Genomic DNA, 57,671 nt, shown 5'->3' with positions numbered 1-57,671 from the left:
TACGGGCCGGGGCCCCGGCGCGAAACATCGCTACATAAACAAGGGACAAGCCTATGAAACAAGGAAACGCCATCAACCGAATCATCATGCTGGTGCTGCTGGGGGCCGTGGTGCTCTACCTGGCGGTGTCGGCCTGGAACAGCCTGACCGACCCCTTTTCCACGGTGGTCTCCTATGCCTACGCGGTAGACGACGCAGTGGAGTGCACCGGCTTTGTGGTGCGGGAGGAGACGGTGCTCGCCGGGACCGGCGGCATCGTGGACCTCCTGCCGGAGGAGGGGGAAAAGGTCGCCAGGGGCGAGACGGTGGCCCTGGTCTATCAGAGCGAGGCGGGCCTGGACCGCAAGCAGCAGATCCAGGCCCTGACGCTGGAGCGGGAACAGCTCCAGTACGTCCTGGCCCAATCCGCCGCCGGGGGGGATACCGCCCAGCTCAGCCAGCAGGTCATCGGCGCCATCGTGGCGCTGCGCTCCTCGGTGGCAGCCGGGGACCTGACGGGGCTGGAGGAGGAGACCATGTCCCTCAAATCGCTGGTGTACAAGCGGGAATACACCTATGGCGAGGGGGACGGTGGGGCCGGTCTGGAGGACGCCATCCTTGCCGTGGACGCGCAGATCCAGGCCCTGAGCAATCAGGCCGCCCTGGATACCGCCCGGGTGAGCGCCGCGCAGGCGGGCGTGTTTTCCGGCCAGGTGGATGGATATGAGGGGCTGCTTACCCCTGAGATGCTGTCCTCCCTGACCCCGGCCGACCTGACCAGCCTGGCCAATCAGAGGCCCCAGGCCGATGGCAATGCCATCGGGAAGCTGGTGACCAGCGCCCGGTGGTATTTCGTCTGTCCGCTGTCCGAGCGCGACGCCGAGCGCCTGAATGAGGGCGGTACCATCGCCGTGCGCTTTTCCCGGGACTGGTCGGGCCAGGTGGAGATGGATGTGGAGCGCATCGGAGCGGCGGAGAACGGCCGCTGCGTGGCGGTGCTTTCCACGGACCGCTACCTGTCGGACACCACCCTGCTGCGCCGCCAGACGGTGGAGCTGATCTTTGAGACCCGGACCGGGATCCGGGTACCCAAGGCGGCCCTCCGGGTGGAGGAGCGGACCGTCACCGACGAGGACACCGGGGAGAAGCGGCAGGTCCAGATCAACGGCGTATACGCCCTGGTGGGAGCGCAGGCGGAGTTCAAGCCTGTGACGGTGCTGGCCCAGCAGGACGACTTCTGCCTGGTGCAGGCAGCTTCTGCGGGCAGCGCCGCCGAAGCGAAAAAGGCCCTGCGGGCGGGGGATGAGATCATTGTGGCCGCCGAGGATCTGTTTGATGGAAAAGTCGTACGGTAGGGCCGCATGTTTTGACGCCGAAGACGTTTCAGGAGGTGCGTTTTGATGTCCCTTGCGGAACAGATTGCGCGGGTAAAGGAAAAAATCGCCGCCGCCGCCCGGGAGGCGGGACGGGAGCCGGAGGCGGTCACCCTGGTGGCCGCCACGAAGGTGCAGACCTCGGATACCATCCGGCAGGCCATTGCCGCCGGGATCACGGCGTGCGGGGAGAACCGGGTGCAGGAGATGACCGCCCATCTGGAGGAGAACGCCTACGCGGGGGCCCGCCTGCATTTCATCGGCCACCTGCAGACCAATAAGGTCCGGCAGGTGGTGGGGCGGGTGGATCTGCTGGAGTCGGTGGATTCCGCCCGACTGCTTCAGGCCGTGGAGGCGCAGGCCGCCAGGCTGGACCTGGTACAGGACATCCTGCTGGAGGTCAATGTGGGCGGGGAGGCGAGCAAAAGCGGCGTGTCTCCCGACGAAGTGCCCGGCCTGGCACGGCAGGCCATGGCGCTGCCCCATGTGCGCCTGCGGGGGCTGATGGCCATCCCGCCTGTGGCAGGCAGCGGCGGAAATCGCCCTTTTTTTGCAAAAATGTATCAGCTTTATGTTGACATAAGAACTGAAATGGACGATAATGGGACTGTTATTAACTGCCTTTCCATGGGCATGAGCGGCGATTATGAGGACGCCGTGCGGGAAGGGGCCACTCTGGTGCGGGTGGGCACCGCCCTGTTTGGGCCGCGTCCGCCGCTGCATACACGGTGAATGAAATTCGGGAGGTTGACCGAAATGGGATTTATTGATGAGCTCAAGCGCTTGGCGCGCCCCTATGAGGACGAAGAGGACGAGGAGGAGTTCGAGGACTTCGAGCCCGTCTCCCGCAGTGAGCGGATGGACCGTACCGACCGGATGGAGCGCAAGAGCGCCAAGCAGGACACCGGCGCCCTGTTCCCCAGCGAAAGCACGCCCGAGCGGCGTAGCAACAAGGTGGTGAACATCCACACCACCACCCAGCTTCAGGTGGTGCTCGTCAAGCCCGAGCGGTTTGAGAACGCCTCCGAGATCGCAGACCACCTGCGGGAAAAGCGCACCGTGGTGCTCAATCTGGAGTCCACCAATAAGGACATCGCCCGCCGCCTGCTGGACTTCCTTTCCGGCGTGGCCTATGCCAACGAGGGCAAGATTAAAAAGGTGGCCATCTCCACCTACATCATCACGCCCTACAACGTGGATATTTTAGGCGATCTGATCGACGAGCTGGAGAATAACGGACTGTATTTCTGACGCAGGAGGAAGGAAGCGGCGTCCGCGTTGTCCCGCCGGGAGTCCGGCGTCCCAAGCGTTTTGGCGCAGCCAAAACCTTGCTGCCGGGCGGATCCGCTTCATCCGCGCAGGCCAAAGGGGGCCCCGCACGATGCGAAGCATCGGGCGGGGCGGAACAACGGGCCGTATTCTTGACCAAGCATTCCATTCATTTTGTACATAAAGCGGGGGAAAAACGATGCTGACACCGCAGGAAGTTTCCGAGCACGCCTTTGCCAAAGCGTCTTTCGGCGGCTACAACATGGCCATGGTGGATGAATTTCTGGACGTATTGACGGCGGATTACACCACCCTTTACAAGGAAAACGCCACCCTCAAGGCCAAAATGAAGGTCCTGGTGGACAAGCTGGAGGAGTACCGCTCCACCGAAGAGGCCATGCGCAAGGCGCTGCTGACCGCCCAGCGCATCGCCGACGACATGGTGGCCGAGGCGGAGAGCAAAAAGGCCGAGCTTCTGCGGGACGCGGAGACCTCCGCCAAGACGCGCATGGGAGAGCTGCGGCAGGAGATCGCCAATGAGGAGGCGCGCCTTGCCGCCGCCCGCGGCTCCACCGCCGCCTATGTGGCCAAGCTTCAGGGGCTCTATCAGCACGAGATGGACTATCTCAACGGCCTGTCTTCCCTTGTGGCTCCCGCCCCCAAGGGCCCCGACCCCGTGGCCGCCGCCGCCCAGGACATCGAGGCCAGTGTGGAGAAGCTGGTGGCTCCGGAAGGCCCCCAGGCTCCGGAGGACGCGGAGGACACCCTGGACCTGAGCGGCGGAACGGCCCGTGTGGAAGTGCCCGTGCAGGAAAAGGACGGCGGGCTGTACGCCGAGCTGCTGGAGCTCAACCTGAACCCGGCCGAGGGCGAGCGCGCCAAGCGCCCGGTGCGCACCCCCCTGGAGGAGGCCGACATGCCGGAGGAACCCGCCGAGCCCACCCGCCGCATCGACTTCGACCATCTTCAGTTCGGCCGGGACTACGAAATCAAATAACCCACTTGACAGAAGCCCTGCAAACATGTAAGATACTCCAGGACGCAGAACAAAGCGTCCTGGAGTATCTTTTATTCCGAAAAACGCTGAGAAGAGGACGAGTACCGTCCCCCGCTCCTGTGCAGAGAGCCGCCGTTTGGGTGCAAGGCGGACGGGAGGGGCCGGGAAGATCACCTTGGAGCGCCCCGCTGAACAGGGAAACGGGTTTCCCTCTGTAAGCGGGGACGGCTGGCCCCGTTACCGGCCTTCGAGGGGCTGCGGCGCGTCCGCGGCAAGAAGAGTGGTACCGCAGAGGTTTGCGCCTTTGTCTCTTACAGAGACAAAGGCGCGTTTTTTGTCCCTCCCCCGCCCTCACGCGCCGGAAGCAGGCCGGGAGGACGGCCTTTCCGCCAATGGATCGAAAACAAAATTCAGCATAAAGGAGAACCCACCTATGGACTACAACCAGACCGTCCACCTGCCTCAGACCGATTTCCCCATGCGGGCGGGGCTGCCCCGCCGGGAGCCGGAGATGCTCCAGGCCATGTACGACCACGACCTGTACCACAAGCTGATGAAAAAGAACGAGGGCAAGCCCCTGTTCGTTCTCCATGACGGCCCTCCCTACGCCAACGGCAACATCCACATCGGCACTGCCCTGAACAAGATCCTGAAGGACATCATCGTCAAGCACCGGAACATGACGGGCTGGTGCGCCCCCTATGTGCCCGGCTGGGATACCCACGGCCTGCCCATCGAGAGCGCCATTCTGAAGAACAAGAAGATCAAGCGGGACGAGCTGACCACCGCCCAGTTCCGGGAAAAGTGCAAGGAGTATGCCCTGGACTTTGTGGACAAGCAGCGGGAGCAGTTCAAGCGCCTGGGGGTGCTGGGCGAGTGGGACGATCCTTACCTGACCCTCAAGCCCGCCTTTGAGGCAAAGCAGGTGGAGATTTTCGGCAAGATGGCGGAAAAGGGCTTTATCTTCAAGGGCATGAAGCCGGTGTACTGGTGCCCCAATGACCAGACCGCCCTGGCCGAGGCGGAGATCGAGTATGCCGACGATCCCTGCACCACCCTGTTCGTCAAGTTCCCCGTCCGTGACGACAAGGGCAGGCTGGCGCAGTACGCCGACCTGAGCAGGACCTATTTCGTCATCTGGACCACCACGCCCTGGACCATCCCGGGCAACATGGCCATCTGCGTCAACGCGGACTTCGACTATGTGCTGCTCCAGGCCCCCAACGGGGAGGTGTATATCCTGGCCAGGGACCTGGCGGAGCGCGTATGCAAGGCCGCGGGCATCGACTATGCCGCCTGCAGGGTGCTGGCCACCCTCAAGGGCAGCGCGTTCGAGCTGATGACCGCCAAGCATCCCCTCTTTGACCGGGAGAGCGTGCTGCTGTGCGGCGAACATGTGACCCTGGACGCCGGCACCGGCTGCGTCCACACCGCCCCCGGCTTCGGCGCCGACGACTTCAACATCTGCCGCGCTTACGACAAGGCGGGCAAGACCAACATCGGCGTGCCCGTGCCGGTGAACGCCAGGGGCGTCATGACCGACGAGCGTTACAACGGCCAGTTCTATGCCAAGGGCAACGACCTGGTGGTGGAGGACCTGGAGGCCGAGGGCTTCCTGCTGGCCAAGGAGAACATCACCCACTCCTATCCGCACTGCTGGCGCTGCAAGCATCCCATTATTTACCGGGCTACGGAGCAGTGGTTCTGCTCCGTGGACGCCATCAAGGACGCGGCGGTGAAGGCCTGCGACGGCATCCAGTGGAAGCCCGACTGGGGCAAGGACCGCATGACGGGCATGATCACCGAGCGCAACGACTGGTGCATCAGCCGCCAGCGGGTGTGGGGCGTACCCATCCCCATCTTCTACTGCGCCAAGTGCGGCAAGGACATCGTCACGCCGGAGACCATCCGGCGCGTCTCCGACCTGTTCCGGGCGCACGGCTCCAACATCTGGTTTGACAAGACTGCCGACGAGCTGGTCCCCGAGGGCCTTGTCTGCCCGGAGTGCGGGCACGCCCACTTCACCAAGGAGTCGGACATCATGGACGTGTGGTTCGACTCCGGCTCCACCCACGCCGCCGTTTTGGATGAGCGCCCCTACCTCCACTTCCCCGCCGACGTGTACCTGGAGGGAGGCGACCAGTACCGCGGCTGGTTCCAGTCTTCCATGCTCACCTCCATCGCCGCCAAGGGCGTGGCGCCCTACAAGCAGATCATCACCCACGGCTGGACCGTGGACGGCGAGGGCAAGGCCATGCACAAGTCCCTGGGCAACGCCGTGGGGCCGGAGGAGGTCATCAAGGACTACGGCGCGGACATGCTGCGCCTGTGGGTGGCCAGCGCCGACTATACCCAGGATATGCGTATTTCCGGCGACATCATGAAGCAGCTCTCCCAGGCGTACCTCAAGATCCGCAACACCGCCCGGTACATGCTGGGCAACCTGTGCGACTTTGACCCCGACGCCGATTTGGTGGCGGCCGAACACCTGATGGGACTGGACCGCTATGCCCTGCACCTCTTTAACCAGCTGGTGAAGACCGTCCGCGCCGCCTATGACCGCTATGAATTCCACGCCGTGTACCGCGCCGTGTACAACTTCTGCGTGGTGGACCTGTCCAACTTCTATCTGGATATCATCAAGGACCGGCTCTACTGCGGGGATGAGGCGGCCCGCCGCTCCGCCCAGACCGCCCTGTACGTCATCCTGGACGGCATGACCCGGCTCATCGCCCCCATTCTGGCCTTCACCTCGGACGAGATCTGGCATGCCATGCGCCACGGCAGCGACGCGGACGCCGAGAGCGTGCTCTTCAACGACATGCCCGGCGACAACGCCGCCTTCGCCCTCGCCGGGGCCGATCAGGAGCGGTGGGAAAAGCTGGTCTCCCTGCGGGACGCGGTCAACAAGGCCCTGGAGAACGCCCGCACCGCCGGGGTGTTCAAGAAGGCGCAGGATACCGAAGTGACCCTCTCCGTGTCGGAGCAGGACGCGGCCTTCCTGGCGGGGGAGGACCTTGCCACCCTGTGCATCGTGTCCAGCGTCATCGTGACGACCGGCAGCCTGGAGGGCGAGCGGGCCGACGAGTGCCGCATCCCCTGCACCATCGCCGTCCGGCTTTCCGACGCGCCCAAGTGTCCCCGCTGCTGGAACCACAACGAGCACGTGGGCGGGGATCCCGAGCACCCCGACCTCTGTCCCCGCTGCGCCGGCGTGGTCCGGGGACAGGGCTGATGCGGCCGGGGACGGCCTGTTCCGAGAAAAATGCAAGAGCAGAGGCTTTTATGCCTCTGCTCTTGCATTTTCACCGAAACAGGCTGGAAAGGAAGCGGCATCCAGGGGCGGGAAAGCGCAGGCCCCGGCTGAACGTGCGGCAAAATACTCCTTGAGCAGGGCGGCATAGGCCAACAGGACCGGACTCGCCGAATGAGAGCGCCAAATGGCGGAAAAGGTGCAGGTCTCCGGATATCCGGTCAGGCGAATGGACTGAAACAAGGCCGGAACCGTTGGATGGCAGCATTCCGGCAAGAGCATAACGGCCTGATTTGTGGCCACGAGCATCTGCTGCGTGTCGAAATTTGGCACAACAAAGGCGGGGGAAAGCGCATGGTGATTGAGCATCTGCTCGGTTACCGTAAGATTATAGGTCTGAAAACCGATGCTCTCTTCCCCCTGAACGGCAAACTTTTCATTGCGGATATCGGCAATATCCACGGCGTCAAATTGTGCCAGAGGGTGATCGCGGGAGACAAACAGCCGCCACCCGCAGGTGAGCAAGGGCTCGATCACAGCGTCGGAGATGGTATTGTCGCTGAAATCATAGGGCATTGCGATCGCCATAGCCAGCTTGCCGACCGTATATTTATGAAATAATTCGGTTGGAGTGCCCGGGCGGATCGTGATCTGCATGCTGGGATATGCCTGGAGCAGACGCTGGATCACGCGGTAGGTGTGGGTGGTATCCAGGCCCGGCCAGATTCCCAGGGAAATATATCCGGAAAGGTTATGCGCAATGCACCGGGCACGGGAAAGCGAACGGGAATAGAGAGCAAGCAGACGAAGGCTGCTCTCGTAAAATGACTTTCCGGAGTCGGTCACGGTAAATCCGCGTTTGCTGCGCACGAACAGCGGAAAGCCGAGTTCCGCTTCCATCGAGGCGATTTGCTGGCTGATGGCCGCCTGAGTAATATAGTTTTCCTGGGCGGCCTTTGTAAAACTGTTATACTTGACGATATCCACAAAACATTTGATTTTCTCCAGATTCATACAGCAATCACCTTATTTCTGCAGAGAATGGATTTTGCCGGCGCTGGGTCCAGTATAACACAAAAGAAGGCGGACTTCATGGGGAATGTACAAATGGCACAATAGATTTTTCTTATCGGTGTGATCGCATATTCTAATTTGACGAATCCGCCGTCCGCAATTATGCTGAATCCAGAGAGAAGCGCTTCTCAAAACGATAATTGGAGGCAAGCGGCTATGGATGAGCGCAGAAAAGAACGGGACCGGAGATTGGAGCTGTTCAACCGGCTTATGGAACAGGCGGGGTTGGACGCGTTGATTTTTACCTCCACCGCCCAGCAGACCTGCCAGATGGCGGTGAAATACGCGACCAATTATACGCTGAACACACGCCGGGATTTTGCATATATGGCCAGGGGCGGCATGCTGAACCTGCTGGTCCCGACCGTGGGGCAGCAGTTCCATGCCCGGACGTTGAGCTGGCTTCCCGAAGAGAACATCCGATGCGGCGATATGCTCCAGGAGGTGCTGGCTTTTATCCGATCCCTGCCGCAGGAGCACCCCAGGATCGGACTTTATGAGCCAAAGGAACTTCCCATTTGCATCTACCGCGAACTGACGGACACAAATGCGGAATTTGTGGATATTACAGCCCGGCTGACGGAGCTGCGGGCCCCCAAGTCTGAATATGAGCTGGAGCTGATCCGCGCCGCCTCACAGATCGCGGTGGGTTCCTTCGAATGGGTGCTCAAGCACATCCGCCCCGGGGTCACGGAACAGGAGATCGTGGGGGGCGCGGAGGGCTTTTTGCGGGCCCGCGGCGCGGAGGACAGTCTGGTGCTCATCCGCGCGGAAAAACCCCACACGTTTATCACGCGCGCCCAGAACAAGCCGATCCGGCCCAATGAGGTGTTCGTTTACTCCTGTGAGATGGCGGGGCCGGGCGGCTACTGGACGCAGATGGTGCGCCCGATCTTTCTGGAGCGGGGCTGTGCGCCGGAGGCGTATGAAGTGCTCCAGGTGATCCGGGAGGCGCTGGCAGCCGGCGAGGCGGCGGCGCGGCCCGGAAACCGGATCTGCGACGTGGACGAGGCCATTGCGCAGGTTGTGAAAAAGCGCGGCTGTCACGCGGGCGTATGGTCCGGTCACGGCATGGGCGCGGATTTGGGGGACGGTATTGATATCGGCGCGCCCAATAAAATGGAGCTCAAGCCCAATATGATCCTGACGCTGCATCCCAGCGTGGTGGGGCGATCGGACGGACTGCTGTACGGCAATACTTACGCGGTCACGGAAACGGGGGTGCAGAACCTTACGGACGCCTATACGGGCAGCAGCTACCTGGAGGACCTGCTGGAAGAGATGGGATAAGGGTGAGAATAAAGATAAGAGGAGGGAGTCGTATGCCGGATACAGGCATCAAAAAGCAAACCTATACCGCTTATATCGTTAAGCTGCTGGTCGGGCTGTTTTTCATTTTTGTTTTTGGGCGGGTCTGCCCGCCGTGGGGCGGGATCACGCAGACCGGCATTCAGGCGATCGGCATTTTCTTCGGATTGATTTTCCTGCTCTCCAATTCGGAGTTTGGGCTGATTTTGCCGTCGCTGCTGGGCTTTCTGGCGGTCCTGCTCACAGATGCGTATACCCCCAGTTCCCTAATGGCGGCCACCTTCGGGAACTCCACCGTGGTTCAGATCATTTTTGCCTACGTACTCTGTCAGACCATTATTTCCACCGGAGCGGGTGAGTTTATCTCCAAATGGCTGCTCACGCGGAAGGTGCTTCGGGGAAAGCCCTACCTGTTCTGCTTTGTCTTTTTCTTTGCGGCCTGGGTCATGGGCGCGTTTGCCAAAATTGGCGGCATCGTATTCGTGCTTGCATTGCTGGATTCGCTCATTGACAACCTGGGGTACGAGAAAGAGGGAAGCTTTAACCGCTGGATGTCTCTGGGGTCCTTTGTTTCCGCCTGCATAGGGATGGCGCTGATCCCCTTCCAGGGCCTGCCGCTGGTCATTTTCGGGGCGATACTGAGCGCTATGGCGCAAAGCGGCATTGTGCTGAACTATGCGGTGTATATGCTCTCCATCATCGTCTTTTCCATGGCGTTTATCGTCCTGTTCGCCCTGACGATGAAGGCCTGCCGTGTAGACGCAGACAAACTGCGCGCCTTCGATGTGAGCCGTATCAGCGGCGAGCAGGGCGGCAAACTGCGTATGACCCGCAAGCAGGTCCTGGCCTGCCTGATTTTCCTGTTTGCGATCGCCTACTCGGTGGTCATGGCCTTTCTCCCTGCAGACAGCCCCCTGGGGCAGGCGCTTTCCACCTTTGACCAGTGTACCTGGTTCATCTTGGCGCTGGTAATTTTCTTCCTTCTGCGGGAGGACGGCAAACCGCTGCTGAACGAAGAGCAGACCTTCCGCAGCAGCATTTCCTGGGGCATCGTTCTGGCCGTGTGCATTTTCAACGTGATCGGCGGCATGCTGGCCAACCCGGAACTGGGCGTACGGGGCTGGCTCAACGCGTTGATGGAGCCCATTTTCACCGGACTGCCCTTCCCTGTGTTCATGCTGCTGATCTGTTTTGTCTCTACGATCTGCACCAATGTATTTGCCAATGCGGCGGTGGGATTGATCGTAGGGACGCTGACTATGCCCTTTGCCATTACGTATGGCGATACCATCGGGATCAATGTAACGGTGTACGGCGCGGCGGTGACCATGTCCGCCATGTTCTCCTTTATGACCATGGCGTCGGCAGGGTATGTCCCCCTGTTTCTGACAAGGCCCTGCATTCAAAAAAATCAAAAATTCCTCTGGGGGGTCGGAGGAGGAACCTGCTTGGGGGGCATCCTGCTGATGACGGTTCTATTCACTGCCCTGGCCTATCTCCTATAAGCGACCAGACGGGAGCGCCCGTCCGCCTGCAGGGCGGAACGGGCGCTCCCGTCTGGTCGCGGGGCGTTATCAAGGCCTTTGCACGGCGGCGCGCCTGCGCCGCCCCTTCCGCGCCGGGAGGCGGGGCAGCTCCGGAAGGGCAAGACTGCCGCCGTCGGTGGCGGCGGAGATCAGATAGCGGTAGACCCGGCCCTTTTGCCGCTCGTACAGGTCCAGGGTCTGATAGAGGTCCTTGTAATAGGAAAAGGTCTTCTGCTTCATCTCCAGAGTGCGGCGCAGGGTGGGCTGGGTCATGACCAGACTGTCCTCCCGTTTGATATAACAGCACACCGGCTCCGGGACGGCGGCCACCAGACGGACATATTTGATGTACTCCAGATTGAACAGAAAATCCTCGCACCAGCTCAGCTCCTCCGGGCAGCGCAGCTGGTGGGCCTCCACAATGCTGCGGCGGTAGAGCTTGTTCCAAAGCACCCCGTAGTAGAAGTTGGCGGGGGCCTTGACCATCTCCTCTGCAAACTCTGTCCGCGTGAGCACCCGGCGGCCCCGGATATGCCCCTGCAGCGCCTGGCGCTGACCGGATACCCGGTAAAAACGGGCGATCACCAGGTCGGTGCCGGTGCTCAGAGCGGCGTGGACCAGGACCTCAGTGGCGTTGGACAGGAGCCGGTCGTCCCCGTCCACAAACTGGAGGTACTGCCCCGTAGCCGCCGCCAGTCCCGCGTTGCGGGCGGCGGAGACCCCTGCGTTTTGCTGATGGATGACCCGAAAGCGCGCGTCCCGCTCCGCCGCCGCGCGGCACAGGGAGAGGCTTTCGTCCGTGCTGCCGTCGTCCACCAGTATGACCTCGATCTCCCGCCAGGTCTGGACGCGGATGCTCTCCAGACAGGCGGGAAGATACGCCGCCACGTTGTATACCGGCACGATGATGCTGACCTTTGCGCGTTCCAAAACGACACTCCTTTTTGTAATGTGCTCAAATCCCATTATAATGCGCCCGCCGCCGGGCCGCAAGAGCGGATCGCACGAAGGCGCGCCGGAACAGGGGCGGGGCATTGCAATGTTTTGGCGCCTGTGGTACACTATCCGGGAACCAAACGCCCGATGGGCGTGCAAAGGAGAGCGCTTATGCTGTATTTGATCCTTGCGGCCCTTCTGGTCGCCCTCGACCAGGCGGTGAAATTTTTGGTACGCGCCCACATTCCGCTGGGGGGCTCCCTTCCCGTTCTGCCCGGTGTGCTGGACCTGACCTATGTGCAGAACACCGGGGCGGCCTTTTCCCTGTTTACCGGGCATACCTGGCTTCTGACCATCATCTCCCTGGCGGTCTCCGTGGCGCTGGCGGCGGCGCTGGTAAAGGGCGTGCTGCGGCATCCCTTTGCCCGCTGCGCCCTGGCGGTGGTGCTGGCCGGTGCGGTGGGCAACCTGATCGACCGGGCCTTCCTGCGCTTCGTGACCGATATGTTCCGCACGCTGTTCCTGGATTTCCCCGTCTTCAATGTGGCGGATATCTGTGTGGTGCTGGGGGGCATCGCCCTGTGCGTGTACGTGATCTTTTTCTACGATAAGTACGAGAAACGGGAGAAGCAGGATGACGCCGCTCCATCTGACGGCTGACCGGGCCGGGGAGCGGGTGGACCAGTTCCTCGCCCGCACCCTGCCGGAGCTGACCCGCTCCGCCGCCCAGCGGCTGCTGGAGGAGGGCGCGGTCACCCGCGGCGGCGGGCGGGTAAAGAAGAATGACAAGACCGCCCCCGGCGACGTGTTTACCGTCGTCCTGCCCGACCCTGCCCCGATTGACGTGCTCCCCCAAAAGATCCCGCTGGATGTGATCTACGAGGACGGCGACGTGATCGTGGTCAACAAGCCCGTGGGGCTGGTGGTCCACCCTGCGCCGGGCCATCCGGACGGGACCCTGGTCAACGCGCTGCTGTATCACTGCGGAGCGTCCCTCTCGGGCATCAACGGGGCGCTGCGCCCCGGGATCGTGCACCGGATCGACCGGGACACTTCCGGTCTGATCATCGCGGCCAAAAACGATTTTGCCCACCTGGCGCTGGCCGAACAGCTGCAGGATCACTCCCTTTACCGGGAATACGAGGCCGTGTGTGTGGGCAATCTGAAGCAGGATGCCGGTACGGTCCGCGCACCCATCGCCCGGCACCCCACCGACCGGAAACGGATGGCGGTGGATGTGCTCCACGGCCGGGAGGCGGTGACCCACTGGACGGTGTTGGAGCGGTTGGGGGGCTATACCCATATCCAGTGCCGACTGGAGACCGGCCGCACCCATCAGATCCGGGTCCACATGGCGAAGCTGGGGCATCCCCTGCTGGGGGACACGGTATACGGGGCCAAAAAGCCCTACCCCGGCCTGGCGGGCCAGTGCCTGCACGCCCGCAGGCTCTCCTTCACCCACCCACGGACGGGACGGCGCATGACCCTGGAGTGCCCGCTCCCCCCTTATTTTGCGCAGGTATTGACAAAACTGCGGCAGTTGGTATAGAATTTGCAGTAACCGCAGGACAAATCGAATAGCAGGGGCGCTGGACGCATGTCCGGCTGAGATGGACGCCTATCGCGGCGCACGGTCCCTTGAACCTGATCCGGGTAATGCCGGCGTAGGAAGAGTATTCGGCACACATTGTCGTTTCTCCCGTACCGCATTGCGCTACACCCGGTTTGCGCTGCGGTACATCTTTTTGGGAGGAATCTGTTCTATGACAACCACAAGCAATCAGAAATCGCACCTGGGCGTGCGGATGCTCTGCGAAGGGGCGATCATGATCGCCCTGTCCCTCGTGCTGGGGCTGCTGAAGGTGTTCGAGCTGCCTCAGGGCGGCTCCGTCTCGCTGGAGATGCTGCCCCTGCTGCTGTTCTGCGTACGCTGGGGCATGGGCGGCGGCTTGATCGCCTGCTTTGCCTTTGGGATTCTCCAGGTGTTTATCCAGGGCGCGGTGAGCTGGGGCTGGCAGTCCATCCTGCTGGACTATGTGCTGGCCTTCGGCGTCATCGGCGTGGCCGGCCTGGGCAAGGGCAAGCCGGGCGGCATTTTCTGGGGCAGCATCCTGGGCGGCGCGGCCCGGTTCATCATCCACTACATCAGCGGTATTACCATTTATAAGATTGTGGCCCCGACGGAGATCTTCGGCACGGTGTTTGATAACCCCTCCCTCTACTCGCTGGTCTACAACGGCAGCTATGTGGGCATTGACATCGTTTTGTGCCTGGTGATTTTCGGTATCCTCTATGCACCGCTGAAAAAGTACTTTACGGGGGCCGATCTGAAGAAATAAGGTGTGACGCATTTGGGCAAGTTCAACGGTGTGCTTCTGGTCAGCGATTTTGACGACACGCTGTACGGCTCCGACCTGCGGGTGTCCGAGGAGAACCGGCGCGCGCTCGACTATTTTACCGGCGCGGGCGGGATCTTTACCGTAGCCACCGGGCGGGCCCACCCCACCTTTGCGCCCCACGCCGCCAGCGTACCCATCAACGCGCCGGTCGTCCTCTCCAACGGCGCCTGCCTGTACGACTTCCAAGCCGACCGGGTGGTCCGTGAGACCTTCCTGCCCCGGCGGGCGGCCCGGGACCTGCAGGAGGTGGCCCGCCGCTTCCCGGAGATCGGCTTTGAGGCCTATCACCAGGACGAGATCTATGCCTATCAGCCCAACGAGGTCACCTTTCATCATCTGCGCCGGGCCCAGGCCGCCTATACCGAACGGCCCATCCTGGAGATGCCCCTGCCCTGGACCAAGGCCATCCTCCAGCAGCGCAATCCCCTGCTGCGGTCCGTTCAGCGCTACATCCTGGAACGTTGGGCAGAGCACTATGAGGCCATCTTCTCCAACGCCGTGCTGCTGGAGCTGACCGCCAAGGGCAGTACCAAGGGCGGCATGGTGCGCTGCCTGGCCCGGCTGCTGGGCATTGAGGAGCGGAACATTTACTGCGTGGGGGACAATCAGAACGACATCCCCATGCTGGCCGTCTCGGCCATTCCCTTCGCCCCGTCCAACTGCGCGCAGGAGGTGCGGGACTGGGGCGCGCGCATTCTGAGCTCCTGTGACGAAAGCTGCGTGGCCCAGATCGTCGCGATTCTGGATAAGCGATATTAAAACAAGGACAAGGACCGGGCCCGGCATTTGCCGGGCCCGGTCCTTGTCCCTGTCGAAAAAGGCCTGGCCTTTTCCGGCAGGGGGGCTACAGGACGGCCAGGACTCGATTCCTGCGGAAAAGTCGCCCTGTCCGTCCTGAGGAGGGGCATTTCCTTCCCCCGTCTGCGGACGGCGGAACTCTGTAAGGCACCCCTGCGGGAGAGCGCGGTACGCCGGTGCGCTACAGGGCCTCCAGCGTACCCGCCAGCAGCAGGGCGTAATCGGGCAGCGTGTCCAGAGGGGCCCGCTCGGAGACTGAGTGGGCGTCCAGAATATCGGGGCCGGTGCTGGCCATGACCAGGCCGGGGGCTTTGGGGCCCAGCACTGAGGGCTCCAGACCCACATGGACCGTGGAGACCTCCAGCGTCCGTCCGGTCTGCTCCCGGTACACCCGGGCGAGCACTGCGGCCAGCGGGTTGGCCGGGTCCCCCGTCCAGCCGGGGTAGCCGGACGCCTCGGCGGAGAAGCCGAGCGTCCCGGCCAGAGCATCATGGGCGCGGGCCAGCTCCGCCTCCCACGACGGCCGGGCCGAGCGCAGGAACGCGCAGACCTGTATCTGGCCGTCCTCCGTGGACAGCCGGCCCACATTGGCGGAAGCGCCCACCACGTCAGGAAAGGCCGGGTCCATCGCGTACACGCCGTGAAACAGCCCCGCCGTCAAGGCCAAAGCGGCCTGGCGGCAGAGCGGGGACCAGACCTGCTCCGGCCGGGGCGCGGGGGCGTGGAAGAGGGTCAGGCGGGGGTCCCGGGCCCCATAGGCGGCCGCTTCCCGGGCAAGGTCCTCCAGATCGGGCTCGCCGCCCTCCGGAAGGACGACCAGCGCCTCCGCGGCGGCGGGGATGGCGTTATGGGCCGTGCCGCCCCGGAAGTCCGCCACGGCCCAGTCCGGCCGCGCCAGCAGAAAACCCGCCAGCAGCCGCAGCGCATTGGCCCGGCCCCGGTGGATGTCGTCACCCGAGTGCCCGCCCGCCCCGCCGGAAAGGGCGATGCGCCAGGCGTCCCCCGCCGGGGCGGGGCAGGCCGCCAGGGGGAGCCGGTAGGTCTCCCGCCGGCCGCCGGCCGAACCCACGATGGCCCGGCCCAGGTGAAATCCGTCGGTATTGAGCAGAAAGTCCGCCCCCGCCAGCCAGGAGGGGTCCACCTGCTTGGCCCCCTCCAGGCCGACCTCCTCCGCTGCTGTAAACAGCAGGCGCAGAGGGCCGTGGGACAGGCCGCGGCCCAGCAGCCACAGCACGGCGGCGTTGCCCAGATTGTTGTCCGCGCCCAGGGAGGAGCGGCCGTCGGAGCGGAGGAAACCGTCCGCCTCCACCACCGTCACCGGCTCGGCCAACGGGTCGAAGCCGCTGCCCGGGGCCACGGCGCATACCATGTCCAGATGCCCCTGCAGGATCAGCCGGGGGGCCGCCGTGCGGCCGGGCGCGGCCGGCACGTCGGCCATCACGTTGCCGTGCCCGTCCCGGACCGGGGCCAGCCCCAGTTCCGCCAGCCGGGCGGTCAGGGCCCGCACCGCGGAGCGTTCATGCCGGGAGGGGTGGGGGGTGCGGTTCAGGGCGCGAAATTCTGCGGCGATCCCCGCGCGTATCGTGTCCGGCCCGCCAAGACGCTCCAGCAGCGTCATTCCGAAGGCTCCGTTCCGGTTTCCTCCAGCGGTGCGCCGGACAGCCAGCGGCGGACCAGGTCCAGCGCCCCGCTGGCGGCCAGTGTCCGGATGCGCTCCCGCACGCCGCCGGACCGGGTCCGCTTGACCGTGGTGCCGTCCGGTGCGGCCAGGGCCAGATAGACCAGCCCAACCGGGTTGCCCCGCTCATCCGGATCGGGACCGGCCACGCCGGTGACGGCCACCGCCAGATCGCAGCCCAGCGTCCGGCGGGCCCCCTCGGCCATGGCGCGGGCCACCGGCTCGCTCACCGCGCCGTATTCCTCCAGAAGGGCCTGGGGCACGCCGAGCACCGTGTGCTTGACCGGAGTGGCGTAACTGACCACGCTGCCCCGGAAGACCGCAGATGCGCCGGGCAGGTCGGTGATGCGCTTTGCGATGAGTCCGCCGGTGCAGCTTTCCGCGCAGCCCAGGGTGAGGCCGCGCTCCTTCAGCAGGGGCAGCACCACCTCTTCCAGACTGGTCACATCCGCGCCGTAGACCGCGCTGCCCAGCTGGGCGCGCAGCCGGGCCTCCACCGGCGTGATCAGGGCGCGGGCCTCCTGCTCGTGCCCGGCCTTGGCGGTAATGCGCAGCTCCACCTCGCCCTCCTTGGCGTAGGGGGCCAGGGTGGGGTTCTGCATGGCGTTCATCTGGCTGCGCAGCATGGATTCCACCAGGGATTCCCCCATGCCGAAGATACGCAGGGTACGGGAGCAGATGGCCCCGTCGGAACAGGCCCGCAGATAGGGCGCCACGCGGTATTGGAACATGGCCCGGCATTCCCGGGGCGGGCCGGGAAGCATGACGACGTGCACGCCATCCGCCTCAAAGGCTACGCCCGGGGCGGTGCCCCAGTCGTTGTCCAGCACGGTGCAGCCTTCGGGCAGCATCGCCTGCTGGTAGTTGTTCTCCGTCATGGGGCGTCCGATGCTCCTGAAGTAGGCCTCGATGCGCCGGGCGGACGCCTCATGGCGGACCAGGGGCCTGCCGAAGCATTCGGCCAGCACGTTTTTGGTCAAGTCGTCGCACGTGGGGCCGAGCCCGCCGGTGGTGATGAGGATGTCGGCCCGGCGGCGGGCGATCTCCACAGCGGCCCGCAGGCGCTGCGGATTGTCGCCCACTACGGTGTGGTAATAGACGTTGATCCCCAGGGCGGACAGCCCCTGGGAGAGCATCTGCGCGTCGGTGTTGGCGATGTTGCCGAGCAGAAGCTCGGTACCGACGGCGATCAGTTCAGCGGTGTGGGACAAAATAAGACCTCCAGAGCGCCGACGCCGGGCGCGGCGGCCGGAGCCGCCGTAAATGCGCAGCGTCAGCGCGGCATTTCCGCAGGGCGGATTCACTCCGCCTGAGGATGGGAAAGGTACGGGGTCCCCGCGCGCGCAAAGATCGCACGGGGAGTTGGCGATGGGTTCGGTGGGACAAGCAGACAGCCTGCTGAAGCGCCGCCCCAAAGGCGCGGCGCCAACGCGGTCGCTTCCCGGGCAAAGCCGCTCCGCCCGGGGATGCCGCGCCGTGAGCCGCGGTGCGGCGGGAGGGGGAGGGCGCCGCTACACGCGCAGGCGCTCGATTCCGTCCACCGCAGCGGCGACCAGCCCGTCCACGTCCAGGGCGGCCTCGGCGCACTCCAGCTCGCCCAGCACGGGGCGCAGGCGGGGATGGCGGGGGGTAAAGACGGTGCAGCAGTCCTCATAGGGCAAAATGGAGGTCTCAAAGGTGCCGATCTTCCGGGCGATGCGGACGATCTCCTCCTTATCCATCCCCACCACGGGGCGGAGAATGGGCAGGGAACACACGGCGGTGGTGGCGCGCATGGCCTCCATGGTCTGGCTGGCCACCTGGCCCAGGCACTCGCCGGTGACGAGGGCCCCTGCGCCGGTGCGCTGGGCCACCTGCTCGGCGATGCGCATCATGAACCGGCGCATGAGCACGGTGAACAGCTCCTCCGGGCACTTGCGCCGCAGCTCTTCCTGGATGGCGGTGAAGGGGACCACGTGGACCACCATGTGCCCGCACCAGGGGGTGAGCAGTTTCGCCAGGTCCAGCACCTTCTGCTTGGCCTGCTCCGACGTGTAGGGGTAGGAAAAAAAGTGGACCAGCTCCAGGGCGATGCCCCGCTTGGCGATCATCCAGGAGGCCACCGGGGAGTCGATGCCGCCGGAAAGCAGACTGACCGCCCGGCCGCCGATGCCCACGGGCAGGCCGCCTGCGCCGGGCTCCGGGTCGGCATGGACGTAGGCGGCATAATCCCGCACCTCAAGATAGACCGTCAGCTCCGGATGGTGCACGTCCACCTGGAGGTTGGGGTAGGCCTCGTCCAGCTCGCCGCCCACATACCGGGACAGCTCCACCGAGGTCATGGGGAAGGACTTGTCAGCCCGCTTGGACTCCACCTTGAAGGTCTTTGCCGCGCGCAGGCGGCCGTCCAGATAAGTCTTGGCGCACGCCAGCAGCGCGTCCTTGTCTTTGGCGCAGGCCCGGGCCCGGGAGAGGCCCACCACGCCGAACAGGCGCGACATGGCCAGCCAGGCCCCGTCCATGTCGCAGGTCTCCTCCAAAGGCTCCACATACATGGTGGACTGTTTGGTGTACACCCGGAATTGGCCCAGGTCCTTCAGGCGGCGGCGGGCATTGCCGATCAGCTTGTCTTCAAAGCTGCGGCGGTTCAGGCCCTTGAGCACCAGCTCCCCCAGCTTGAGCAGTATGATCTCGTCCAATCGTCTTCCTCCTTATTTGGGGCGGGCGCTCCGGCGCAGGTCCGGCCCGCCGGTTGTTGTATCCGCAGGATTCAGCGCCGGAAACAGGCGCTCTCCCGGTACTGGACGGCCTCCGCCAGATGCTCCACGCCGATGCGCTCCGCCCCGTCCAGGTCTGCAATGGTGCGCGCCACCCGGAGGATGCGGTCATAGCTGCGGGCGGTAAGCCCCATGCGGTCGAAGGCCCCTTTCATCAGGGCGGCGCCCGCCGCGTCCAGGGCGCAGTGCTCCGCCAGCTCCGCAGGGCCCATGTGGGCATTGCAGTCGGGGCCGGAGGGGCCGAAGCGGGCGGTCTGTACGGCCCGGGCGGCATCCACCCGGCGCTTGATGTCCGCCGAGGATTCGGCGGGGGCGGCGCGGGCGGAGAGCTCTTCGAAGGCCAGAGGCGGCACCTCCGCATACAGGTCGATCCGGTCCAGCAGGGGGCCGGAGAGCCGGCCCAGATACTTTTCCACGTCCCTCTCCGAGCAGCGGCAGCGCCGGTCATACCCGTACCAGCCGCATTTACAGGGATTCATGGCGCACACCAGCATGAACCGGGCGGGAAAGACCTCCGTGCCGGATACCCGCGTGATCTGCACCTGCCCCTCCTCCAGGGGCTGGCGCAGCACCTCCAGGGTCTCCTTGCCGAATTCGGGCAGCTCGTCCAGAAAAAGCACCCCGTTGTGGGCCAGGGAGATCTCCCCGGGCCGGGGCGGAGAGCCGCCCCCCGCCAGACCCATGACGGAGATGGTATGATGGGGACTGCGGAAGGGCCGGCGCAGGAGCAGCGGCGCCTCGGCGCTGGTCAGCCCCAGCACCGAGTGGACCTGGGTGGCCTCCAGCGCCTCCCGGCGGGTCATGTCGGGCAGGATGGAGGGAAGCCGCTTGGCCAGCATGGATTTGCCCGCGCCCGGCGGCCCCACCATGGCGATATTATGCCCGCCCGCCGCGGCGACCTCCAGCGCCCGCTTGACCGTTTCCTGCCCCTTCACGTCGGCAAAGTCGGGGCAGCCGGCAAGCGGGGCGGGGGGGACCCAGGGCTGCGCCGGAGAGAGGAGAACCTCGCCCTTCAGATGGGCCACCAGCTGACCCACGTTCTCCACCGGATAGACCGCCGCCCCGCCCGCCAGGGTGGCCTCGGCGGCGGAGGCGGCCGGGACATAGAGGGCGCGCACGCCGGCGCGCCCGGCGGCCAGCGCCATGGGCAGCATACCGGTCACCGGCCGCAGAGAGCCGGACAGGGACAGCTCTCCCACAAAGGCCGCGTCGGGCGCGGGCGGCCGGATCTGCTCCCCGGCGGCCAGGATGCCCACCAGGATGGGCAGGTCGTACACCGTGCCCGCCTTCCGCCGGTCGGCGGGGGCCAGATTCACGGTGATGCGGGAGACGGGAAAGGAGAAGCCGCAGTTTTTGATGGCGGCGCGGACCCGCTCCCGGGCCTCCTTCACCGCCGCGTCGGGCAGGCCCACGATATCAAAGGCGGGCAGGCCGCCGGACAGGTCGCACTCGGCGGTGACCTCGTATCCGGAAACGCCGCTCAGGCCCAGAGAACGCACATGATGGAGCATAAGGCGCACCGTCCTTCTTCCGCAATGTCGAGAAAGCGCCGCGGCCAGGCCGCCGCCTGCCGGTATCATGGCCGCTGTGCGGCTATTATACCATACTTTTCCGCAAAGGGGAGGCGAAATTTTTAGACCGATCATTTTAGCATAATGAGTTTAGTTTGTAAAGGCGCAATTTAGACGGGCGCGTTTATATTTTGTTCTTGTTTAAGAACAATTTTGCAAGATTTGTACGGATTTATGAAAAATTTTGCCCTGGGAATAAGATTTGATTTACAAATAGGGACAGGGGTGTTAAAATGTATGGGCCTCCAGGGGAATGGGCCCCGGGGGACGAAGGAAACAGCCAGGGTAATGGGAATCCGGCCCGGTCCAACGGCGGACGGGCGGGGACGGATCCCCATTGCCCTGGACCAACAAATAAGGAGGAAGACTATCAATGGCGAGAAAGCTGAAAACCATGGATGGCAACACGGCTGCCGCCCACGTGTCCTACGCCTTTACCGAGGTTGCGGGCATCTATCCCATCACGCCCTCCAGCCCCATGGCCGACTATGTGGACCAGTGGGCCGCACAGGGCCGCAAGAACATTTTTGGGACCACCGTGAAAGTAGTGGAGATGCAGTCCGAGGCCGGCGCGGCCGGCACCGTGCACGGCTCTCTGAACGCCGGCGCCCTGACCACCACCTACACCGCCTCTCAGGGCCTGCTGCTGATGATTCCCAACATGTACAAGCTCTCCGGCGAGCTGATGCCCGCCGTGTTCCACGTGTCCGCCCGTACGGTGGCCACCCACGCGCTGAACATCTTCGGCGACCACTCCGACGTGATGGCCTGCCGCCAGACCGGCTTTGCCATGCTGGCCGAGGGCAACGTGCAGGAGGTCATGGACCTGGGCGCGGTGGCCCATCTGGCCGCCATCAAGGGCCGCGTCCCCTTCCTGAACTTCTTTGACGGCTTCCGCACCTCTCACGAGATCCAGAAGATCGCCATCTGGGACAACGAGGACCTGGCGGACATGGTGGACATGGACGCCGTCAACGCCTTCCGCAAGCGGGCGCTGAACCCCGAGCATCCCGTGATGCGTGGCTCCCACGAGAACGGCGATATCTTCTTCCAGCACCGTGAGGCCGCCAACAAGTACTACGAGGCGGTGCCCGACATCGTCGAGGAGTACATGGGCAAGGTCAACGCCAAGCTGGGCACCGACTACCAGCTGTTCAACTATTACGGCGCGCCCGACGCCGACCGGGTCATCATCGCCATGGGCTCCATCTGCGACGTGGCGGAGGAGGTCATCGACTACCTGAACGCCCACGGCGAGAAGGTGGGCCTGGTGAAGGTGCGCCTGTACCGTCCCTTCCGGGCGGACAAGCTGCTCGCCGCCATCCCCGCCACCGCCACCAAGATCGCCGTGCTGGACCGCACCAAGGAGCCCGGTGCCCAGGGCGACCCCCTGTACCTGGACGTGGTCACCGCCTTCGCCAACGCGGGCCGTCAGGCCACCATCATCGGCGGCCGTTACGGCCTGGGCAGCAAGGACACGCCCCCCAGCAACGTGTTCGCCGTTTATGAGGAGCTGACCAAGTCCGCCCCCAAGCGGCAGTTCACCGTGGGCATCGTGGACGACGTGACCCACACCTCCCTGGAGGAGAAGCCCTCCCCCAACACCGCGGCCCCCGGCACCATCGAGTGCAAGTTCTGGGGTCTGGGCGGCGACGGCACCGTGGGCGCCAACAAGAACTCCATCAAGATCATCGGCGACCACACCGACAAGTACGTGCAGGCCTACTTCCAGTACGACTCCAAGAAGACCGGCGGCGTGACCATCAGCCACCTGCGCTTCGGCGACCAGCCCATCCGCGCCCCCTACTACATCAACAAGGCCGACTTCGTGGCCTGCCATGTGCCCGCCTATATCGTCAAGGGCTTCCCCATGGTCCGGGACGTGAAGGACGGCGGCGTGTTCCTCATCAACTGCCAGTGGAGCGATGAGGAGCTGGACCACCACATGCCCGCCGTGGCCAAGCGCTACATTGCCGAGCACAACATCCAGGTCTATACCATCAACGCCATCGACCTGGCCATCGAGATCGGTATGGGCAAGCGCACCAATACCATCCTGCAGTCCGCCTTCTTTGCCCTGGCCAAGGTGATGCCGGAGGCCGAGGCCATCGGCTACATGAAGGACGCGGCCACCCATTCCTACCTGAAGAAGGGCCAGGACGTGGTGGACCGCAACCACAAGGCCATTGACCTGGGCGCCTCCGCCTTCAAGAAGTTCAACGTGCCCGCCTCCTGGAAGGACGCCGAGGACCAGACCGCGGCCGAGCACCTGGAGGGCGATCCCGCCACCGTCAAGATGGTGCGCGAGCTGCTGGAGCCCATCGGCAAGATGGACGGCGACAGCCTGCCCGTCTCCGCCTTCGCAGACGGCCATGAGGACGGCACCTTCTGCCAGGGCGCTTCCGCCTACGAGAAGCGCGGCGTGGCCGTGTCCGTGCCCGCGTGGGACGCGGCCAAGTGCATCCAGTGCAACCAGTGCTCCTACGTCTGCCCCCACGCCACCATCCGGCCCTACGCCCTCACCGCGGAGGAGGCCGCCAACGCCCCCGCACAGGCCAAGATCGTGGACATCAAGGCCGGCAAGGGCAAGGGCGTGTATCAGTTCGCCATCGCCGTCTCCCCCCTGGACTGCATGGGCTGCTCCGTGTGCGTGAGCGCCTGCCCGGTCAAGGCGCTGGAGATGGTTCCCCAGGAGTCCCAGGCCGATCAGCAGGCCGTGTTCGACTACATGGTGGCCAAGGTGGCCCCCAAGGCCGACGTGGAGGACATCGCCACCGTCAAGGGCAGCCAGTTCAAGCAGCCCCTGCTGGAGTTCTCCGGTTCCTGCGCCGGCTGCGCCGAGACTGCCTATGCCCGCCTGGTCACCCAGGTCTGCGGCGAGCGGATGTATATCTCCAACGCCACCGGCTGCTCCTCCATCTGGGGCGGCCCGGCCGCGACCTCTCCCTATACGGTGGACCAGAACGGCAAGGGTCCCGCCTGGGCCAACTCCCTGTTTGAGGACAACGCTGAGCACGGCCTGGGCCTGTATCTGGGCCAGAAGGCCATCCGCGACCGGTTGGCCGACAAGACCCGCGCCCTGCTGGCCGTGGAGTGGGCCACTCCCGCTATCAAGGAGGCCGGCCAGAAGTGGCTGGACACCCTGGAGGACGGCGCGGCCAACGCCGAGGCCACCAAGGCCTACATCGCCGCCCTGGAGGACGGCCTGTGCACCGTGGATGAGCTGTTGGCCAGCGGCAAGGCAGAGATCCAGGCCTTCGGCAAGGAGCTGCAGGCCAAGGGTGAGACGCTCTGCCAGTGTGACGCCTGCAAGCTGGCCGCCGAGATTCTCCAGGAGAAGGAGTACCTGAACAAGAAGTCCGTGTGGATCTTCGGCGGCGACGGCTGGGCCTACGACATCGGCTACGGCGGCCTGGACCATGTGATCGCCTCGGGCGAGGATGTGAATATCTTCGTCTTTGATACCGAGGTGTACTCCAACACCGGCGGACAGGCCTCCAAGTCCTCCAACATCGGCCAGGTGGCGCAGTTTGCCGCGGCCGGCAAGGTGCAGCCCAAGAAGAGCCTGGCGGAGATCGCCATGCAGTACGGGTACGTCTACGTGGCCCAGGTGGCCATGGGCGCCAATCCCAACCAGACCCTGAAGGCCATCACCGAGGCCGAGGCCTATCACGGCCCCTCCCTGATCATCGGCTACGCTCCCTGCGAGATGCACTCCATCAAGGGCGGCATGGCCAATTGCCAGATTGAGATGAAGAAGGCCGTGGAGTGCGGCTACTGGAACCTGTTCCGGTTCAACCCCGCGTCCAAGGCCGAGGGCAAGAACCCCTTCACCCTGGACTCCAAGGCCCCTGCCGGCGGCTATCAGGAGTTCCTGATGAACGAGGCCCGCTACTCCGCTCTGACCCGCTCCTTCCCCGAGCGTGCGGAGAAGCTCTTTGCCGAAAACGAAGAGGCCGCCAAGGCGCGTTACGAGCACCTGACCCGGCTGGTGGAGCTGTACAAGTAAATTCTGCTGAAAGATTCCCGGGCTTAAAGCCCGGGAATCTTTTGATTGGCGGCCGCTGCGGGCGCCTGACCCGGCTGGCGGAGCGGCACACAAGCAAGCGAAAACGGCGGAAGGCCCCCGGACGATGCATCCGGGGGCCTTCCGCCGTTCTTGAAAAAGCGGTTCTAACGTTCGGGGCGGGAGCCTGGGGCGGGCGCATCCGCCCCGGGCTGGCGATAGACATGTTCCTTGATTTTGCAAAAGGTCTCTTCGCTCAGATCATGCTCCACTTTGCAGGCGTCGGCGGCGGCCACCTCCGGGTCTACCCCCAGGCGGACAAAAAAGTCCGTAAGCAGGCGGTGGCGTTCATAGATGCGCTCGGCCACCGCCTCGCCGGGCGGGAGCAGGGTGATCCGCCCGTCCCGGTCCATCTCCACATAGCCGCTCTCCCGCAGCTTTTTCATAGCCACGCTGACACTGGGCTTGGAGAAGTGGAGCTCGTTTGCGATATCGATGGAGCGGACCATCCCATGGCGCTCCTGCAAACTCAAAATTGCTTCCAGATAATCCTCTGCGGATTCATAAATTTTCATAAAGCGGCCTCCAGATGCTCGGGCTTTTCTATACATTAGCATAAAACGCGCCCTTTGACAAGAAATCGGTGGAAAAGCCATTGACAAATTGAGTTAGTCGAGGTAAACTTATAGCGATTTAGGGGTTAGATAATGCTAACCCCTGTTTTCCGACCGGGTGTTAGATGCATCTAACTATCCGGCGTGAGGAGGAGGGATTATGATGCCCTTGACATTGGCAAAGCCCGGTGAGACGGTGACGATCCGTAAAATCACCGGCAAGGACGAACTGCGTCAGCATCTGGCGGAGCTGGGCTTCGTGGTGGACAGCACGGTGACCGTGGTCAGCGAGATCGCCGGGAACCTGATCCTTCAGGTGAAGGACAGCCGGATCGCCCTGGACCGATCGATGGCAAACCGTATCATGATTTGAGGAGGAATCGACAGTGAAGACGCTGCGAGAGGCAAAGGTGGGGCAGACCGTCACCGTGGTCCGGCTCCACGGAGCGGGCGCGGTGAAGCGCCGTATCATGGACATGGGGATCACCAGGGGGACGCAGGTGCATATCCGCAAGGTGGCCCCGCTGGGCGATCCCATCGAACTGAACGTGCGGGGGTATGAGCTCTCCGTGCGCAAGGCCGACGCGGAAATGATCGAGATCGCGTAAACTCACCGCGTTTGGCAGGAACGCTTGGCTGGATCGAATGTTTGGAAGGGAGAACACAAATGGACATCAAAATTGCGCTGGCGGGCAACCCGAACTGCGGTAAGACCACCCTGTTCAATGCCCTGACCGGCTCGAACCAGTACGTGGGCAACTGGCCCGGCGTCACGGTGGAGAAGAAGGAGGGGCGGCTCAAGGGCCATAAGGACGTGGTCATCCAGGACCTGCCCGGCATCTATTCCCTCTCCCCCTATACCTTGGAGGAGGTCGTGGCCCGCAGCTACCTGGTGGGCGAGAAGCCCGACGCCATCCTGAACATCGTGGACGGTACCAACGTGGAGCGCAACCTGTACCTGACCACCCAGCTCATCGAGCTGGGCATCCCCGTGGTGGTGGCGGTCAACATGATCGACCTGGTCCGCAAGAACGGGGACGAGATCGACCGGAAGAAGCTGGGCGAGGCGCTGGGCTGCGAGGTCGTGGAGATGAGCGCACTGAAGGGCGAGGGAGGCATGGCTGCGGCTGAAAGGGCCGTCTCCCTGGCCCGGAGCCGGAAGGCCGGCGAGCTGCCCCATGTGTTCACCGGCAGCGTGGAGCACGCCGTCGCCCACATTGAGGAATCTATCCAGGGCAGGGTGGAGGAGCGTTACCTGCGCTGGTATGCCATCAAGCTCTTCGAGCGGGACGGCAGGGTCCTGGAGGAACTGAAGCTGGACGCCGCGCTGGCCGCTCATCTGGAGGAGCACATCAAGGACTGCGAGTCCGAGCTGGACGACGACGCCGAGAGCATCATCACCAACCAGCGCTATGCGTACATCAGCGGCGTGGTGGAGCGCTCGGTGAAAAAAAAGGCCGCCAGGCACGCCCTGTCCCCATCCGACCAGATCGACCGCGTGGTCACCAACCGTGTGCTGGCGCTGCCCATTTTCGCGGGGATCATGTTCCTGGTCTACTGGGTGGCGATGGGGCCCTTCGGCTCCTTCCTCACCGACTGGACCAACGACGTGCTGGGCGCCGAATGGCTTCAGGCGGGCTCCCGGGCCCTGCTGGAGGGCTGGGGCTGCGCCGAGTGGCTCACCGGCCTTGTGTCCGACGGCATCGTCGCCGGCGTGGGCGCGGTACTGGGCTTCGTGCCCCAGATGCTGGTGCTGTTCCTGATGCTGGCCGTTCTGGAGGACGTGGGCTATATGGCCCGCGTGGCGTTCATTATGGACCGGATCTTCCGCAAGTTCGGCCTGTCCGGCAAGTCCTTCATTCCCATGCTCATCGGTTCCGGGTGCGGCGTGCCCGGCGTCATGGCCTCCCGCACCATCGAGAACGAGCGGGACCGCCGCATGACCATCATGACCACCTGCTTTGTCCCCTGCGGCGCCAAGATGCCCATCATCGGGCTGTTTGCCGGCGCCCTGTTCGGCGGCAGCGGCCTGGTGGCCGTCTCCGCCTACTTCATCGGCGTGGCCGCCATCGTGATCTCCGGCGTCATGCTCAAGAAGACCCGCGCCTTCGCCGGCGATCCCGCGCCCTTCGTCATGGAGCTGCCCGCCTACCATGTCCCCGCCGCGGGCAACGTCCTGCGGGCGACCTGGGAGCGCGGCTGGTCCTTTATCAAGCGGGCCGGAACGGTCATCGTGGCCTCCTCCATCATCCTCTGGTTCCTCCAGGGCTTCGGCTTTGTGGACGGCGTGTTCCGGATGGTGGAGGACAACAACTCCTCCCTGCTGGCTGCCATCGGCGGCGCGGTCTGCATCCTGTTCCGCCCCCTGGGCTTTGGCGATTGGCAGTCCACCGTGGCCACCGTCACCGGCCTCATCGCCAAGGAGAACGTGGTCTCCACCTTCGGAATCCTGTTCCAGATCGGGGAAGAAGTGGCCGAGGACGATCCGGGCCTGCTGACGGCCGTCGCCGCGCACTATACCGCCATCTCCGCCTACTCCTTCATGATCTTCAACCTGCTCTGCGCCCCCTGCTTCGCCGCCATGGGCGCCATCAAGCGGGAGATGAACAGCGCCAAATGGACCTTTGCCGCCATCGGCTATATGTGCGCCTTCGCCTATGCCAGCGCCCTGATCGTCTATCAGATCGGGGGCCTCATCGCCGGTCAGGTGGGGTTTGGAGCGGGCACTGTGGCCGCCGCCGTGGTGCTGGCCGGGCTGGTCTACCTGCTGGTGCGCAGAAACAAGTACGATGAAAACCACCTGACCGTGAGCGCCGTGGCCGCGGCGGCCCGGTAAGGAGGCGGAAGCGATGAATGTCCCCACACTTGTCATAGGTCTGATCGTGCTGGCCGTGTTCGTTGCCATCGTGGCCCGCGGCGTCTACAACAAAACGCATCATAGGGGAGGCTGCTCCTGCTCCGGCGGATGCGGGAACTGTCCCGGCAGCGGCATGTGCCATCCCGAGCGGTAGTACAAAGATCCCTCGGCCGGCCGCAGCCGTCCCGGAAAAGGGACAACGCCGCTTTTGGGACCATCACAAAGGGGCTGGAGCATCGCGTTAAGATGCTCCAGCCCCTTTTTTGTGCCCGGCCGGTGGGAATCCCGGATTCGCTTTGGACCGCGGTCATTTGGACAGACGCCGCAGCATCACCTCCGCCGTGCGCGGCGAGGCCACCCTGCAGTAGGCGTCGTTGCCAAAGTGACAGGCCCGGAGGGAGGCGGTGAGACCGGCGCCGTTGACGGCATTGGAGTCGGTATCCCGGGGGATTTCCACATGGGTGCCCGGGTTCCAGCCCCGGTAATGATCCCGGATCCGGGCGCATTCGCCCACGCCGTACCAGCAGGATACCGTCTCCACATTGTACCAGATGTCCCGGTTCCAATCGCCGCGGAGCACCCGGCCGGGATACCTGGCGCTGAAGAACGAAAAGAAGTCGGCGGTCATGGCGTTAAAGCCGCGGATAGGGGGTGCGGTCCATTCAGCCGCCTCCTTCCCGATGCTTCGGCCGGGCCGCGGCCGGGGCCGGCCGGAATCGGCAGGCCGCTGGGCAGCAACGCCCCAGCCGGTTGTCCGTGCGCTCGCCTGCCAGGGACAGGCCGTGGCCGCCCCGCTCAGGTGCCGCTCCGCCGGAATGCGGCGGTCCGGCGGCGGGGCCGGATCGGAATCGCTTCCCGGATCACGCCGGCCCCTCTGTTGGACGCATCGCTCAACGCACGGCTGGGCAGGGGGGCTCCCCGGCGTACGGTTCGCCCCCGTCTCCCTGCGGGCCGGCGTCCGGCAGCAAGAGGACCGCCGTCTCCACATGAGCGGTGCGGGGGAACATGTCCACAGCCAGGGCGCGGCGCACGCTCCAGCCCTGTTCCCGAAAACGGGCGATATCCCGGGCCAGGGTGCCCGGGTCGCAGGAGACGTAGACCACCCGCCTGGGCGCCATGCGCACGATGGTGTCTACTACCGCGGGGGCAAGGCCTTTGCGGGGCGGGTCCACGCAGATCACATCCGGACGCACGCCCTCCGCCTCCAGGCGCAGGGCGGCCTCTCCCGCATCGGCGCACAGAAAGCGGGCGTTTCCCACCCCGTTGCGCCGGGCGTTTTCCACCGCGTCCTCAATGGCCGGGCGCACCACCTCGGCGCCATAGACCAGCTTGGCCCTGCGGGCCAGGACCAGGCTGATGGTCCCGATGCCGCAGTACAGGTCCAGTACAGTCTGTTCCCCGGTCAGGCCCGCCAGCTCCAGGACGCGGTCGTAAAGGACCTCGGCCTGATCGGGATTGACCTGGTAAAAGGAGGGCACCGAAAGCTTGAAGGTAAAGCCGCACAGGGTGTCGTATAGAAAATCCTCCCCCCACAAGGTGCGGTAGTCCGTCCCCAGGATGACGTTGCTGTGGGTTTCGTTGACCCCCAGTACCACGCCGGTAAGGCCGGGCTCGGCGCAGCGGAGGGCCGCCGTCAGCTCCTGCTCGCGGGGAAGCGTTTTCCCGTTGACCAGCACACAGCAAAGCGCCGCCCCCGACCGGCTGGTACGCACATACACATGGCGCACCAGCCCTTTCCGGGTGCGTTCGTCATAGGCGCTCACGCGGTAGCGCCGCATCCAGTCCTTCACGGCGGCGCGCAGCCGGGCGGCGGCGGGGCTTTGCAGCAGGCAGTCCGCCACGTCCACCACCTGATGGCTGTGCTCCCGGTAAAAGCCGATCTTCGGCCCCGGCGCGGCCGGGAACTGGGCCTTGTTGCGGTAGCGCGCGGGACACCCGGCGCCCAGGACGGCCTCCACCCGGACCGAAGCGCCGCCGATGCGGCACAGGGCGTCTTCCACCCGCGCCCGCTTGGCCTGAAGCTCTTCCGCATAGTCCATATGCCGGAAGCGGCAGCCGCCGCACTGGGCATCGTAGGGACAGTCGGGGGGAATGCGGGCCGGAGAAGGCGTGAGGATCGTTTTCACCCGCCCCCAGAGAGCGCTGCGGCCCACGTGGGTGAGCTGCACCTGGCAGACTTCCCCTCGGAGGGCGCCGGGAACGAAGACCACCATGCCCTCCAGACGGCCCACGCCGCTGCCGTCGCTGGCGTAGCCGTCAATGGTCAGCGGGAACGTGTCCCCTTGCTGCGGACGCTTATCCATGGGCGCTCACATCCTCCAGCTGATCGTAAGGGATCGCTGCCTCCACGGGGCTGTGCAGGGCGGGCAGGTCGCCGCCCTGGAGCCAGAAGGTGTAGCCCTCCTCCGTGAGGTAAAAGTGTTCCGGCTGGAAGGAGAGGCGCACCTGCTCCTCGCTCAGCGCGCCGGAGGAGATCGCCCGGCTGATCTCGCCCTGGGCCAGAAACGCCGAAACGATCCGCTCAAGGGCGGCGTCGGTGTCGGAGAAGAAGTCTGCAAAGCCCAGCTGGCTGCCGGTCTGAGCGTCAAACTGCTCGGAGAGGCGGAACACCGTGGGGTAGGCACCGCCGCTGTTGAGATACCACTCCCGGGCCACGCTGATGACGGCTTCATCCTCATAGGTCACGCGCGAGGTCATCTCCTGCACCGTGGCGGTAAAGGGCAGGCCCGCGTCGGTGGATACGTCGTAATCGGCCACCACCATCTCATACTGCTCCTCCGCCTCCATCAGGCGGTTATGGCCCTCCGTCTGGTACCAGGCGTTGATGGCCGTGCCGGCGGGGCAGGCGTCGGTGTTCTGCACCATGGGCAGGGTATAGCTCACGCTCATGACCTGGGTGCCGTCCCCGGCGGTGAAGGTGCGGCGGAACGCCTGCTCCCCCCACACGGGGGGTTCGGCCGGGACGGGCGTGGGCGTGGGCGTGGCCTCCGGAGCGGGCGTGGCCGTGGCGGCGGGCGTCGGCGCGGCGGTATCGACGGGCGCTGGAGCGGGTTTGGCACAGCAGGTCAGGGCAAAGGCCAGAGACAGGGCCAGCGCGGCGGGGAAAAGTTTGTTTCGTTTCATTCTAGGCTCCTTTTGTCGGATGCGGATTGGGATACCCCATTTTACCATCTGCGTTCCCCGGCGTAAATGGGAAAAACACAATTGTAAACTTTTGCGATTTTTTGTGTTCCCTTCTGCAAATCGGCCCGAAGCCTTTCCGGCGGGGAAAAACTGTGCTAAAATGTGGGCCAAACGGAGCGGAGAGGGGATCGGGCATGACGCAGCAGGAACTGTTGTCCCTGGCGGAGGAGGTGGGCTTCTCCCACGCGGGAGAGCTGAATAGGGCGGCGCTGGAGTTTTTGCCCCAGGTGCGGGAGATGTGCGCCGCCGACCGCTGCCACAATTACGGCCGGTGCTGGACCTGCCCGCCCGCCTGCGGCACGCTGGAGGAGGCGGCGCGTCGTGCCGGGCGCTATCGCCGGGGGGTGCTGCTCCAGTCCACCGGGACGCTGGAGGACGATTTTGACGTGGAGACCATGCAGGAGACCGAGCGCCTCCAGCGGGAGCGCTTTGCGGTCTTTGTGGAACGGGTGCGCCGGGCGGACCCCGACTGCCTGCCCATGGGCACCGGCGGCTGCGGCATCTGCGCGGCGTGTACCTGCCCGGACGCGCCCTGCCGTTTTCCGGACCGGGCCATCCCCTCCATGGAGGCCTACGGCCTCTGGGTGTCCCGCGTATGCGAACGGTCGGGCCTGCCTTACTATTACGGGCCGGGCACCATCACCTATACCGCCTGCGTGCTGGTCGACGCAGCCCAATGACCCCTCCGCTTCGCAGGATTCCGCCGTCTGAAGACGACGGAACAAAATCAGAATCCGTCCGTTCCGGGGACACAAGGGGATTGCCCCGCAGGGGTAAGACAGCTTGTCGAAAAAGGCCAGAGGCCTTTTTCGACAGAGGGATGCATGACGGACAGGGCTCGATTCTTGCAGAAAAGTCGCCCTGCCCGTCATGAGAGGTGTCATTTCCGACGCACCTGTCGCCGGAAATGACGGAGCTTTATTTCCTTCCGTCGTCTGCGGACGACTCAACTCTGCGAGGCCCTTCCTCAGGAGGGTTTTTCGACAGTCTGAATTGCCCCGCAGGGGCAAGAGAGGGTCCCCCGGGGGAGGTGCCCTGGAAAGGCCCCTTCCCACGAAATGTTTGCCGACAATTTCGTGAGCAATCGAGGTGAACATTTCGTGCATTCCTGCTCGAAAAAGCGGCAAAGCCGCTTTTTCGACCGTCTCAGCCGGAGGCCCCAGCCGTAGGTCGGGGGCCTCCGGCTGGTTTGTCCGGAAGGAAGAGAAACGCGGATTTGTTCACAATTTCCCCTTTTTTATCCGAAACAACTATGGTATACTAGTAAGCTGAATTACCCTGGAACTCCTATGACCGCCCGCACGCGCGGGCCTGAAATAAGAAAGGTGAACGACCCATGGGACTTTTGAAAAAGCTTTTCGGCACCAGCTCGGAAAAGCAGGTGAAGGCCATCCTGCCCCTGGTGGACAAGATCGAGGCCCTGGACGGGGTGTATTCCCAGCTCACGGACCAGCAGCTCCAGGCCAAGACGCCTGAATTCAAGCAGCGTCTTGCAGACGGCGAGACCCTGGACGACATCCTGCCCGAGGCGTTCGCCGCCTGCCGGGAGGCCGCCTGGCGGGTGCTGGGCATGAAGCCTTACCGGGTGCAGCTCATCGGCGGCATCATCCTCCATCAGGGCCGCATCGCCGAGATGAAGACCGGCGAAGGCAAGACCCTCGTGGCCACCCTGCCCGCCTACCTCAACGCCCTGGCGGGCGAGGGCGTGCACATCGTCACCGTCAACGACTACCTGGCCAAGCGCGACAGCGAGTGGATGGGCAAGGTCTACCGCTTTTTGGGCCTCACCGTGGGCCTGGTCATCCACGACGTGGACCCCAAACAGCGCAAGGCCGCCTATGACGCGGATATTACCTATGGCACCAACAACGAGTTCGGCTTCGACTACCTGCGGGACAACATGGCCATCTACGCCAGCGAGATGGTCCAGCGGGGCCACGCCTTTGCCATCGTGGACGAGGTGGACTCCATCCTCATCGACGAGGCGCGCACCCCCCTCATCATCTCCGGCCAGGGGGACAAGTCCACCCAGCTCTACACCATCGTGGACTCCTTCGTGGCCCGGCTGAAGGGACAGCGGGTCACCAGCGTGGATACCAAGGAGGAAGAGGACCCGGATATCGACGCGGACTACATCGTGGACGAGAAGGCGCGTACCGTCACCCTCACCGCCCGGGGCATCGCCAAGGCCGAGCAGCAGTTCCAGATCGAGAACCTCTCCGACCCGGAGAATACCACGCTCTCCCACCACATCAACCAGGCCATCCGGGCCCGGGGCCTGATGAAGCGGGATATCGACTACGTGGTGAAGGACGGCGAGGTCATCATCGTGGACGAGTTCACCGGCCGCCTGATGTACGGCCGGCGCTACTCCGAGGGCCTGCACCAGGCCATCGAGGCCAAGGAGCATGTGGAGGTGGCGCGGGAGTCCAAGACCCTGGCCACCATTACCTTCCAGAATTATTTCCGCCTTTACGGCAAGCTCTCCGGCATGACGGGCACCGCCATGACCGAGGAGGAGGAATTCGGCACCATCTACGCCCTGGATATCGTGGAGATCCCCACCAACCGTCCGCTGGCCCGCAAGGACAACCCCGACGTGGTGTACAAGAACGAGGCGGGCAAGTACCGGGCCATCGTCAACCAGATCGTGGAGTGCCACGAGAAGGGCCAGCCCGTGCTGGTGGGCACCATCTCCATCGAGAAGTCGGAGGAGCTCTCCGGCATGCTGAAAAAGCGCGGCATCCGCCACAATGTGCTCAACGCCAAGTTCCATGAAAAAGAAGCCGAGATCGTGGCCCAGGCGGGCAAGCTCGGGGCGGTCACCGTGGCCACCAACATGGCCGGCCGCGGCACCGACATCATGCTGGGCGGCAACGCGGAGGTCCTGGCCAAGGCCGATCTGCGCAAGGCGGGGCTGTCCGACGAGCTCATCGCCGAGGCCACGGGCTTTGCCGAGACCGACAGCGAGGAGATCCTGAACGCCCGGCGTATGTATGCCGAGGCGGAGGCAACGTATAAAGAGGCCATCAAGGAAGAGGCCGACCAGGTCCGCGCCGCGGGCGGCCTGTTTATTCTGGGCACCGAGCGGCACGAGTCCCGCCGCATCGACAACCAGCTGCGCGGCCGCGCCGGCCGGCAGGGCGACCCGGGCGAGAGCCGCTTCTTCCTCTCTCTGGAGGACGATATCATGCGCCTGTTCGGCTCCGAACGGGTGATGAACATGATGGAGAAGCTGGGGGTGGACGAGGATACCCCCATCGACGCCAAGATCCTCTCCGGCGCCATTGAGAACGCCCAGAAGCAGGTGGAATCCCGCAACTTCCAGACCCGGAAAACGGTGCTGGAATACGACGACGTGATGAACACCCAGCGCAAGGTCATCTACGAGCAGCGCCGCAAGGTGCTGGACGGGGAGAACCTGAAGGAGTCCGTCCAGAGCATGCTCACCACGGTGATCGCGGGCGAGGTCCACGGCCGTCTGGGCGAGCAGAAGCATATGGACGCCGAGAGCTGGCGGGAGGTGTGCGCTCAGTTTCGGGGCGTGTTCCTGCGCCCCGACGAGCTGAAGCTGACCGACGAGGAGCTGGCGAAATACGACGCCGACGGTCTGGCGGAGCTGCTCCGGGAACGGGCGGCGGAGCTCTACGCCCGCAAAGAGGCCGAGCTGGGCGAGCCGCTGATGCGCGAGCTGGAGCGGGTGATGATGTTGCGTGTGGTGGACGAGTACTGGATGGACCACATCGACGCCATGCAGGAGCTGCGCCAGGGCATCGGCCTCAGGGCCTACGGCCAGAGCGACCCCGTGGTGGAGTACAAGCGCGAGGGCTATGAGATGTTCGAGCAGATGATCGCCGCCATCCAGGCGGAGACCCTGCGGCGGATCTTCCTGGCCCGGGTGCAGGTGAATACCGGCGTCAAGCGGGAGCGGGTGGCCAGGGTCACCGGCGAAAGCGCGGGCAGCGACGGCACCGTGAAGAAACAGCCCATCAAAAAGGGACAGAAGATCGGCCCCAATGAACCCTGCCCCTGCGGGAGCGGGAAGAAGTTCAAGAAGTGCACCTGCAAGGAGTACCACCCCGACTGATCGGGATCGGATCCGCCGGGGAGCGCGCCGGCTTGCCCCTGCGGGAGCGGGGAGAAGTTCCGGAAGCGCGCCTGCAGGGGGTGTCATCCCGCTTCGGGGATGCGTGCGGGCGGGAGCGGGCCGCGCCTTTGCGGGACAGCGGGGGCCGCACGCCCCCGTACCGCCGCCCGTTCCGTCAAACCGCTGTCATTGAGGAGAACCAGCATGAATATCACCGAACACAACGCAAACGGCGTGGTGTACCTTGCCGCCGACGGCTTCCAGGCCGCCGGCGGTGTGGTCCACGGCTTTTCCACCCGCCTGGGGGGCGTATCCGAGGGGATCTACGCCTCGATGAACCTGGGCGTCAACCGGGGGGACGACCCGGAGCGCGTCCGGGAGAATTTCCGCCGCTTCTGCGCCGCCATCGGGGCAGAGCGGGAGGGACTGGTCTTTTCCAGCCAAGTCCACGGGGACGGGGTGCGCACCGTTACCTCCGCCGACCTGGGCAAGGGGCTGGAGCAGACCGTGGACTACGAGGCCGACGCGCTCATTACCGATGTACCCGGCGCGGTGCTTACCGTTTTTTCCGCCGACTGTCTGCCCATCCTTCTCTACGACCCGGTGCGCCGGGCCGTGGGCGCGGTCCACGCGGGCTGGCGGGGCACCGCCCTGGGGATCGTGGAAAAGGCAGTGGAGCGGATGGTGGACTGCTACGGCTGCGACCGGCTGGATCTCCTTGCCGCTATCGGGCCGGGCATCTCCAAATGCTGCTTCGAGACTCATGAGGATGTGCCCAACGCCATGACCGAGGCCCTGGGCGCCTGCGCCCTTCCGTTTATCGAGGTGCTGCCGACCGGGAAATTTCATGTGGACCTGAAGGGCCTCAACGCCAGGCGGCTGGAGGGGGCCGGACTGAAGCCGGAGCATATTGCCCGCTCGCCGGACTGCACCGCCTGCCGGCCGGATCAATACTGGTCCCACCGTGTGACCCATGGGGAGCGGGGCAGTCAGGCGGCCATGATCGCGCTGCGCCGGGGAGGAGGCACAGCTTGAGAAGGATCCTGACGGCCCTGCTGACGGCTGCCTGCCTGCTGCTGGGACTGGCCGGGTGCGGAGCGGCGCCCTACGAGGAGCCGTGGCAGCCCACGCCCACGCCGGCCGCCACGGCCACGCCGGAGCCGGAGCCGGCCCAGTTTGCGCTGGCCTGCTACCCGCAGTCCAGTTTTCACCCCATTACCGGCGGCAACCGGACCAATCTGTCGCTGGGAGGCCTGCTTTATGAAGGGCTGTTTGCCCTGGACCCCCAATTTCAGGTCCAGAACGTGCTGTGCGAATCCTATACCGTATCGGAGGACGCGCTGAAGTGGACCTTTGTCCTTCGTGCCGGCGTGCGCTTTTCCGACGGCAGCGCACTAACGGCGGCCGACGTGGCCGCCAGCCTGAACCAGGCCCGCGCCAGCGCCCTCTACAGCGCCCGCTTTACCGGCGTGACCGGGGTGAGCGCCGGGGAGGGAACCGTGAGCGTCACGCTCTCCAGTCCCAACGGCGGCCTGCCCGCGCTGCTGGACGTGCCGGTGTGCAAGGGAACTGGGGAGCGCCCCGCGGGTACCGGACCTTACGTGCTCGCCGGCGAGGCGGACGCGCTGGTCCTGGAGGCCAGGACGGACTGGTGGCAGGGGAACGCCCTGCCCAGGCAGTCCATCCCCCTGCGGAGCATCCAGGAGGCCGACGATCTGATCCGGGCCTTCGATACCCGTGACGTCGCCCTGGTGGCCACCGACCTGACGGGCACCAACGCGCTGGGATTCTCGGGCAGCTTTGAAACGGTGGATTATCCCACCAGCACCATGCTTTACGTGGGATTCAACACGGCCTCCGGGCTCTGCCGGGACGCGGGGCTGCGCCGGGCGCTCCAGCAGAGCTTTGACCGGGACGCGGTGGTCACGGCCCAGTTTTCCCGCCACGCGCTGGCCGCCGCCCTGCCGGTTTCCCCGGTCTCGCCGCTGTATGACGGCGCCCTGGCGGGCCGCCTGGCCTACTCGTCCCAGGCGCTGGCCCAGGCGCTGGCCGACGCGGGCTGGTCCCAAACGGACGGGAGCTGGCGGCGGGGGCGGGAAACGCTGGCGCTGCGCTTCGTGGTGCCCGGCGAGAATACCGACCGGATCTCTGCGGCGGAGCAGCTGGCAAAAAACCTGACCGACGCAGGGGTCTCAGTGGAATTGAAAAAGCTGTCCTGGGAGGATTATACGGCCGCACTGGCGCGCGGAGACTTCGATCTGTATCTGGCGGAGGTGCGCCTGACGGGGGATTTTGACCTGACCGCCCTGCTTGCACCGACCGGAGCGCTCAACTACGGCGGCTATCAGGATGCGTCGGCAGCCGGGCTTCTCCGCGCGTTTCGCGCCGCCGACGGCGCGGCGCGGGGGCAGGCGGCCGGGGCGCTGTACGAGTATCTGGCCCAGGAGCCGCCCTTTGCGGTGATCTGCTTCAAAAACTGGTCGCTGCTCACCCAGTGGCGGCTCCTTACGGGCCTGACGCCCACCCAGCAGAACGTATTTTATCGCTTTGCAGACTGGACCGTCGCGTAATGCCGTCCGGACGGGAACGGGCCCGCCGATTGGGGGACGCAGGCGGGGAAACAAGTCCGGAGAGAGAAATTTGGGGGAATCAAGAATGGGGAACGTATTTCGATGCTATGTGGAGAAGCGGCCCGGCTTTGCCGTGGAGGCGCAGCACCTGCTGGGGGAGCTGAGGGGTCCGCTGGGGCTGACGGGGCTCACCGGGGTGCGCCTGCTGCGCCGGTATGACGTAGAGGGCGTTTCCCGGGCCGTCTACGAGGCCGCCCGCACGACCGTCCTGTCCGAGCCTCAGGTGGACGACGTCTGGGACGAGGCCGTTCCGGACCAGGACGGCGCCTGGGACCGCCTGCTGGCGGTGGAGGCCCTGCCCGGCCAGTACGACCAGCGGGCCGACTCCTGCGCCCAGTGCATCCAGATGATGACCGGCGGGGAGCGGCCTTTGGTGGCCGCGGCCACCGTATACCTGTTGACGGGCTCGCTCACCGACGGGGAATTCGCGCAGATCCGCGGCTATCTCGTTAACCCCGTGGAGAGCCGCGAGGCCGCTCTGGACAAGCCGGACACCCTCCGCCGCCAGTACCCCGAGCCCGCTTCCGTGCCCGTGCTGGAGGGCTTCACCGCGCTGGACCGGGCCGGTCTGGAGGGGCTGCTGGAACAATACGGCCTGGCCATGGACCTGGGCGATCTGGCCTTTTTGCAGGCCTACTTTCGGGAGGAAGAGCGCCGCGACCCCACCCTGACCGAGGTGCGCCTGGTGGACACCTACTGGTCTGATCACTGCCGCCACACCACCTTTTCCACCCATCTGGACCATGTGGAGATCGGCGCCGGCCCGGTCCGGCAGGCCTATGAGCGCTATCTGGCCGCCCGGGTGGAGGTCTATGGGCAGGAGAAGGCCGCCCGGCGGCCCCAGACGCTGATGGATATTGCCACCATCGGCGCCAAGATCCTGAAAAAGCGGGGCAAGCTGCCCGAGCTGGACGAGAGCGAGGAGATCAACGCCTGCTCCATCCACGTCCCCGCCCAGGTGGACGGACAGGAGCAGGACTGGCTGCTGATGTTCAAGAACGAGACCCACAACCACCCCACCGAGATCGAGCCCTTCGGCGGTGCGGCCACCTGCATCGGCGGCTGCATCCGGGATCCCCTGTCCGGCCGGGTGTACGTCCATCAGGCCATGCGCGTCACCGGCTGCGGCGACCCCCGGACTCCCTTTGATCAGACCCTGCCCGGCAAGCTGCCCCAGCGCAAGCTGGCCCAGACCGCGGCGGCGGGTTATTCCTCCTACGGCAACCAGATCGGCCTGGCCACCGGCCACGTGGCGGAGGTTTACCATGAGGGCTATGTGGCCAAGCATCTGGAGTGCGGTGCGGTGGTGGGCGCGGCCCCGGCACGGAATGTCCGCCGGGAGCGGCCCGCCCCCGGCGACGTGGTCATCCTATTGGGCGGGCGCACCGGCCGGGACGGCATCGGCGGGGCCACCGGCTCCTCCAAGAGCCACAACCAGAACTCCCTGACCACCATGGCCAGCGAGGTGCAGAAAGGCAACGCCCCGGAGGAGCGCAAGCTCCAGCGCCTGTTCCGGGACGGGAACGTGACGCGCCTCATCAAGCGCTGCAACGACTTTGGCGCGGGCGGCGTGAGCGTGGCCATCGGCGAGTTGGCCGACGGGCTGGAGATCGACCTGGACGCGGTGCGCAAGAAGTACGACGGTCTGGACGGCACCGAGCTTGCCATCTCCGAGAGCCAGGAGCGTATGGCCGTGGTGGTCGCCCCGGAGGATGAGGCGGCCTTTTTGGCCGCCGCGGCGCGGGAGAATCTGGAGGCCTACCGGGTGGCGGTGGTCACCGCCTCTCCCCGTATGGTCATGCGCTGGCGGGGCGAGACCATCGCCGACCTGTCCCGCGCCTTTCTGGACACCAATGGCGCCGTGAAGCACGCCGGCGTCTGCGTGAGCGCCCCCAAGCCCGAACCGGACCGGAAAGCGCCCGCCGAACGTTCCCTGCGGGATGTGGCCGCCAGCCTGAAGTGCGCCTCCCGCCGGGGGCTGACCGAGCGCTTCGACGGCTCCATCGGCGCGGGCAGCGTGCTCATGCCGTTCGGCGGAAAGTACCAGCGCACCCCCGCCCAGGCCATGGCCGCCCTGTTCCCCGTGCTGCCCGGGCAGACGACCGACCAGGCCAGCGTGATGGCCTGGGGCTTCGATCCGGACTGGATGAGCGCCGACCCCTACACGGGAGCGATCGGCTCCGTGGTCACCTCAGTGGCCAAGCTGGTGGCGGCGGGCGCGGACTACCGGAAGGCTTACCTGACCTTCCAGGAGTATTTTGAAAAGCTGCGCCAGGACCCGGCGCGCTGGGGCAAGCCCTTCCAGGCCCTGCTGGGGGCGCTGGACGCCCAGCTGGGGCTGGACTGCGCGGCCATTGGCGGCAAGGACTCCATGTCCGGCTCCTTCCTGGATCAGGACGTGCCGCCCACCCTGATCTCGTTCGCCATCGCCCCCGCCAAAGCGGGCGAGGTGCTCTCCCCTGAGTTCAAAGAGCCGGGCCATCCGGTCTACCGGTTCGGCGGCGCCGCCGCCGGCGATTATCCGGCCCACCGGGCGGCCTGGGAGGCGTTTTACGCCCTCTGCCGGGCGGGAAAGGTGCGCGCCGCCTGGGCGGTGGAGGCCGGCGGGGTGCTGGAGGGCCTGATGAACATGTCCTTCGGCAACCGGATCGGCTTTCGCGCCGCCGAGGGGGCGGAGCTGTCCGCCCGGCCCGGCGCCATTCTGGCGGAGCTGACCGAGACGGTCGAGACGCCCCATGCCGTCCGTCTGGGGGATACCGCCGCCGCGCCGGAGATCGTCGCCGGCGGCGACCGGGCGTCCATTGCCGAGCTGCTCGCCCTCAACGAGGGCGTGCTGGAGGACGTGTACCCCACGCGCGCGGGCACGGCCGCGCCCGTACCGGCCCTGAACTGGGACAAGCGCTCCCCTGCCGTGTGCAAGGCCAAAACGGCCCGGCCCAGGGTGGTCATCCCCGTGTTCCCCGGCACCAACTGCGAGTACGACTCCGCCCGGGCCTGCCTGCAGGCGGGGCTGGAGCCGGAGATCGTGGTGGTGCGCAACCTGACCCCCGCCGACCTGACCGCGTCCACGGCCGCGCTGGAGCGGGCCGTCCGGGGGGCGCAGATCGTGTTCCTGCCCGGCGGCTTTTCCGGCGGCGACGAGCCGGACGGTTCCGCCAAGTTTATCTGCTCCTTCTTCCGCAACCCCGCGCTCACGGACGCGGTCCATGACCTGCTCAAGCGCCGGGACGGCCTGATGCTGGGCATCTGCAACGGGTTCCAGGCGCTCATCAAGCTGGGCCTGGTCCCTTACGGGGAGATCCGCGCGATGGACGCGGGCTGCCCCACCCTGACCTATAACGACATCGGCCGCCACCAGAGCCGGTACGTCACCACCCGGGTAGCCTCCGTCCAGTCCCCCTGGATGCTCCGCTCCAACGTAGGCGATCTGCATGCCATCCCCATCTCCCATGGCGAGGGGCGGTTTGTGGCCCCGGCGGAAGAGCTGGAGCGGCTGATCGCGAACGGCCAGGTAGCCACCCAGTATGTGGACGCCGACGGCGTGCCCTCCATGGAGATCGACGTGAACCCCAACGGCTCCGCCGCCTGTATCGAAGGCATTTTCTCCCCCGACGGACGGGTCTTCGGCAAAATGGGACACAGCGAGCGCCGCGGCGCTTTTGTGGGTGTGAACATTCCCGGCGACCGCCGCCAGCCCCTGTTTGAGAGCGGCGCGGAATACTTCCGGTAAACGGACCATCGCCCGGCGCGGGAGCGCCGGGCGATTTTCATCCTTTTTTAAGGAAAACTCCAGGGCGGCTTTAAGCCTGGGGTGGTAAGATGGGAGCAATCAAACGAGGAGGAAAACGATATGATCACTTTGCTGACCCTTTCCATTGTTTGCCTGGTGGCGGTGGTCCTGATTTTTGTGGTGCTGGCCATCATCGGCCTGCCTCTGCTGCTGCTGTTGGGCCTGCTGCCCTGGCTGCTGCGCATCGCGGGCGTGGTGCTGCTGGTGAAGGCGCTGTTCGACAAGCCGGTGAAGTGGGAAAACTTTATGCCGGCCATCATCGCCTTCGTCCTGTCCGCCGTACTGGGCTGGATCCTGTAAACAAACACCCCAAAAGCAGCGGGCCGCTTCCATTGGAAGCGGCCCGCTGCTTTGCGCGGACCCAGGAAGGGCCCGCCCGCCGGGAAAACGGCTCCCTTCTGCCTTGTTTGTGCATTTGGAGTACCTTTCGTCAAAACAACAGGGGGGCAGCCTCAAATGAGACTGCCCCTACAAACCGAAATTTACTGAACTCTATTTTTATGCCTTAGAGCAAGGAAAAACTTTCCCAAGAAGTTTCCAAAATACCCATTAATTCCGATTCAGTCAGCGTAGCCAGTTGCGTTGAGACAACATAATCTGTCCAACCAATGGTTGCCTCCATCGCTGTCAGACCGGAGAAAGTCTTGTCTGTTGCCATGTTGTACGCTTCCTCGTCAATGATATTTCCATCAGCGTCCGTATAGGTGGTTACTGCATCCGAATCGGGAGATGCATAGATGCTGTGGCATTGTCCCAACAGAGTGGTGGTAACAACGCCATCTTGCAGAGAAAAGGCAACCCGATTTTGATAGTGCTCCGCCCCACCGTTACGAATATCGTCGCGGAATATATAAAAATAGCAGTCACGCGCCTCGTCAAAATATACCATGTCCGGGTTCGTGATAATGTCCGGCTGGGAATCCCCTTCGGCCATGGAAAACTGGCAGGGAGCTAACGCTGTTTCATCTGTGCCGACCTCCCACAACTTGGTATAGGTATAAAGTCCGGTTCCTTGGCAGGAGGACTGAATGATCTCCAGCCGCCCATTCTGGTCAAGATCGGTAACAGCATAGAAAAACGGTTCAGCAATTAGTTCCGTATCGCCCATCCACACTGCCGTATTATCGGCAATAAGCTGTAACTGGCTGCCATAGGTTATTGTGTTTGAGTCTCTGGATACGGGAGCGCTCTGGCTGGATGAATTACCAGATACTGCATCTGTGTCAGACGTATCCAGCGCGGCCCCACACCCGGCCAAGGCCAGTACTATCAAAAACAGGCACCCGTATATATGCAGTGCACTCCCTGATTCTCGTTTCATAAGTGCCTCCTCAATTCATATTTGGGGCTGTTGACAAAGTCCCTTATCGAAAAAGCAAATAGGTTTTTCTTGCTTGTTTGTTGTTATTTACTGTAAAATATATGCTATTTGATGAACTTTTTGCAAGGCCGTATTTTTGAAAACAGACTTTGTCAACAGCCCCATATTTATCACACTTTTATATTTATATGTATTGTACCATGCAGGCAATCCGTTTTCAATGTATTGTCAAAACGACGGAGATTTTAAGCGCGCACAGATGGCGTAAAAGGGACAAAACCGGCCGAGTAGTGACTTTCAGGAAAAAAGATGGTAAAATACGTTTTATGTATCCAAGGGAGGCACCCTATGAACGATTTTGACGCCCTGCTGGTCCGGGTGCTGGATCAGGCCAGGGCCCTGAAGATCCCGGTTTCCGCCCAGATCCGGCCCCACGTGACGGTGAACCGGCGGGCGGTGACCCGCTTCGGCTGCTGCATCCGGCGGGGAGAGGCATTTGAGATCGAACTGAGCCAGCGCCTGCTGGAGGCTGCGGAAGGGGCGTGCCTGCAGACACTGGCCCACGAGGCGCTCCATACCTGCCCCGGCTGCCGGGACCACGGGCAGCGGTGGAAGGCCTACGCCGCGCGGATGAACGCCGCCTACGGCTATGCCATCGCCCGCACGGGGACCTGCCAGGCCCTCGGCGTGCCCGATGTGCGGCCGGAGCGCTACCGGCTGGTTTGCCAGAGCTGCGGCGCGCAGTTTTGCCGCGCCAGAGCCTCTGCGCTGGTGCGCCATCCGGAGCGCTACCGCTGCAAGTGCGGCGGGGCGCTGAAACGGGTATACTGAAGAGAGACGAAGCGACCAAGGAAGGTGTTCGATACGAAAGCCAACAAGAAGGCCCTGTTCAACCGCATTTTTTCCATTGCCGGACTGACGGTGGGGGGCGCGATCCTGGCGGCTCTGGTGGTGCATGTCTTCCGCACCATGGACGTGCGCGCCCTGCTGAGGCAGACCCGGCCCCTGTGGCTGGTGGGGGCGGCGCTGTGCGTTCCGGTCAGCGAGAGCATCGACGCGCTTATTTTTTACGGCATGGGAAAGGGGGCGGGCTGCCCGATGCGCCTGACCGGCTGCTTCGATGCGGCCTATATCGGGGAATTTTACTATAAGCTGGGCCCCGCCGGTATGCCGGTGCAGCTCAAGCTGATGTACGACGCGGGCCTGTCCGCTACCTACACCGCATCCATCTACACCTGGAAGCTGGTGGCCAACACCGTGGTCTACACCGTTTACGCCCTGGCCGCGCTGGCCTATAAGCTGGTCTTTCATGGGGAGAGCATCGGTCCCGCGGTCATCGGGGCGGCCTTCCTGATTGTTCTGTACGTGGCGCTGTGCACGCTGGCGGTCTTCACCGCCATTCGCCCCGCGCCCATTCAGCGGCTCATCCGCCGCATCCTGGAGTGGCTCTCCCGGCATACCAAGGTCATGGCCAAGCCCGGCCGGGTAGAGGCGGGCATGGGCAAGGTGGACGAGTTCTGCCGGCAGCTGGCCGACCTGCGGGGCAACAAGCGCCTGCTGGCCGGACTGTTCGCCGCCATGTTCCTGGAGCTGGGGGCCCTGTTCGCCGTGCCGTATTTCCTCTTTCACGGCCTGGGACTCGGCGGGCACTCCTTTGTGGAGCTGCTGCTGGTACAGTGCCTGGTGATGGTCATCTCCCGGATCGTTTTGCTGCCCGGCAACGCGGGGGGCGCGGAAGGCAGCTTTTATCTGTTTATGAGTCCCATCTTCGGGGAGCATGTGGCGGTGGGAATGGTGCTCTGGCGCTTTGCCGCGTTTCTGGAGGTCATGCTGCTGGGCGGCGTGTGGTCGGTGGTGCGCTTTGCCAAGCGCAGCGCCAGGGGATAAGGAGGCTTCCGTGAGGCGGAAATATACCCGGTTAAAACTGAAAATGCTCCTGTTCGTAGTGGCGGGCACCCTCATCGCCGGGCTGGCGGGCCTGTTCCTGCTGGAGGTGGTGGTGGACGGCGTGCTTCAGGACCCCTTTGCCCGCTTTTTTGTCTGGGCGGCCCGCACGCTGTTCGGCCAGAGCGAGTATGAGGCCCTGGAGCTCTACCGGCAGGCCATTCGCGGCAACAAGCAGGCGTTTTTGACGGCGGGCATGCTGGTGCTGATGCTGGCGGCGTTCTACCTGGCCATGGGGCGCTTTACCCGCTGGCTGGAGGAGATCCGCCTGGCGCTGCGCCGGGTGGTGGAAGAGCAGGACGCGCCGGTGCGCCTGCCACGGGAACTCTCTCCGCTCCAGGAAGATCTGGACGCGCTCCAGCGTCAGATGAAGCAGCGGGAGGACGCCGCCCGGGAGAGCGAGCAGCGCAAGCAGGATCTGGTGGCCTTTCTGGCCCACGATCTGAAGACTCCGCTCACCTCGGTGGTGGGCTATCTGACGCTGCTGCGGGACGAGCCGGGGCTGGATGCGGCCCAGCGGGCCAAGTTCACCGGGATCGCCCTGGATAAGGCCGAGCGGCTGGAGGAGCTGTTGGGCGAATTTTTCGATATCACCCGCATGGACCTGGACAGCGGCGCGGGGGAACGGCATCCCATCCAGCTCTCCATGCTGCTGGAGCAGCTCTCCGACGAGTTTTACCCCCTGTTTGCGGAAAAGGAGCTGGAGTGTACCGTGGAGATCCAGCACCACCTGGTGGTGCTCGGCGACCCGGACAAACTTGCCCGGGTCTTCGATAACGTGCTGCGCAACGCGGTCAGCTACAGTACGCCCGGCGGCCGGGTGGAGGTCCGGGCCCGGAAGGTGGAACGGCAGGCCGAGATCGTCGTCCGGAACGAGGGGCTGGAGATCCCCGAAGGAGAGCTGGCCAATATTTTCCACAAATTTTACCGGCTGGACGCCGCCCGCTCCACCCGGACCGGCGGGGCGGGACTGGGCCTTGCCATTGCGAAGGAGATCGTGGAGCTGCACGGGGGCGCGATCCGGGCGGAGAGCAACGGGCGCTTTACCAGCTTCGTGATCACTTTGCCCCTATTCGAGGAGGATTAAATGGAGCAACTGGAACAGGCCCTGGCGTATCTGGGGCGCGATCCGCTGTTTTATATGGATATGCTGGAGCCCCTGCGCCGGGGGACGGCGGAGCTGCTGTACGCGGAGGAAGATGGGGTGCTGCTCTGCGAGAGCGGCGGGATACACATGATGAGCGCCGCCGGCCCGGCGGCGGCGGAGCGCTGCTTTGCCCTGCTGAGCCGGTGCGCGATGCTGGTGGGCCATGAGCTGTGGTACAAGGCCGAGGCGGTGCGGCGCTTTGGCCTGCACGAGGAGCAGATCTGTTATCAGGCCGCCTGGCTGGCGCCGGAACCCCCCGCCGCCGCGCCCTTCGGCGGGGAGCTGCGGCTGCTGGGGGAGGAAATGGCCCAGTGGGTCTATGATCACTACAGCCACCCCTTCGGCGGGGTAGCCTACATGCAGGGGGCGCTCCGGCGGGGGATGCTGGGGGCCTTTGTGGACGGCGCCTGTGCGGGGTTTGCCGGATTCCATGAGGAGGGGAGCATCGGCATGCTGGAGGTGCTGCCCGCCTACCGCCGCCGCGGCGTGGGGGAGGCCCTGCTCCGCGGCGCGGTGCGCCTGGCCCTGGAGCGGGGGCAGTATGCCTTCGGCCAGGTCTTTACAGACAACCAGGCGTCCCTGGCCCTCCAGCGCAAGGTGGGGATGAGCGTATCCCGGGAGCGGCTGTTCTGGCTGTTTTGAGCCGTGCGGCGCAGAGGCCCCGCAGCGTTCACCCGCAAGGAGCGTTCCGCGGCCGCCGCCATTCCCGCAGCAAGAGCGGCCCTGCGGGCGGTTGCGCTCCGAGTTCTCCGGAGGGCCCTCTGGGGATGCGCGTCGGGAATGACACCTCTCAGGACGGACTGGGCGACTTTTCTGCAGGGATCGAGCCCTGTCCGTCATGCATCCCTCGGTCGAAAAAGGCCTTTTTTAACAAGCTAAGGCGCGGCCCCGACTCAGGTCGGGGCCGCGCCGCTTTTACGCGCTTTTTACCGCTGATCCAGGGGGATAAACGTGCGCATGGGGGCCACGGCCTTGTAGGCCGGGCGGATAATCCGGTTGCCGGGCTGATAGACTTCCTCGATCCGGTGGGCGCACCAGCCTACCATGCGGGCCACGGCAAAGAGGGGGGTGTACAGCTCCTGCGGGATGCCCATCATCTTGTAGACCATGCCGGAGAACAGGTCCACGTTGGCGCAGACCACCTTGTCCTCGCCCTTGACGGAGAGGAGCACCTCCGGGGTGAGCCGCTCCACGCTCTCGTAAAGCTCGAACTCGTCCAGCATCCCCTTGGTGGCGGCAAGCTTCTTGGCAAACCGCTTAAGGATGACGGCCCGGGGGTCGGAGAGGGTGTAGATGGCGTGTCCCATCCCGTAGATGAGCCCAGAGCGGTCTCCCGCCTCCTTCCGCAGCAGGGCGCCCAGGTAGGCGCGCACCTCGTCGTCGTCCTTCCAGTCGTGCACGTTCTCCTGGATGTGGGAGAACATCTCCATGACCTTTTTGTTGGCGCCGCCGTGGCGGGGGCCCTTGAGGGAGCCTACGGCGGCGGCAATGGCGGAATAGGTGTCGGTACCCGAGGAGGAGAGCACCCGGCAGGCGAAGGCGGAGTTGTTGCCGCCGCCGTGCTCGGCGTGCAGCACCAGGCACAGGTCCAGCAGCTTGGCCTCCTGGTCGGTGTACCGGTTGTCGTGCCGGACCGAGTAGAGGAAGTTCTCCGCCACGCTCAGGCCCTCCTGAGGCCGGTGGAGGTAAAGCGATTCATTGTCGTAGTAGTGCCGCTTCACCGCGAAGGCGTGGGCCACGATGACGGGCACCCGGGCGATGAGCTGCACGGCCTGGCGCAGCTGATTGGGCAGAGACATGTCGTCCGGGTCGTCGTCATAGGAATACAGAGCCAGCACCGAGCGGGCCAGTTTGTTCATCACGTCGGGGCTGGGGGCCTTGAGGATCATATCCTCGGTAAACATCCGGGGCAACGAGCGGTGGTCGGACAAAAGCTGCTGAAAGGCGGACAGCTGCCCGCGGGTGGGCAGGGAGCCCATCAGCAGCAGATAGGCGGTCTCTTCAAAGCCGAACCGGCCCTCGCTCATAAAACCGTCGATCAGCTCCTCCACGTCGATCCCCCGGTAGACCAGCTTGCCGGGCATGGGGACCCGCTCGCCGTCCTGGACATAGTAGCCCAGCACGTTGCCGATCTGGGTCACACCGGCCATGACGCCGGTCCCGTCGGCGTTGCGCAGGCCGCGTTTTACGTTATAGGTCTCATAAAAGGCCGGGTCGATGTAGTTATGTCTGCGGTATTCTCCGCATAGACTTTCGATAAAGCCCTTCGCAATCTCCTTGTCCTCATTCTGCATGCTGTGACGCTCCTTTGCCCATCTTTGTTGCGGTCTATTGTATCCTTTTTTTGCCGCGCCGTCAATGGGGAGGGAAGACAAATCCGAAGCTTCCGGTGGAGCGCCTTTTGGTTTAGACGAATAAAGCGAAAAAGCAAAAGTGAAATAGGAAGCCTGGAAACTTGCAAAAGACGGACGGAGGGAATGGATATGAAACAGGTCGTGGCCACGGCTCTGGCGCTGCTGCTGCTGTTGTTCCTGCTGCCGCTGCTGCTGGTGCGGCAGGACGGGCCGGGGACGGCGCAGGAGAGCGCCGCCCCTACCGGCGAGCTGCCCATCGACCGCACGGTGGTCACGCCCGCGCGCTCCGAGGACGCAGCGGTCACGGTCCGGGTCTCGATAGGGGACGGCGAGGTGCTCACGCTCCCGCTGGACAAATACCTGTGGCGGGTGGTGGCCGCTGAAATGCCGGCTTCCTTCGAACCCGAGGCCCTCAAGGCGCAGACGGTGGCCGCCCGCACCTACACCCTGGCCAAGATGGGGCGCACGGTGCAAAACCATCCCGACGCCGACGTGTGTACCGACATCAACTGTTGCCAGGCCTATATCGAACCGGACCAGGCGGCGGAGAACTGGGGAGAAAACACCCAGGTCTATACCGCCAAGATCAGCGCCGCCGTGGCGGATACCGACGGCGTGGCGGCCCTGTACGACGGCGCGCCCATCCAGGCGGTCTTCTTTTCCTCCGCCGCCGGGCGCACGGTGGACGCGGTGGAGGTCTGGGGCAACGCCGTGCCCTACCTGTCCGGGGTGGACAGCCCGGAGGGAGAGGAGGTGCCCAACTACCACAGCACGGCGTCGGTGCCGGTGGAGGAGTTCAAACGCACGCTGCTGGCGAAGGTTCCGCAGGCCGACCTGTCCGGTCCGCCCTCCGGGTGGTTTGGGGAGACCGTCCGCAATTCCGCCGGGGGCGTGTCCAGCGTGACGGTAGGCGGCGCAGCCGTGACGGGGAGCGCCCTGCGGGAGCTGTTTTCTCTGCGCTCGGCCAACTTCACTGTCACCGCGGACGAAAGCGCGGTCACCTTCTCCGTCACCGGCTACGGCCACGGGGTGGGGATGAGCCAATATGGGGCCAACGCCCTGGCACGGCAGGGAAAGACCTATGAAGAGATCCTGAAATGGTACTATACCGGCATTGAGCTGGGGCGCTATTCCCCCGCTGGGTGACGGCGGGTTCTCCGGCGGCAGAAACAGCAGCGGGCGGCAGCGCGGGCGTCTGCGCCGGGAGGGCCGCGTCCGCCGCTCCGCACGGGACGATTTTCGCCCCGCGCGCAGGGCGGGCAGCGGGAGCAGGCGGGGGCGCAGATGGAGCGGTTGACAGCTGTGGTATAATAAATAGGGCGTCTTTGTGCCCTATTTTATGGTAAAGTGAGAGATCGCACATGAGTACACGCTATGACGTCGCCATCATCGGCTGCGGTGAGGCCGGGATCTTCGCGGGCTATGAGCTGATGCGCCTGTGCCCCTCCCTGAAAGTGGTCACCCTGGATCAGGGCTCCGATATCTATACCCGCAGCTGCCCCATCGTGGCAGGCAAGGTGAAGGAGTGCATCCACTGCAAGATCTGCGATACCATGTGCGGCTTCGGCGGGGCGGGGGCTTTCTCCGACGGGAAATATAATTTCACTACCGCGTTCGGCGGCTGGCTCACCGATTTTATGGACGCCAAAGAGGTCATGGATCTGATCGACTATGTGGATTCCATCAACGTGCGCCACGGCGCGACCGACCAGGTTTTTTCCACCGATACCCCCGCCGCCCGCGCCCTGGAGAAAAAAGCGCTGGAGTTTGACCTGCACCTGCTCCAGGCCCGGTGCAAGCACCTGGGCACGGAGAACAACCTGAAGATCCTCCAGAGCATCTACGAGACCGTGCGGGAGCACGTGGAGTACCGCTTCCGCACCAGCGTGGCCTCTATCGAGGTCCTGGGGACGGAGGGCTACCGTCTGGTCACCGATCGGGGGGAGCCGGTGGACTGCCGCTGGCTCATCGCCGCGCCCGGACGCTCCGGGGCGGAGTGGTTCTCCAACCAGTGCAAGGGCCTGGGTCTGGAGCTGATCAACAACCAGGTGGACATCGGCGTGCGGGTGGAGCTGCCCGCAAAGGTCTTCGAGCACATCACCGACGTGGTGTATGAGTCCAAGCTGGTCTACCGCACCAAGCAGTACGGCGACCAGGTGCGCACCTTCTGCATGAACCCCTACGGCCATGTGGTGGCCGAGAACGTGGAGGGCATCAACACCGTCAACGGCCACTCCTACTCCGACCCTGCCCTGCAGAGCGAAAACACCAATTTTGCTCTGCTGGTATCCAACCGCTTTACCCAGCCCTTCAACGAGCCCTACCGCTACGGCAAGCATATCGCCTCTTTGTCCAACATGCTGGCCGGCGGCGTGCTGGTGCAGCGCTTCGGGGACCTGGTCAGCGGTATCCGCACCAACGAGCACCGCATGAGCAAGTCGTTTGTACGTCCCACCCTTACCGCCGCAGTGCCGGGGGATTTGTCCCTGGCCCTGCCCAAGCGGCAGCTGGACGATATCATCGAGATGATCTATCAGCTGGACAAGCTGGCCCCCGGCACGGCCAATTACGATACGCTGCTCTACGGCGCGGAGGTCAAATTCTACTCTGCCCGCCTGGCCCTGTCCGGGGAGCTGGAGACCGCTCTGCCCGGCTTCTTTGCCGCAGGGGACGGAGCGGGGGTCACCCGCGGGCTGGCCCAGGCCGGCGCCTCCGGCGTCAAGGTAGCCCGGGTCATTGCCCGGAGGTTGTCCGAGCAGGGATAACAGACAAGGCCCGCGGCACTGCCGCGGGCCTTTGGCTTTGTCAGGGGTAGACTTTTTTTACGTTCTCTGAAATTTCAGACAGGGCCTTGCTGGCCTCCATGTCGCAGCGGTGGCTGCGGGCCAAGTCCCCCAGGGAGACCATGCCCACCACTCTGCCGTCCTCCAGCACCGGCAGCCGGCGCACCTGTCGGGCGGCCATGAGCCGGGTGGCCTCCCTTGCGTCGTCGTCGGGGGAGACCACTGCGCAGTTGCGGCTCATGATGTCCTTGACGGGGGTCTGGGCCGGGTCCTCCTCCGCCGCCACGCAGCGCAGGACGATATCCCGGTCGGTGACGATGCCGCGCAGGCCGCCGTCCTCCCCGCAGACGGGCAGGGAGCCCAGATTATGCCGGGACAGCAGCCGCGCGGCCAGGGAAGCCGACTCGCCGGGTGTGATGGAGACCACGCTGGGGTTCATCAGATCGCGTACTTGCATGGAAAAACCGCCTTTCTGTCCAAACGATACCGATAGTTTGGGCCTGAAACGGCGGTTTTATTCCTGCTGCAGCTCCAGGTTGCGCCGCAGCGGGCCCGGGCCCCGCCAGGCGAAGGCCCGCGTGCCGTATTTGGACTGGAAGCTCCGGTTGCTCAGGCCGTCCAGATCAGCGGGGGTGAGACGGTCGATCAGATCCTCCCGGAACTCCGGCAGGGGCGATCGGGCGGCGTGGTGATTGTATGGACAGGCGCGCTGGCACAAATCGCAGCCCCAGACATAGGGGTGCGCGGCCACCAGGGCCGCCTCCTCGTCCGTCAGGCGCTTCTGCTGGGTCAGCTGAGAGAGACAGCGCTCCCGGTCTGCGCCGCCGGGTCCCAGCGCGCCCACCGGGCAGGCGGCGGCGCAGCGGCCGCAGTCCTCGCAGGCGGGCGCGGCCTCCCGCTCCGGCAGCGCCAGCGCAGCGCCGGTGAGGATGGTCCCCAAAAACAGGAAGGAGCCGTAAGGGGGCAGGATAAGCAGCCCGTGGCGGCCCACCTTGCCCAGCCCGGCCAGCCGGGCGGCCTCCCGCTCCGGCAGGGGGGAGTTGTCGGCGGCGGGCAGAAAGGATTCCATCGGGTATTGGCGAGATAAAAAATCACAAACCGTATTCAGCCTGCGGGCGAGGGCGCGGTGATAATCCTCCCCCCGGGCATACAGAGACAGATTACCGGGCCGGTCTCCGGCGTAATAGGGGAACGCGGCCACCAGCACCGTCCTGGGCTGGGGACATTGGGCGCGGACCTTTTCCTGATCCTCCCGGGTCATTTCCGGAGTAAGGCGGTCATAGGCCACGCCGCCCCAGGCGGCGGCTCCGGCGGCGCGAAAGGCCTGGTCCAGAGCGGTCATCGCCCGTCGTACCGCTCCAGCGTCCGCCGGGCCAGCTCCCCGTCCGGGATGCAGGGCTCGGGGCCGCTTTTGCGCTTTTGCTGGGTCTCGCAGCCCTTGCCCGCCAGCAGAACCACGGCGGGCCGCCGGGCGCCCAGGATAGCCTGCTCCACCGCCTGCTCCCGGTTGGGCACCACGGTGTACGCCTTCCCATGACGCTGTAAAAACACCCCGATATCGGCGCAGATCGCCTCCACCGCCTCGGGGCCGGGGTCGTCCTCGGTGAGGATGACCCGGTCGGCCAGTTCTCCGGCGGCGTTGCCCATCCCCTCCCGGCGGTCGATGCCCTTGCCGCCGGTGCAGCCGAAGAGCACCGTCAGCTCCCGGCCGGGGTATTCCTGGCGCACGGAGGAGAGGGCGTTGCGCAGGCTCATGCCGTTGTGGGAGTAGTCTACGATGACGGAGATGGCCCCGTCGGCGCTCTGGTAATGCTCCATGCGCCCGGGCACGAAGGCGCGCAGCAGTCCCCCGGCCACCGCGTCCTCCGGGACGCCGTAGACCTGGCACGCCGCCACGGCGGCCAGGGCGTTGTCCACGTTGAACAGCCCCGGCGTGGAGATGGCCAGCTCCCGCTCATAAGAGGGGGTGCGCACGCGGAAGACGATGCGCCCGCCCTGCTTGCGGATCTGGTCGGCGTACACGTCGGCGGAGGGAAACTTCCGCGAGAAGGTGATCACGCTGGGGCAGGCCCGGGCGGCCGCCCAGATGCGGTCGGCCTTGTCGCTGTCCAGATTCACGCAGGCGGCGGCGGCCTGCCGGAAAATGAGCAGCTTGGAATTCAGATAATCCTCCAGATCAGGGTGCTCCACCGGGGAGATGTGGTCCTCCCCGATATTGAGGAAGACCGCGCAGGCCAGCTCCACACCGATGACCCGGCCGTATTTCAGCGCCTGGCTGGACACCTCCATGGTCAAATAGTCCGCCTCCGCCGAGGCGGCGTTCCACAGGTGGCGCTGCAGGTCCAGCGGTTCCGGCGTGGTGAGCTTGGCGGGACGGCGCTCTACGCCGTCGTCGGTGACGATGGTGGACAGCAGGGCGCTGGCCCGGCGGCCCTGGCCCTCCAGCCAAATATCCAAAATGGACTTGAGGTAATAGGCCGTGGTGGTTTTGCCCTTGGTACCGGTAATGCCGGTGATGCGCAGCTGTCCGGAGGGATGGCCGTAGGCGGCGTCGGCCAGCAGCCCCATGGCCTGCCGGATGTCCGTGACCTGGATGCAGGGCAGGGGAACGTCCGGATAGGGGGTTTGGCTGACGTAGGCGAACGCCCCCTGCTCCAGCGCGGAGCGGAGGTATTCCGCTTTGAATCGCGCGCCCTTGCAGAGAAAGAGCGTGCCGGGGATGACCCGCTTGGAGTCGCAGGACACCAGAGCCACGGGGCGGGTCAGGTCGGCGGCCAGGGGGGAATCGCCGCAGAGCAGGCCGCGGCGCTGGAGCAGCTGATAATAGCCGCCGAGCGGCAGACGGGGCCGGTCCATCATGTACGTCACCACCAGTTGAAAGAATGATCGCATGGGCGGGGAGGGCGCCGCAGCGCCTATACCATGCGCAATTTATAGCCGCAGGCGGTGATGCACCGCTCGGCCAGCACGTCCATGGCGTCCAGATAATAATCGGGCAGGCTGTGATAGGTGCGGTAGACGGACAGCTCCGTGCAGGCGAGGATGGCACTGTCGCACCCGGCGCCGCGCAGCCAGCGGTCGATGACGGCAAATTTCTCCCGGCTGCCCTTCTCGCCCCGCTTGATCTCATCGTAGATGATGCCCATGACCAGCTTCTGCACCTCGGGCGGGGGAGCGACGGCGAGGATGCCCTGCGCGGCGCATTCCTTCTGATAGACCCCGGTCTGCACGGTGCCGTCGGTGGCCAGGACGCCCACCTTCCGCTTCCCCGACCGGGCCAGTACGGCCACGGTCTCCCGGGGCATGTGGATCAGGGGCGCCTCCAGCTCCTTCTGGAGCCGGTCGGCAAAAAAATGGGAGGTGTTGCAGGGGATGGCCAGCACGGTGCAGCCGCTGCGCTCCAGCAGACGGGCGTCGGCCAAAAGCCGCTGATAGCAGCCCTCCGCATCCCCGCCCAGGATGGCGGTGGTGCGATCGGGCATACCGGTGTCGCTGAGGATCAGGGTGGGCAGGTGTTCCTGGTCGCAGGCGGCGTCGGTGCGGTCCAGGATGCGCTGGTAAAAATCCTGGGTGGCCTGGGGTCCCATGCCGCCTAAAATGCCAAGGCGCTGTTCGCTCATTTCGCCTTCTCCATACTGGAGGCGTACCAGCCCACATAGCGGCGCTGCCCCTTGAGGATGCGCAGCTTATGGAAGAAGCCCCGGTCGGCAGGATAGAACAGCGGATTGACGGAGGCGCCCGCCTGATCCAGGCTGCGCATCTCCCCGTGGTAAGCCGGGTTCACGTAGTCGTAGGCCACCGCCTTGGGAATGACCCACCAGAGATGGCGGTTTTCCACTACCGTCAGGGGCGCGCTGGTGTGCTCAATGCGGTCCTCCACCAGGTACCTGGCCAGGTTGTACCCCGCGCCGGTGACGTAATAGTTGCTGCGGCCCTGGCGGCAGTTGATCTCAAAGGCCTTGAATTTTCCGTCCCGCTGGTCGTACTTGATATCGAAGTTGGAGAAGCCGGTAAAGCGGATCGCCTCCAGGAACGCCCGCAGCTTTTCACACAGCTCCGGCGAGCGCTCGGTGATGATGACGGCGTGGTTGCCGATGGCATGGTCGGTATGCTCCTCCAGCAGCACATGGCCCACGCACATCAGGCGGACCTTGCCGTCCGCGCCGGAGTAGTTGGTGACCACCCGCATAAAGCTGTCGTCTCCGGGGATAAAGTCCTGGAGGATCAGGGAATCCTCATACCCCGCCCCGTAGATGTCGTCGATGACCTGATCCACCTCCGCGCGGGTCTGGAGCACGTAGGCCTTCTTCTGGGTGGGGAAGGGATGCTTCCAGTAGGTGTCCGACTCGGCGGGCTTGACTACAAAGGGGCCGTCGAAGGGCAGGGTGAAGTCGTGACCCATGCCCTTGTGATAGACCACGGTGTCGGGATAATCGATGCCGTACTGCTCGCAGAGCTGATAAAAGCGCTCCTTGTGGATGAGCGTCTCCAGCAGGTCCAGCGGCACATAGGGCGCCACGACGTTGCCCGGAAAGCGGGGCAGGTTGGCGGAGATGGCGTTGAGGTAGTTATCCCCGCAGCCCAGCACCAGAATGGTTTTGTCCGGGTGCGCCCCGGCCACCTCGGTGACGTTCTCCAGCACCGTGTCCGCCCGGTCGTTGTGCGCGCGCACCCGGTAGTCGATGATGGTGCTGCCGGCGCAGACGCTGGCCGGGTACATGCCGTATACCACGCTTTGGATGCCGTAGGCCTCGTGGAAGGCGCGGGCCATGCTGTAGGCGTTGATATCGGAGCCGAGCAGCACGGGGATGAATTCAGTTGCCATGTTGGAATGCCCCCTGAAAGGTGATTTCATACCAGCTGCCGCCCATGGGGCGCACCCGGCTGGCGGGGTAGGCCTGCTCCAGCGCCTGGGCCTCCCCTTCCTGGAGCCGCAGCTCCCGGCGGCAGATCTCGCCGCCGGAAAAGCAGTCGGAGATCAGGCGCTCCAGGCGCTGCCCCTCCGGCTTTCTCTCTATTGTAGTCATGTTCCGCTCTCCTTAGTAGGAATTTCGCTCTGAAATCGTCTCCCGCGCCGCTGGAAAACCGTACGGCGCCCAGGGGGAGGCGGCGGGCGTTCTGCCGCGCGGCGGGCGCAGCGTGCGCTTCCGGTCGGTCATCCCGCGGCCCGCTTCACCTGGTAGACCCCCTGGATCTGCCCCAGCTTGTTGATGACGGCGGAGAGCTCCTCCTGGTTCTTGACCTCCAGGACGATATTGACGCTGGCGTAGCCGTCTGGCATGGAGCGGGCGGAGAGGCTGGTGGTCTTCACCTTGGCGGCGGAGAGCGCCATGGCCACGTCCAGGGTGAGCCCGTCCCGGTCCTTGGCCGAGATCTCCAGGGAGGTCTGATAGCTGGCCAGCTCCCCCGCCGCCCAGGACACCCGGATCCAGCGCCCCGCCTCCTCGGGCTTGCGGCGCTCGGCGGCGGCGTTGGGGCAGTCCTGCCGGTGGACGGACACGCCGAAGCCGCGGGTGATAAAGCCCACCACGGGGTCCCCGGGCACGGGCGTGCAGCACTTGGCGAACTTCACCAGACAGTTGTCCAGGCCCTCCACGATGATACCCGATTCGCTCTTCCGGCCCGCTCTGGGGGGCGGGGCGGAGGCGGCGCCGGTGGCGGGATGGATCGCCTCCTGGGCGGCGCGCTCGGCGGCCTGCTGCTCCGCCTGGACGCGGCCCAGACGGGCGATCTCGTCCTTGATGCGCACCACCGCCTTCTGGGCGGACATGCCGCCGTAGCCGATGGCGGCGTACAGCTCGTCCAGAGTGCCGAAGCGCGCCTTTTTCAGCACGAAGGGCAGCACGTCCTCGGCGGTGATGGCCGCCAGGGAGAGGCCGGCGTGCTTCAGTTCCGATTCGAAGCAGGCGCGGCCGGTGGCGATGTTCTCCTCCCGGCGTTCCTTTTTGAACCACTGGCGGATCTTGTTGCGGGCCTCGTTGGATTTGCAGATTTTCATCCAGTCCCGGCTGGGGCCGTGGGCGGACTTGGAGGTGATG

The 57,671-nt window shown here is 64.8% G+C and carries 47 protein-coding genes, 1 riboswitch and 1 other annotated feature (1 of these 49 cut by a window edge); of the genes, 28 read left to right on the top strand and 19 right to left on the bottom strand.

Annotated features, from left to right (window positions below; all coding sequences use genetic code 11):
* Positions 1 to 53 precede the first annotated feature (53 nt).
* From NE547_RS00485 to ileS, 5 genes are all read left to right on the top strand, one after another.
* Complete coding sequence (locus tag NE547_RS00485; protein WP_256174469.1) at positions 54 to 1,334, top strand: HlyD family efflux transporter periplasmic adaptor subunit; 1,281 nt, start codon at positions 54 to 56, stop codon at positions 1,332 to 1,334.
* A gap of 45 nt (positions 1,335 to 1,379) precedes the next feature.
* Positions 1,380 to 2,084: a YggS family pyridoxal phosphate-dependent enzyme gene (locus NE547_RS00480; RefSeq protein ID WP_186908412.1), complete on the top strand. Its 705-nt coding sequence runs from the start codon at positions 1,380 to 1,382 to the stop codon at positions 2,082 to 2,084.
* Between the two features lie 24 nt (positions 2,085 to 2,108).
* Positions 2,109 to 2,603 (top strand): cell division protein SepF, encoded by a 495-nt coding sequence (locus NE547_RS00475; protein WP_186908413.1) that lies wholly within the window; start codon positions 2,109 to 2,111, stop codon positions 2,601 to 2,603.
* 217 nt (positions 2,604 to 2,820) lie between these two features.
* Positions 2,821 to 3,618 carry a DivIVA domain-containing protein gene (locus tag NE547_RS00470; protein ID WP_256174468.1) on the top strand — a complete coding sequence of 266 codons (798 nt, stop codon included), beginning with the start codon at positions 2,821 to 2,823 and terminating at the stop codon, positions 3,616 to 3,618.
* Positions 3,619 to 3,697: 79 nt separating this feature from the next.
* Positions 3,698 to 3,933: a binding site (T-box leader), on the top strand.
* Between the two features lie 118 nt (positions 3,934 to 4,051).
* Positions 4,052 to 6,853 carry an isoleucine--tRNA ligase gene (gene ileS, locus NE547_RS00465; RefSeq protein ID WP_186908415.1) on the top strand — a complete coding sequence of 934 codons (2,802 nt, stop codon included), beginning with the start codon at positions 4,052 to 4,054 and terminating at the stop codon, positions 6,851 to 6,853.
* Positions 6,854 to 6,901: 48 nt separating this feature from the next.
* Here ileS and NE547_RS00460 read toward each other — a convergent pair whose 3' ends face one another.
* Positions 6,902 to 7,885, bottom strand: coding sequence for a LysR family transcriptional regulator (locus NE547_RS00460; protein WP_256174467.1), 984 nt, complete (start codon positions 7,883 to 7,885; stop codon positions 6,902 to 6,904).
* A gap of 216 nt (positions 7,886 to 8,101) precedes the next feature.
* Between NE547_RS00460 and NE547_RS00455 the strand changes: the two genes are divergently transcribed.
* Together NE547_RS00455 and NE547_RS00450 are read left to right on the top strand one after the other, a co-directional pair.
* Complete coding sequence (locus tag NE547_RS00455) at positions 8,102 to 9,235, top strand: Xaa-Pro peptidase family protein (RefSeq protein ID WP_256174466.1); 1,134 nt, start codon at positions 8,102 to 8,104, stop codon at positions 9,233 to 9,235.
* A 32-nt stretch (positions 9,236 to 9,267) separates the two neighbouring features.
* Positions 9,268 to 10,758: a hypothetical protein gene (locus NE547_RS00450; RefSeq protein WP_186908418.1), complete on the top strand. Its 1,491-nt coding sequence runs from the start codon at positions 9,268 to 9,270 to the stop codon at positions 10,756 to 10,758.
* 69 nt (positions 10,759 to 10,827) lie between these two features.
* Here NE547_RS00450 and NE547_RS00445 read toward each other — a convergent pair whose 3' ends face one another.
* Positions 10,828 to 11,709, bottom strand: a complete 882-nt coding sequence (locus NE547_RS00445; RefSeq protein ID WP_186908419.1) for a glycosyltransferase — start codon at positions 11,707 to 11,709, stop codon at positions 10,828 to 10,830.
* 177 nt (positions 11,710 to 11,886) lie between these two features.
* Between NE547_RS00445 and lspA the strand changes: the two genes are divergently transcribed.
* The 4 genes from lspA (at position 11,887) to NE547_RS00425 (ending at position 14,873) form a co-directional block, all read left to right on the top strand.
* A complete protein-coding gene (gene lspA, locus NE547_RS00440) occupies positions 11,887 to 12,375 on the top strand; it encodes a signal peptidase II (protein ID WP_186908420.1) in 489 nt (162 codons plus the stop codon).
* Positions 12,350 to 13,264, top strand: a complete 915-nt coding sequence (locus tag NE547_RS00435) for an RluA family pseudouridine synthase (protein WP_186908421.1) — start codon at positions 12,350 to 12,352, stop codon at positions 13,262 to 13,264. Before lspA ends, NE547_RS00435 begins: the two co-directional genes overlap by 26 nt.
* A 23-nt stretch (positions 13,265 to 13,287) precedes the next feature.
* Positions 13,288 to 13,404, top strand: a riboswitch (TPP riboswitch).
* A gap of 74 nt (positions 13,405 to 13,478) precedes the next feature.
* Positions 13,479 to 14,054, top strand: coding sequence for an energy-coupled thiamine transporter ThiT (locus NE547_RS00430; RefSeq protein ID WP_243204820.1), 576 nt, complete (start codon positions 13,479 to 13,481; stop codon positions 14,052 to 14,054).
* A gap of 3 nt (positions 14,055 to 14,057) precedes the next feature.
* Positions 14,058 to 14,873 carry an HAD-IIB family hydrolase gene (locus tag NE547_RS00425; RefSeq protein ID WP_256174465.1) on the top strand — a complete coding sequence of 272 codons (816 nt, stop codon included), beginning with the start codon at positions 14,058 to 14,060 and terminating at the stop codon, positions 14,871 to 14,873.
* A 220-nt stretch (positions 14,874 to 15,093) separates the two neighbouring features.
* Here NE547_RS00425 and NE547_RS00420 read toward each other — a convergent pair whose 3' ends face one another.
* From NE547_RS00420 to NE547_RS00405, 4 genes are all read right to left on the bottom strand, one after another.
* Complete coding sequence (locus tag NE547_RS00420; RefSeq protein ID WP_256174464.1) at positions 15,094 to 16,530, bottom strand: M20/M25/M40 family metallo-hydrolase; 1,437 nt, start codon at positions 16,528 to 16,530, stop codon at positions 15,094 to 15,096.
* Positions 16,527 to 17,801: a competence/damage-inducible protein A gene (locus NE547_RS00415; protein ID WP_256174463.1), complete on the bottom strand. Its 1,275-nt coding sequence runs from the start codon at positions 17,799 to 17,801 to the stop codon at positions 16,527 to 16,529. The genes NE547_RS00420 and NE547_RS00415 overlap by 4 nt, the downstream gene beginning before the upstream one ends.
* A 300-nt stretch (positions 17,802 to 18,101) precedes the next feature.
* Positions 18,102 to 19,268, bottom strand: a complete 1,167-nt coding sequence (gene thiI / locus NE547_RS00410) for a tRNA uracil 4-sulfurtransferase ThiI (protein WP_186908758.1) — start codon at positions 19,266 to 19,268, stop codon at positions 18,102 to 18,104.
* Between the two features lie 71 nt (positions 19,269 to 19,339).
* A complete protein-coding gene (locus NE547_RS00405) occupies positions 19,340 to 20,857 on the bottom strand; it encodes a YifB family Mg chelatase-like AAA ATPase (protein WP_186908759.1) in 1,518 nt (505 codons plus the stop codon).
* A gap of 433 nt (positions 20,858 to 21,290) precedes the next feature.
* Here NE547_RS00405 and nifJ point away from each other — a divergent pair, with 433 nt between their 5' ends.
* Entirely contained in the window at positions 21,291 to 24,926 is a 3,636-nt protein-coding gene (gene nifJ, locus NE547_RS00400; RefSeq protein WP_186908760.1) for a pyruvate:ferredoxin (flavodoxin) oxidoreductase, read from the top strand.
* A gap of 164 nt (positions 24,927 to 25,090) precedes the next feature.
* On the opposite strand, the gene NE547_RS00395 is transcribed toward nifJ, so the two are convergent.
* Entirely contained in the window at positions 25,091 to 25,498 is a 408-nt protein-coding gene (locus NE547_RS00395) for a metal-dependent transcriptional regulator (protein WP_186908761.1), read from the bottom strand.
* 199 nt (positions 25,499 to 25,697) lie between these two features.
* Between NE547_RS00395 and NE547_RS00390 the strand changes: the two genes are divergently transcribed.
* From NE547_RS00390 to NE547_RS00375, 4 genes are read left to right on the top strand one after another with little or no spacing between them, the layout of a single operon-like run.
* On the top strand, positions 25,698 to 25,910 hold the full coding sequence (locus NE547_RS00390) for a FeoA family protein (RefSeq protein ID WP_186908762.1): 213 nt from the start codon (positions 25,698 to 25,700) through the stop codon (positions 25,908 to 25,910).
* Between the two features lie 13 nt (positions 25,911 to 25,923).
* Positions 25,924 to 26,145 (top strand): ferrous iron transport protein A, encoded by a 222-nt coding sequence (locus tag NE547_RS00385; protein WP_186908763.1) that lies wholly within the window; start codon positions 25,924 to 25,926, stop codon positions 26,143 to 26,145.
* Between the two features lie 59 nt (positions 26,146 to 26,204).
* On the top strand, positions 26,205 to 28,373 hold the full coding sequence (gene feoB, locus NE547_RS00380; protein ID WP_256174462.1) for a ferrous iron transport protein B: 2,169 nt from the start codon (positions 26,205 to 26,207) through the stop codon (positions 28,371 to 28,373).
* Between the two features lie 13 nt (positions 28,374 to 28,386).
* Positions 28,387 to 28,548, top strand: coding sequence for a FeoB-associated Cys-rich membrane protein (locus NE547_RS00375; protein ID WP_186908765.1), 162 nt, complete (start codon positions 28,387 to 28,389; stop codon positions 28,546 to 28,548).
* A 153-nt stretch (positions 28,549 to 28,701) separates the two neighbouring features.
* Here NE547_RS00375 and NE547_RS00370 read toward each other — a convergent pair whose 3' ends face one another.
* The 3 genes from NE547_RS00370 to NE547_RS00360 form a co-directional block, all read right to left on the bottom strand.
* Positions 28,702 to 29,022 carry a hypothetical protein gene (locus NE547_RS00370; RefSeq protein ID WP_186908766.1) on the bottom strand — a complete coding sequence of 107 codons (321 nt, stop codon included), beginning with the start codon at positions 29,020 to 29,022 and terminating at the stop codon, positions 28,702 to 28,704.
* Positions 29,023 to 29,284: 262 nt separating this feature from the next.
* Positions 29,285 to 30,697, bottom strand: a complete 1,413-nt coding sequence (rlmD, locus tag NE547_RS00365) for a 23S rRNA (uracil(1939)-C(5))-methyltransferase RlmD (RefSeq protein WP_256174461.1) — start codon at positions 30,695 to 30,697, stop codon at positions 29,285 to 29,287.
* Positions 30,690 to 31,517, bottom strand: coding sequence for a hypothetical protein (locus NE547_RS00360; RefSeq protein WP_186908768.1), 828 nt, complete (start codon positions 31,515 to 31,517; stop codon positions 30,690 to 30,692). The genes rlmD and NE547_RS00360 overlap by 8 nt, the downstream gene beginning before the upstream one ends.
* A gap of 194 nt (positions 31,518 to 31,711) precedes the next feature.
* Between NE547_RS00360 and NE547_RS00355 the strand changes: the two genes are divergently transcribed.
* From NE547_RS00355 to NE547_RS00330, 6 genes are all read left to right on the top strand, one after another.
* On the top strand, positions 31,712 to 32,257 hold the full coding sequence (locus NE547_RS00355) for a DUF2284 domain-containing protein (RefSeq protein WP_256174459.1): 546 nt from the start codon (positions 31,712 to 31,714) through the stop codon (positions 32,255 to 32,257).
* Positions 32,258 to 32,913: 656 nt separating this feature from the next.
* Positions 32,914 to 35,664 carry a preprotein translocase subunit SecA gene (secA, locus tag NE547_RS00350; RefSeq protein WP_186908770.1) on the top strand — a complete coding sequence of 917 codons (2,751 nt, stop codon included), beginning with the start codon at positions 32,914 to 32,916 and terminating at the stop codon, positions 35,662 to 35,664.
* 204 nt (positions 35,665 to 35,868) lie between these two features.
* Positions 35,869 to 36,699, top strand: coding sequence for a peptidoglycan editing factor PgeF (gene pgeF / locus NE547_RS00345; protein WP_186908771.1), 831 nt, complete (start codon positions 35,869 to 35,871; stop codon positions 36,697 to 36,699).
* Entirely contained in the window at positions 36,696 to 38,234 is a 1,539-nt protein-coding gene (locus NE547_RS00340; protein ID WP_256174457.1) for an ABC transporter substrate-binding protein, read from the top strand. The genes pgeF and NE547_RS00340 overlap by 4 nt, the downstream gene beginning before the upstream one ends.
* An 85-nt stretch (positions 38,235 to 38,319) precedes the next feature.
* Entirely contained in the window at positions 38,320 to 42,024 is a 3,705-nt protein-coding gene (locus NE547_RS00335) for a phosphoribosylformylglycinamidine synthase (RefSeq protein WP_256174456.1), read from the top strand.
* A gap of 120 nt (positions 42,025 to 42,144) precedes the next feature.
* Positions 42,145 to 42,384 (top strand): phage-shock protein, encoded by a 240-nt coding sequence (locus NE547_RS00330; RefSeq protein ID WP_186908774.1) that lies wholly within the window; start codon positions 42,145 to 42,147, stop codon positions 42,382 to 42,384.
* A gap of 205 nt (positions 42,385 to 42,589) precedes the next feature.
* Here the strand turns inward: NE547_RS00330 and NE547_RS00325 are convergent, their stop codons facing one another.
* Complete coding sequence (locus NE547_RS00325; protein ID WP_256174453.1) at positions 42,590 to 43,405, bottom strand: hypothetical protein; 816 nt, start codon at positions 43,403 to 43,405, stop codon at positions 42,590 to 42,592.
* A gap of 348 nt (positions 43,406 to 43,753) precedes the next feature.
* Between NE547_RS00325 and NE547_RS00320 the strand changes: the two genes are divergently transcribed.
* From NE547_RS00320 to NE547_RS00305, 4 genes are read left to right on the top strand one after another with little or no spacing between them, the layout of a single operon-like run.
* The gene (locus NE547_RS00320; RefSeq protein WP_256174452.1) at positions 43,754 to 44,236 is read left to right on the top strand and encodes a SprT-like domain-containing protein; all 483 of its coding nucleotides are present in this window, start codon (positions 43,754 to 43,756) and stop codon (positions 44,234 to 44,236) included.
* 24 nt (positions 44,237 to 44,260) lie between these two features.
* Entirely contained in the window at positions 44,261 to 45,292 is a 1,032-nt protein-coding gene (locus NE547_RS00315; RefSeq protein WP_256174451.1) for a lysylphosphatidylglycerol synthase transmembrane domain-containing protein, read from the top strand.
* 10 nt (positions 45,293 to 45,302) lie between these two features.
* On the top strand, positions 45,303 to 46,436 hold the full coding sequence (locus NE547_RS00310) for an ATP-binding protein (RefSeq protein WP_256174450.1): 1,134 nt from the start codon (positions 45,303 to 45,305) through the stop codon (positions 46,434 to 46,436).
* The gene (locus tag NE547_RS00305) at positions 46,437 to 47,138 is read left to right on the top strand and encodes a GNAT family N-acetyltransferase (protein ID WP_243204796.1); all 702 of its coding nucleotides are present in this window, start codon (positions 46,437 to 46,439) and stop codon (positions 47,136 to 47,138) included.
* 284 nt (positions 47,139 to 47,422) lie between these two features.
* Here NE547_RS00305 and NE547_RS00300 read toward each other — a convergent pair whose 3' ends face one another.
* A complete protein-coding gene (locus NE547_RS00300; RefSeq protein ID WP_186908188.1) occupies positions 47,423 to 48,790 on the bottom strand; it encodes a citrate/2-methylcitrate synthase in 1,368 nt (455 codons plus the stop codon).
* A 189-nt stretch (positions 48,791 to 48,979) separates the two neighbouring features.
* Here NE547_RS00300 and spoIID point away from each other — a divergent pair, with 189 nt between their 5' ends.
* Together spoIID and NE547_RS00290 are read left to right on the top strand one after the other, a co-directional pair.
* Positions 48,980 to 49,996, top strand: coding sequence for a stage II sporulation protein D (gene spoIID, locus NE547_RS00295; protein ID WP_256174448.1), 1,017 nt, complete (start codon positions 48,980 to 48,982; stop codon positions 49,994 to 49,996).
* Between the two features lie 215 nt (positions 49,997 to 50,211).
* On the top strand, positions 50,212 to 51,615 hold the full coding sequence (locus NE547_RS00290; RefSeq protein ID WP_256174447.1) for an NAD(P)/FAD-dependent oxidoreductase: 1,404 nt from the start codon (positions 50,212 to 50,214) through the stop codon (positions 51,613 to 51,615).
* A gap of 40 nt (positions 51,616 to 51,655) precedes the next feature.
* On the opposite strand, the gene NE547_RS00285 is transcribed toward NE547_RS00290, so the two are convergent.
* From NE547_RS00285 to NE547_RS00255, 7 genes are all read right to left on the bottom strand, one after another.
* Positions 51,656 to 52,090 (bottom strand): CBS domain-containing protein, encoded by a 435-nt coding sequence (locus NE547_RS00285; protein ID WP_186908185.1) that lies wholly within the window; start codon positions 52,088 to 52,090, stop codon positions 51,656 to 51,658.
* A 57-nt stretch (positions 52,091 to 52,147) separates the two neighbouring features.
* Complete coding sequence (locus NE547_RS00280) at positions 52,148 to 52,975, bottom strand: epoxyqueuosine reductase (RefSeq protein ID WP_186908184.1); 828 nt, start codon at positions 52,973 to 52,975, stop codon at positions 52,148 to 52,150.
* Positions 52,972 to 54,492 (bottom strand): Mur ligase family protein, encoded by a 1,521-nt coding sequence (locus NE547_RS00275; RefSeq protein WP_186908195.1) that lies wholly within the window; start codon positions 54,490 to 54,492, stop codon positions 52,972 to 52,974. Before NE547_RS00275 ends, NE547_RS00280 begins: the two co-directional genes overlap by 4 nt.
* Positions 54,493 to 54,548: 56 nt before the next feature.
* A complete protein-coding gene (locus tag NE547_RS00270) occupies positions 54,549 to 55,253 on the bottom strand; it encodes an aspartate/glutamate racemase family protein (protein WP_186908183.1) in 705 nt (234 codons plus the stop codon).
* A complete protein-coding gene (locus NE547_RS00265) occupies positions 55,250 to 56,458 on the bottom strand; it encodes an ATP-grasp domain-containing protein (protein WP_186908182.1) in 1,209 nt (402 codons plus the stop codon). The genes NE547_RS00270 and NE547_RS00265 overlap by 4 nt, the downstream gene beginning before the upstream one ends.
* Positions 56,448 to 56,660, bottom strand: a complete 213-nt coding sequence (locus NE547_RS00260; protein WP_186908181.1) for a hypothetical protein — start codon at positions 56,658 to 56,660, stop codon at positions 56,448 to 56,450. The genes NE547_RS00265 and NE547_RS00260 overlap by 11 nt, the downstream gene beginning before the upstream one ends.
* 128 nt (positions 56,661 to 56,788) lie before the next feature.
* A protein-coding gene (locus tag NE547_RS00255; protein ID WP_186908180.1) for a bifunctional (p)ppGpp synthetase/guanosine-3',5'-bis(diphosphate) 3'-pyrophosphohydrolase crosses the window boundary here: on the bottom strand, positions 56,789 to 57,671 show its 3' end. 1,343 nt of this gene lie beyond the right edge of the window; only the last 883 of its 2,226 coding nucleotides appear in the window; its start codon lies off the right edge, out of view; the stop codon is at positions 56,789 to 56,791.

Origin of the sequence: Flavonifractor sp. DFI.6.63, from assembly GCF_024462255.1 — a bacterium.
GTDB classification, from domain to species: domain Bacteria; phylum Bacillota; class Clostridia; order Oscillospirales; family Oscillospiraceae; genus Lawsonibacter_A; species Lawsonibacter_A hominis.
The sequence above is the reverse complement of the archived record's forward strand: the minus strand, read 5'-3'. Positions and strand labels throughout refer to the sequence as shown.

Bases quoted from the DNA above. Each gene is read 5' to 3' on its own strand.
- lspA (WP_186908420.1), top strand. From the start codon at position 11,887: ATGCTGTATTTGATCCTTGCGGCCCTTCTGGTCGCCCTCGACCAGGCG.
- NE547_RS00375 (WP_186908765.1), top strand. From the start codon at position 28,387: ATGAATGTCCCCACACTTGTCATAGGTCTGATCGTGCTGGCCGTGTTC.
- NE547_RS00370 (WP_186908766.1), bottom strand. From the start codon at position 29,022: ATGACCGCCGACTTCTTTTCGTTCTTCAGCGCCAGGTATCCCGGCCGG.
- nifJ (WP_186908760.1), top strand. From the start codon at position 21,291: ATGGCGAGAAAGCTGAAAACCATGGATGGCAACACGGCTGCCGCCCAC.
- spoIID (WP_256174448.1), top strand. From the start codon at position 48,980: ATGAAACAGGTCGTGGCCACGGCTCTGGCGCTGCTGCTGCTGTTGTTC.
- NE547_RS00460 (WP_256174467.1), bottom strand. From the start codon at position 7,885: ATGAATCTGGAGAAAATCAAATGTTTTGTGGATATCGTCAAGTATAAC.
- NE547_RS00455 (WP_256174466.1), top strand. From the start codon at position 8,102: ATGGATGAGCGCAGAAAAGAACGGGACCGGAGATTGGAGCTGTTCAAC.
- NE547_RS00335 (WP_256174456.1), top strand. From the start codon at position 38,320: ATGGGGAACGTATTTCGATGCTATGTGGAGAAGCGGCCCGGCTTTGCC.
- NE547_RS00360 (WP_186908768.1), bottom strand. From the start codon at position 31,517: ATGAAACGAAACAAACTTTTCCCCGCCGCGCTGGCCCTGTCTCTGGCC.
- NE547_RS00265 (WP_186908182.1), bottom strand. From the start codon at position 56,458: ATGGCAACTGAATTCATCCCCGTGCTGCTCGGCTCCGATATCAACGCC.
- NE547_RS00300 (WP_186908188.1), bottom strand. From the start codon at position 48,790: ATGCAGAATGAGGACAAGGAGATTGCGAAGGGCTTTATCGAAAGTCTA.
- NE547_RS00280 (WP_186908184.1), bottom strand. From the start codon at position 52,975: ATGACCGCTCTGGACCAGGCCTTTCGCGCCGCCGGAGCCGCCGCCTGG.
- NE547_RS00480 (WP_186908412.1), top strand. From the start codon at position 1,380: ATGTCCCTTGCGGAACAGATTGCGCGGGTAAAGGAAAAAATCGCCGCC.
- NE547_RS00320 (WP_256174452.1), top strand. From the start codon at position 43,754: ATGAACGATTTTGACGCCCTGCTGGTCCGGGTGCTGGATCAGGCCAGG.
- NE547_RS00260 (WP_186908181.1), bottom strand. From the start codon at position 56,660: ATGACTACAATAGAGAGAAAGCCGGAGGGGCAGCGCCTGGAGCGCCTG.
- NE547_RS00450 (WP_186908418.1), top strand. From the start codon at position 9,268: ATGCCGGATACAGGCATCAAAAAGCAAACCTATACCGCTTATATCGTT.
- pgeF (WP_186908771.1), top strand. From the start codon at position 35,869: ATGAATATCACCGAACACAACGCAAACGGCGTGGTGTACCTTGCCGCC.
- NE547_RS00305 (WP_243204796.1), top strand. From the start codon at position 46,437: ATGGAGCAACTGGAACAGGCCCTGGCGTATCTGGGGCGCGATCCGCTG.
- NE547_RS00435 (WP_186908421.1), top strand. From the start codon at position 12,350: ATGACGCCGCTCCATCTGACGGCTGACCGGGCCGGGGAGCGGGTGGAC.
- feoB (WP_256174462.1), top strand. From the start codon at position 26,205: ATGGACATCAAAATTGCGCTGGCGGGCAACCCGAACTGCGGTAAGACC.
- NE547_RS00430 (WP_243204820.1), top strand. From the start codon at position 13,479: ATGACAACCACAAGCAATCAGAAATCGCACCTGGGCGTGCGGATGCTC.
- NE547_RS00395 (WP_186908761.1), bottom strand. From the start codon at position 25,498: ATGAAAATTTATGAATCCGCAGAGGATTATCTGGAAGCAATTTTGAGT.
- NE547_RS00475 (WP_186908413.1), top strand. From the start codon at position 2,109: ATGGGATTTATTGATGAGCTCAAGCGCTTGGCGCGCCCCTATGAGGAC.
- NE547_RS00270 (WP_186908183.1), bottom strand. From the start codon at position 55,253: ATGAGCGAACAGCGCCTTGGCATTTTAGGCGGCATGGGACCCCAGGCC.
- NE547_RS00325 (WP_256174453.1), bottom strand. From the start codon at position 43,405: ATGAAACGAGAATCAGGGAGTGCACTGCATATATACGGGTGCCTGTTT.
- NE547_RS00330 (WP_186908774.1), top strand. From the start codon at position 42,145: ATGATCACTTTGCTGACCCTTTCCATTGTTTGCCTGGTGGCGGTGGTC.
- NE547_RS00390 (WP_186908762.1), top strand. From the start codon at position 25,698: ATGATGCCCTTGACATTGGCAAAGCCCGGTGAGACGGTGACGATCCGT.
- NE547_RS00285 (WP_186908185.1), bottom strand. From the start codon at position 52,090: ATGCAAGTACGCGATCTGATGAACCCCAGCGTGGTCTCCATCACACCC.
- NE547_RS00355 (WP_256174459.1), top strand. From the start codon at position 31,712: ATGACGCAGCAGGAACTGTTGTCCCTGGCGGAGGAGGTGGGCTTCTCC.
- NE547_RS00405 (WP_186908759.1), bottom strand. From the start codon at position 20,857: ATGCTCCATCATGTGCGTTCTCTGGGCCTGAGCGGCGTTTCCGGATAC.
- rlmD (WP_256174461.1), bottom strand. From the start codon at position 30,697: ATGGATAAGCGTCCGCAGCAAGGGGACACGTTCCCGCTGACCATTGAC.
- ileS (WP_186908415.1), top strand. From the start codon at position 4,052: ATGGACTACAACCAGACCGTCCACCTGCCTCAGACCGATTTCCCCATG.
- NE547_RS00275 (WP_186908195.1), bottom strand. From the start codon at position 54,492: ATGATGGACCGGCCCCGTCTGCCGCTCGGCGGCTATTATCAGCTGCTC.
- NE547_RS00485 (WP_256174469.1), top strand. From the start codon at position 54: ATGAAACAAGGAAACGCCATCAACCGAATCATCATGCTGGTGCTGCTG.
- NE547_RS00290 (WP_256174447.1), top strand. From the start codon at position 50,212: ATGAGTACACGCTATGACGTCGCCATCATCGGCTGCGGTGAGGCCGGG.
- NE547_RS00420 (WP_256174464.1), bottom strand. From the start codon at position 16,530: ATGACGCTGCTGGAGCGTCTTGGCGGGCCGGACACGATACGCGCGGGG.
- NE547_RS00470 (WP_256174468.1), top strand. From the start codon at position 2,821: ATGCTGACACCGCAGGAAGTTTCCGAGCACGCCTTTGCCAAAGCGTCT.
- secA (WP_186908770.1), top strand. From the start codon at position 32,914: ATGGGACTTTTGAAAAAGCTTTTCGGCACCAGCTCGGAAAAGCAGGTG.